The organism is Streptomyces sp. NPDC052236, from assembly GCF_044548015.1.
In the GTDB taxonomy this organism is placed as follows: Bacteria; Actinomycetota; Actinomycetes; order Streptomycetales; family Streptomycetaceae; genus Streptomyces.
Genome location: NZ_JBIUBL010000038.1, coordinates 1 through 55,062, shown reverse-complemented (window position 1 = coordinate 55,062; position 55,062 = coordinate 1). Strand labels below are relative to the sequence as shown.

Here is a 55,062-nt window from a genome sequence, read left to right as displayed (position 1 = left end):
ACGGTGCTGGGGCTGTTCTTGAATTTGGCGTCCTTGGTTGCCACGGTGAGCGGGATATGGCGCGAACGCCGCGCTCCCAGCAGGCAGTCGGTGCACGGCAGCGCTGTAGGCGGGGGAATTACGCAGGTCTCCGGGACGGGTGGGAACGTACGTATCACCCGCCGCGGCCCCGCTGTCGCGCCCTCGGGTCCTGTGTCTCCCACTTCGCCTTCCGGAACGGTGGCACCGGAGACCGACGGGCAGTCGGTGCGTGACACGAGCACGACGGGCCCGGTCGATCAGGTACAGAACACTGGCGGAGACGTCGATATCGAGGGCCCATGAGCGGTCTGGCCCGTATCCCCGGGTGGGGACCGATTCGGCGTAAACAGGTCCCGCCGTCCGCTCCGGCGGCGCTGGTACGGGGCCGCGGGCAGTGGGTAGCCGGCTCGGAGGTGCACGGGCCGGTGGTGCAGGTCGGTGACACGACCGGCGACGTGAACATCATGGTCAGCACCGAGCAGGAGCTGTACCGGGTGGATGCCTTCCCCTTCTACCGGCCCTCGCTGACGGTAGAGCGGGCCCGCACGCAACCGGCCCGGCTCCTGCAGGCCCGCTACGCCGTGGCGGACTTCGCCGGGCGCAGCACCGAGCTGGAGCAGCTGGCAGCCTGGCGCGACGATGCAAGTGCGGCCTCGATTCTCCTGCTGCACGGGCCGGGCGGGCAGGGCAAGACCCGGCTGGCCTCCCATTTCGCCCGCCTCAGTCGGGAGCACGGCTGGCAGGTGCTCCAGGTCCTCCATGCCAGTGACCCCCCATTCCCCGCAGGCCGGGCAGGCCCGGTGGCTGACGGGGCTAGCGGAGGCGGGGCAGGCGGAGGCGGGGCAGGGGTGCTGCTGGTGGCCGACTATGCCGAGCACTGGCCGACGGCGGAGTTGCTGACGATGCTGACCGACGCGACCTTGCAGGAGCAGCAGGCCCGGGTGCTGCTCCTGGCCCGTCCCGCCGGCGTCTGGCAGACGCTCGCCTACCGTCTGGACCGCCTTGATCTGCCCGTCGCCGCCCTGCCGCTGGGTCCGCTCGCCGACGACCCGGACACGGATCCCGAGACATTGTTCACCGCTGCCCGGGACCGCTTCGTCGCCGCCCTGGATCTCCCTGGCAGCCAGAACGTCGCCCCACCCGAGGCCCTGCGGGATGGTCCCGGGTTCCGGCAAGCCCTGTCGGTGCACATGGCCGCCCTCGCCGCTGTCGACGCCCACCACAGCGGGGCGCCCGCCCTGCTGGACACCCCAGAGCGGGTCTCCGCCTACCTGCTGACGCGGGAGCGTGCCCACTGGCAGACCCTGCACGCCAACGGCCGTGTCCGTACCACCGCCGATGTCCTCGCTCATGCCGCTTACACCGCCGCCCTGACCGGCGCGGTGTCCTACGACCACGGCCGGGACGCTCTCACAGCGATCGGAACATGCACCTCAGACCAGGCCGACCAGGTCCTCACCAACCACGCCGTGTCCTACCCGACCGCCTTGCCGCGCACTGTTCTGGAACCGCTGCACCCCGACCGGCTTGCCGAGGACTTCCTCGCCCTGACCACCCCCGGCCACACCGTGGACAGCTACACCCCCGACCCCTGGGCCACCACGGCACCCCAGCGCCTCCTCTCCGCGGTCTCACCTGGCAGCCCAGGTGAGATTGCGGAGACACCCGTATGGACCCGCGCCGCTCTCACCTCCCTGATCGCCGCAGCCGCCCGCTGGCCCCATCTCGCCACAGGCCAACTCGCCTCGCTGCTCACCGCACACCCGCAGCTGATACTCCATGCTGGCGGCGCCGCACTGACTGCCCTGGCCGACATCGAGCACCTGCCCACGGACGTCCTGGAAGCAGTCGACGCCCACCTGTCGGAATACCGGCAGACCGACCTCGACCCCGGTGCGGCCGCTCTGGCCGCCCGCCTCGCCCCCCAGCGGCTCGCCGCCGCCAGCGACCCCGCCAAACGCGCCCGCGTTCTCCGCAGACTCGAAGCCCGCCAGTGGCGTGCCGGCCTCCACCATCAAGCTCTCGCTACCGGCCAGCAGGCCGTCGGCATCTGGCGGGACCTCGCCCAGCGCCATCCCGTCGCGTACGCCGATCTCGCCACGGCTCTGTCCAACTTCGGACTCCACCTGAGGGCGGTAGGACGACACGAGGAAGCCCTGGCCACTGAGGAGGAAGCGGTGGTAATCCGTCACCGCTTCGCCCAAGCCGACCCCGCTGTCCACGGCCCCAACCTCGCGGAGTCATTGATCAACTTCGCACTGCACCTAGAAACATCAAGACGACACGCTGAGGCTCTAGCCACCACCGAATGGGCGCTACGCGTCTACCGGCAGCTTGTCGAGACCGACCCCGCCACCTACGAACCCGGCCTCGCCACCGCCCTGAACAACCTCGGCGTCCACCTCGCGGGAGCCGGGCGGCACGAGGACGCCTTGGAGCCCACCGAGCAGGCCGTCGCCATCCGGCGCCGCCTTGCTCAGGCCAACCGCGCAGCCTACGAGCCCGACCTCGCCACCTCCCTGTCCAACCTCAGTGCGCTCCGGGCCGTGACCGGGCAACGGGAAGGAGTCTTGGAAGCCGTGCAGGAAGCGGTGAGGATCCGTAGCCGCCTCGCCCAGGCCAACCCCGCCGCCCACGGCTTTGATCTCGCCTCCGATTTGAACAATCTGGGCGTTCACCTGGCAGCGGTCGATCGGCGAGCCGAGGCCCTGGCCGCCTCCGAAGATGCGGTGAAGGTCTTCCGGCAGCTTGCCGAGTCCAACCCCGTCGCCCGCGAGCCTGACCTGGCGAAGGCGCTGCACAACCTCAGCATCGACCTGGCCGCGGCCGGGCGGTACGAGGACGCCTTGGACGCCACCGAGGAGGCCGTCGCCATCCGCCGCCGCTTCGCACACCGCCTTCCCGCAGCATACGAACCCGACCTCGCCCGGTCGCTGGGAATGTCCGCCCGGGTACGGGTGGAACTGGGGCGAGACCTGCGCGCCGCGCTGGAAGCAGCACAGGAGGCCGTGGAGATCTACCGACGCCTGGCCCAGGCAGAGCCTCTCCCGTACGACACTGACGTGCGTACCTTCCTGAACGTCCAAGCCGACATCCTCGATCGGCTCGGCCGCACCGAAGAAGCCACCCGCATCCGCCCACCACAACCATGACCCTCAACGGCGAACCGACGAAATACGGGCGCCGCAGTGACGAAATACGGAGGCCAGTCTGCGGCCGGTCCTGCCGCTGCTGAAACCAGTGACGTCTCGCAGTGAAAGTTGAGCGTTGTCAGCGAAGATTGGTGACCGCTAGGTTTTCTCACCGAAGGTTGAGTGATCGTTTAGGGCTGGCTGTCTGGGAGACGGTGGGGGAACCGGTACGCGCGTACGGCGATCCCGTGCTCAGCGCCCGTGATGGGAGACTCTGATGGGCTCGTTCGATGTGCCGTTGGATGACGAACGCACCCAGCTCGATGCGTTCGTCAAGGAGTATCGGAGCGCCCTCGAGGTAACCCTCGACGGCCTCACCGAGGAGCAGGCCCGCCGCCGACTCGTCTCGTCGGCGACAACGTTGCTCGGGCTGCTCAAGCACGTCACGTGGATGCAGCGGGTGTGGTTCGAGGAGTGCGTCGGCGGCACATCCCGTCGGGAGCTCGGCTTGGTTCAGAGCCCGGACGAGTCCTTCCGGCTCGCCGACGACGACACCGTCGCCTCCGTCACGGCGGCCCACCGGGAGGCCTGCGCGACGGCCCGGGCGGTGGTCGCCGACCTGCCGCTGGACACCGTCGTGACCGGCCACCGTGCCGGGCCGCGCACGCTGCGCTGGGTGTACTTGCAAGTCCTACGCGAGCTGGCCCACCACTGCGGGCACGCCGACATCCTGCGCGAGCAGCTACTTGCCGCCGACTGAGTTCTGAGACCGGACCTAAACACTACCTGCGCGAGAAGGCGCGGTTCCGTCAGCAGTCCGCGAACGATGTTGCCCAGGAGCAGTCACTCAACCTTCGATGAGAATCGCTTGACCTTCGCTGCGACAGGTCAACCAGGCACCGGGTTCCCAAGCTGCAGGGGCGGCTGCTCTTCAGCTCCCCGGCATGGTGCGTTCCGAACGCCGGGCAGTCGAGCGCAGACTCAATGGCCAGGGGATGAAAGGCTGACTACCGGATTTGCGCGTACGCCATGTGGTGTGCGAGCCGTGTGGTGGGATGCATGGGGTCATGAAGAGAAAAGACCGTCTCGGCCTGCACAGCACGTGCGCCGCCTTGGCCAGGCTCATCGCGCCCGCGGAAGAACTCTGTCGGGGGAGTGCGTGATCGTGGAGCGTCCTGCCCCGCCGGTAATGTTGGTGATGCATCCAGAGGCTGCTCTACGGCAGCGGATTACCGAGCTAATCAGAGACTGGTGTGACGCGAGCATCCTGGTCCTTGGCGTGCCCAACTACGGCGAGCTCCGAAAGACGCTGAAGGGTGGGATCAGAAAAAGAGAGACAAAGCAACGTCTCCGTGTGGTGGCCGTCCTAGCCAACCGCACCTCCTGGACCACTGATCAGCAGAAAAGCACTAGGAGGCTTATTAAGGAATCGCTTGGCTACAAGAGTGTGCTTGCGGAATTGCCCACTGACGATAAATTCAAGACGCCCCTTCCTGTAGGCGGAAGGGTAAGCATCTTCCTTGAGGATAGCGAGGAGTGGAAGTTTCAGCGGGACATCGAGGAGTTGTTCCGCGACTGGACTCCAGACGATTATGAGGTTTCCTTCGAAAGGAAGGGAGGGAGCCCGTCGGCACATCTACACAAATTTCTCTTTCAGGCAGGAATTTCCTACGAGTGGAGGGACATTCCTGGTTCCGACGGCGATTCCGGCATCACCGCGAAACTCAACGACGAAAAAGCGGAGCCGTTTCCTGCGACGCTCGGCGAGCTCTATCAACGCCTGATCCTAGGGGGAAAGGTTCCCCCTCGCCTGAACCGTCCGTTCGATCTCGTCATTGTGGGCGCGGGGCCGGCGGGTCTCTCCGCTGCGGTGAGCGCGGGGATGGCGGGGCTCAGCACGCTCGTGATCGAGTGCGAGCGGCCGGGTGGGAGCGCGGCGCTGTCCATTAACCGCATCGAGAACTACCTTGGATTCCCGGGTGGGGTGACCGGAACGAAGCTGGCCAAGCTGGGGGTCGAGCAGGTTCAGGATCTCAAAGGGGTCGATCTCTGTCCCACGGTTAAGGCGATCGGCATTGTGGAGGACGACCCTCGGTACCGCATCAACGTGACGGGCGCCGACGGGACGTCTGACGTGTCCGCGGGGATGATTCTCATTGCCTGTGGGCAAACGCCTCGCCGACTGGAGAAGGATGTCGACGGAAAGCGTACGGAACTGAATCCCCTCGGTCTGGACGTCCGATACCTCATTGAGGCCCATCATGCGATTGACGTCGGAAACACCACGGACATCGTCATCGTGGGCGGCGGCGATACGGCGGGCCAGGCCGCCCTCCTCTACAAGAAGGCCGCATGCAACTCAGTGCACATTGTGACCACCGAGTTCGACATGGCTGGCAAGCTACTCGACGAACTCCGCGACGAGCAAATCCCCGCTGAGGATCAGATGAGCGTCGTCGATATTGTCGACCAAGGGGGGAAGGTCGAAGTGCAGGTCCTCCCTTATGGAGAACCAGCGAGCTCTATGAGAAGACTTCAGGCTAACCGCGTGCACGTGTTGATCGGCGGCACGCCGAATACGGGGTGGCTCAAAAAGGACGAACTGTCGTTCGTCGAGATGGACGAAGAGAATTACATCAGGACCGACAACTACCTGGGGAAGCCACAGTTTCCATTCATGACCAGCCGCCCAGGTGTTTTCGCCGTGGGGGACGTACGCGTTCATGCACGGCGGCGGGTAGGGCAAGCCGTGGGACAGGGGGTGGCGGCCGTGTCGGCGATGGAGGAGTGGCTGGACCGGAAGGAGGGCGGGGTCCACACCTGGGAGCGGGTCCTGTCAGTGCAGCAGCCGAGCTTGTGGCGCAAATGGCGTGAAGCGAAGAAGCAGGTGGAGGACAGGCCGGACGCCGATCCGGCTTAGGGCGCCGGACCGGCCCGGCAGTGAAGCGTCAACCAGGGTGCGCGGTCGGGCGCGCCTCATGCGGGCTGACCGGTGCAATGACGACGACCTCGTCCGCGTCCCTCCAGGGAAAGGGAATCTGCCTAACTCAACACGGGACCCTCACCAGCCCAGGGCCACAAAACCGCAGGTAGACGATCGTCGGTAGCCCTCAACGGCTCACCCATCAAAGCTCGAAAGGCCACATGACGGTTCCCAAGGGGGAGCGCCGGGCCCGCTGGCTACGGGTGGATACGAGGGTGGATATGCGTTGCTGCCCGGGTGGCAACCGGTGGCTACGGCGGTGGCTACGATGCGAAACCCCCCGCCCAGCTGCGATGCCGGGGACGGGGCGCTGCGCGCTTTGAGGTGGACCTTCAGAGAGTCTGTCGGAACTGTTCGCGGCGCTGTTTGCGTGCTTCACGATGTGCGGCACGTTCTTCGGGCTGTACGTAGATGAGGAACACGGCCTCCTCGATGAGGGATGCCACGTCGCTGACCTCTTCGTCGGAGAAGATCAAGCCGTCGTGAAGGCTCCAGTTGCCCAAGAGGCGGGCCTCATCGAGATCACGTACAACCTCTGCCGTCGCGCCGTTGTTGGCCAGGTCGGCGATCTTCTCTTTGAGGTTCTTTCCCGTTGCGCCTCGGTCTTTGCAGATCACCTCAACCGCGGCTCGGTACATTGCGGCCGCGGCCCGGAGAGCCCCTGCCTCCTGGCATCGGGTGGCCTCGCTGAACAGACCACGTACCTCCTCCGGGGCTGCGTTGTTCAACAGGTTCGCGTCGCGCCTCGGGTGAACGAGGACCACGAAACGAGCCTTGGAGTCTCCGTTCTTGATAGCGGCGGCAAAGGCCTCGGCGTCGGCTCTCGGGGGCAGATCGGGGCCCCAATGCTGGTGAAGCACAGATGTCTTGCGGCATCGCTGGCATGACAGAACATGTTCGATCACGCGGAAGACATCAGGTTTCACAGGTGGGACGTGCATGGCGGGCCCGCTGAAGTCGGCGCCGCTCCTGCCAGGGCCGAGGGGGCTTTCCACCAGGGTGGGCGCAGGACGAACTGGAGGAAGCTCTCCAGGACGCTGCCGAGCGCAGCGCCAACGGCGAGCTACCCGAGATCACCGCCCCGCTGTACGACACCGCGCCGCCCAAGCGCCAGCCTCAGCCCCTCCGGGCGGTCCGGGCAGCCGGATAGGCCGGCTCTCCAACGTCCGCGCATCACCACGGCGCCGCCCCCACGGGAGCGGCGCCACCGGCTGCAGTTTGCAACGCCGTGGAGGAGCGGACCCGGCCTGATGGCCGGGCCCTTCGTCATCCCTACGCCGATCGCTTCCGCAAGGTGGGCGGCCGGTCAACGGTGCTGTTGGCGAGCATCCGCCGGACGGTCTCCGGGTACTTGCCGAACTTTCTGCCGACGTGCAGCATGATCGACGAAGGCCCCGGCACCGTGGTGGTGTCGAGGCCTTCGGGAGTGTCTGGTGCTACCGCGCCATCAGCCAGGCGATGATGACGCCCGCTCCCCAACTTCCGAAAGCGCTGACGGCTCCGTAGAGAAGCCTGAGGCGGATCTCTCGCCGATGGCGTTCGATACGTTCTCGCAGGTCAATCCGGGTCATGACCCAGTCGCGGGCCGCTCGCGCCCTATCTGCGCAGAACTTGCTAACCTGTTTCACGTGCAACGCATACTCCTTAAGTGCTGGGTGATGTGTTGACGCGTAGAGGAGCCCTCCCGACCCACTGGCCTAGGAAACCGAGTCGGGGCTGCAGGGCTCTTTCTGCGTGTTCGGGAGAGTCTACTGGCGACGTGCGGGCAACTTGTAACGCTGATTCCCTCCAACGCGGGCAGCGCGGCGGGCCGTTGGTAGGCAAGGTGTAGTAAGGCCGGGGCGCGGCCCAGCCGGAGTGGTTTCGGGAGTAGTCAGAGCGTCGGCCCGCGCTAATCCATGTGACCCTCGCCACGTATGGACGGTTACAGAGTGCTACACGCCACCTGGCCGTGGGGGCCCGGTTACGCGGACCGCTTCCGCAAGGTGGGTGGGCGGTCGGTGGTGTTGGCGAGCATCCGCCGGACGGTCTCTGGGTGCCAGTGCTCCCCGCGCTTGGGCCGCTGTCCCTCGGTGCCGAGTGCGGCCGCGATCTCGCGGCACGACAGCTCGTCCTCGTCCCGGAGTTGGCGGGCGCGGCCAGGCCGGGTGCGTACCTGGCCCAGGCGGTCGCCCAGCCGCATCCGTACGTCAGCCAGCCGAGAGGAGTCGTCTGGGCGGGCGGCTCTGCCCCGGTCCGTGCCCCGTGACGCGTGTGGCGGTCGATGGGATCCGAGTGGAGCTCGCGCCGAATTCGGCCACGGCGGCGCGTCTGCGGATCGACCGGTTATCGTCATCATGACGAGATGATGCGGTAGGATCAACACCCGTACCGGGCAGTGCCTTTCGCCGTACGGGGGCACGACTGCCGGGCGGAAGAAAGTGTGCCGTGGGAACGGATGACGCCGCAGGCCGCAGCGGAGCGATGGCACCAGGAGCCGGGAGTGTGCTGGATGCCCGGATGTCGCTCGCGCTGAATGTGCACACGTGCCCTGGGGTGTACGCGGTGCTGCTGGGCGCCGGGATCTCCATGGCCTCCGGCGTGAAGACCGGTTGGGGCATCGTGCAGGACCTGATGTCCAAGGTCGCAACGGTCCACGACCCTGACTCGCCCGACGCCGGTGCTGCCGCTGCCGCCGACCCAGAAGGCTGGTGGGAGAAGAAATTCGGAGAGCCGCTGGGCTACTCGCGGCTCCCGGCCGAGACCGCACCGACGCCAGCGGCCCGCCAGGCCGTCCTCGCCGGATATTTCGAGCCTGCGGACGGCGAGGACAGTGGCAAGGAGCCCACCGCCGCGCACCGGGCGATCGCCCGGCTCGTCAAGCGCGGCAGTATCAGGGTCATCCTGACGACGAACTTCGACCGCCTCATGGAGCGGGCCCTGGAAGGGGTGGGCATCTCACCGCAGGTGGTACGCGACCACCAGATCGATGCCATGAAGCCCCTCGCGCACAGTCAGGTCACCATCATCAAACTGCACGGCGACTACGCCGACCTCGAGCAGCGCAACACCGTCGACGAACTGGGTGCCTACCCCGAGGCGCAGCAGCAGCTGCTGCAGCGGGTGCTGGACGACTACGGGCTGATCGTGTGCGGCTGGTCGGCCGACTGGGACAAGGCTCTGGTGAGAGCGGTGGAAGGGACCAGGTCCCGGCTATACCCGATGTTCTGGGGCCAGTTCGGACGGATGAGCGAGTCAGCCAAGCGGCTGACCACGCAGCACTCCGCCGCCGTCATCGACGGCGTGACCGCCGACGAAATGTTCACCGACCTGGAGCGGAGGGTCGAGGCGCTGGACCGCATAACGGTCACCCCGATCACCCGGGACACGGCCGTCGCCCAGCTCAAGCGCTTCCTTCCCGACCCGGTGCGCCGCATCGAGATCCACGACCTGATCGACCAGACCGTCTCTCAGGTCATCGACAACTCCAGCGGGAAGAGGCGCCCACCGACCGGGCCCGTCTTCGCGGAGAGCATCCGCGGTTACCGCGCCGACTGTGACAGTCTCCTGCACCTGCTGGCGAATGGCGTCTTCCACGACGACGGCACGTACAACGCCCTCTGGCAGCGCGTCGCCGAACGGCTGAACCGGCTGCGCGGCAGCGACGCTGGGTACCAGGATCTGGAGAGGCTGCGGCAGTACCCGGCACTCCTTGCCACATTCACCATGGGCATCGCCGCGATCCTCAGCCGCCGCGAGGAGTTCCTGGCCCCTCTCCTCACCCAGCCGACCTGGGTGCCGCCCATCTCCAACGGGCAGCGCCAGACACCAGCCATGTACCTCAACCCGCTGGACATCATCAACAGCGACTCCATCAACGAGGTCTACCGCTTCCACGGAAACATGCCCCACCACTACCCGCAGAGTCACTGGATCTGTGAGGAGCTACGCGAGCCGTTCCAGCTCGTGGAACCGGATGACGACGCATACCGTGCCGCCTTCCACCGCTTCGAGTTCCTGGCCTCCATGATCGCCATGGACACCGAGCGCCGGTTTTTCGCCCGCCCGTGGACCGGCGAGTTCTTCCTGGAGTCGGTCTGGGGACACGACGGGGTAGGCCTGGCGCCAGACATCACCCGGGAGATCAACGCTTCCTGGCCACTGCTCCAGGCTGGGGCTTTTGGTGGCGAGGTTGAGCGTGCTGAGAAGGCCCTCGAGGCGCTCACGTCGGCCCGGTCCCAGCGGCCTCGGGGGTGATCCGCGCGGCGTACGGGTGCGCCGACACTGGTTCGTCAGTCGATGCCGAGGGAATCGTTGACGGCCTGGCGGGTGCGGTCGACGTCGGCGTCCGTGATCGCTTCGTCATCCTCCACGGTGCTCAGCCACTCCGTGATCTCATTGGGGTGCCATCGGTTGAGGTCCGCAGGGATCTCCAGGGAGCAGGTGTCGGGCACGGTCTTCCTCCATGGTGTGGTCTTGGTGCGGTCGCCCGGTTCAACGGCCGTAGCCGACAACGATGCCGACGTTGGCCCGTACGGCAATCTCTCGGCAGACAACCCCACATGCCTACCGCATAACGCGCCTACTTGAGAAAACGGGATGTAAGGCACACAACTTCTCAGCCCTCGACGGGCTCCAGGCGCTCTTTGCGCGGGTGCGACACGGTCACCGTGGGACGCGTGGGCAGGTGGCCTTCTTACGCAGGGTTTGGGCGCGGCTGGTGCACCAGCGTGAGCAGAACTCGCGCGGGGGCGGGTGGAGTCGGGCAGGGCGCACACCAGGCAGTGCCCGGGGGCGATGACCGGGGCCAGGCGCTCAAGGAGACGCCGGGCGCGGTCTTCTTCCTCCCGGTCATACGGGACGACGTCGGCCGGGCAGCCGACGAGTAGTTGGGCGAGGACAGCGCGGAGGGCGGCAGGCCCCGAGCAGGTCTACGTACTCTTCGACCGGCCAGGTGGCCAAGACACCGGAGCGCGTGAAGTAGAGACCCAGGGTGTCGATCCGGAACCGGTCGCGGGTGTAGAGCAGCAGGTAGCCGAGCAGCTGCCACGCGACGTCCTTGCGGAAGACGTGCGGGTGCCTGGTGCTCTTGAAGTCGAGCAGCAGGCCGTCGACCACAATGTCGGTGTCCGCGGTGATGCGGGTGCCGGGGAACGTCGGCCGGGATAGAACCTAGGCAGCATGAACAGCGCTGCGGATGGCCATGTCGACGCGGCGGTCGTCCGCAAGCTCGCGCAAGTGGCGGGCGCCGTGCGGTTGCGCGCGCAGCGCAGAGGCGACGACTGCCGCGGCGTGCCCAGTCAGCGTCGACATCCAGTTCTTGATGTCGCTCTGTGGTTTCCACCGGTCCCAGCGGCCGTCCCAGTCGCACATGCCCTGGACGGCCGTATCGAGCAGGTCCCACTGGTCCTCGCCTGCGGCGAGGCGGGCCACGTCGAGCAGCCACCACACCGCCCGGTCGGCCTCCTGCCAGCTGGGCCAGTCGCCGCGGTCGCCTACGGCGTGCCCGGTAAGGGCCCGTACCACGGCAGCCGTCTGCTGGCGGTTGGCGAACAGCACGGTTTCGGCGGTGCTGACGCTCAGCTGGGTGACGACGTCCAGGTACAGCTCGTAGCTGCCGGGCTGGTCGGCCGCGAGGGTGAGCAGCTGGGCGGCGGCGGTGTCGTCTTCGCCGTTGGCCTCTTCCAGCAGTCGGTGGGCGCGGGCGATGGGCAGTTCGCTGTGGGGGCTGGTCTCGCGTGTGACGAGGTCGAGGAAGGCTGCGATGTCCTGGGGCCGGTGGTCGGGGTCGAGCTGAGTGGCCTGGCGTACGACGCCGTACCACGGTCCGGGCGGTGGCAGCAGCGGCACGACTGCTGACCGGCGGCGCGGTCTCCTCCCCGGTCATGCAGGTCCCAGAGATCAAGGCCGCAGAACCCGGACGCTTCACCGAACAGCGACGGGCGAGGTTCGCCGCCCAGATGGCCAACCTCGCCCCCACCGGCTGAACGCCCCGCCGAGGACCCTCCCAGGCTCTCCAGCGGGTTCCTGACCTCGCGAAGACCCCAAGGCGCCGCACTCCCCGTGCGGCGCCTTCTTCATTCCCGCCCCCACCCGAGCCGGTAGCACTAGGTAAACCGGCTTGTTCTGGGGGAGCAGAACAAACGCGAGGCGCTCCGCCGCCGTGCCCGACCGCGATCGGCGGGCGGGCGGTAGCACCAGGTGAACCGGTTTGTTCTGCTCCTCCAGAACAAACCGCGACTACTCGGGCCGCAGCCGATCCATGCAGCAGCTGTGCATGGATCTCGCCCGGAACATCGGCCTCAGGGACCAGCGGAACAGTGGTTGGCGGTAGCGGCTCTTCCGGTTCGCGCGTCTCACGAACGACCGGCTGTGAAGAGATCGTGGTGCGGGTCCAGACGAGCGTTGACCCGAAATCCGTGGCCCTCTCGGGTGCCTCCCGGCATGCTCTGGAAATGAATGCTCCCCTCACCCTGTCGTCTACGCGGACGAGTCCTCGAACTCAGGGCAGAACCTGCTTGACCCGGATCAGCCCGTGTTCACGGTGGCCGGGGTTCACCTTTCCGACCGAGCTGGCTGCGTCCATCGTGGACGAGGTCCGTGCCCAGCTCCCACCGACCCAGGGAGAGCCCAAGTACGGCTCCCTCGCTCGGTCGTCGCGGGGCCGGAAGGCTCTGATGCGGGCCTTCGAGCAACTGCCCGAGGGGAGCACCCGAAGCTCCCTGGTACACAAGCCATTCATGGTGATGACCAAGCTGGTCGACGTCCTCGTCGAGCCGCTGGCGCACGCGGATGGATTCAACCTGTACGAGAACAAGCAGGCACTGGCTCTGGCGCAGCTGTTGCACATGTGCGGGCCGGTCTTCGGGGATGCCGCTGCCTACCGCCAGATGCAACAGGCCTTCGTGGACTGGGTGCGTCAGCGTGTCTCGACCGACGACCTGTTCGCTGCCGTGGCTGCGTACAAGAAGTCGATCCCGGTGCAGCACAGCGACTTCGCCCAACAGATAGAGCTACTGGAGTACTGCCGGGGCGTGGCCGATGAGACCGCGGCCGACCTCGCTGCTGGCGAGCAGCGCGATCTACTCGACCCGGCCGTGACCTCGATCTACTGCCTGTGCGTCAGCTTCAGGGAATCTCTGGGGCAGTTCCGCCTCGTCCACGACGCGTCAAAGGTGATCGACCGCCACGCGACAACGCTGAGTAGGGCGCATCTGCTCCCGGACCCGGCCCGTACTGGGCACCTCAGCCGGCCCGCTGCCACTCAGATCGACTTCGCGGACAGCAAGGCCCACCCGCAACTTCAGCTGGCGGACTGGGCGGCCGGCGCGGTACGGCAGTGGGCGGCCCACTTGGCTGTGGGCGGCGGCGACCGGTTCGCGCAGGACTTGGAAAGGGTTGTGCGGCCCTGGGTGGTCGAAGCGATCTGGCCGTCCGGTCCGGAGAGCTGAGCTGTCCGCACGGCGCGCAGTGTGCTCGGCCCCCCGGATACGCGGAACGGTCTCTCAGGACCCCGTTGCAGAACCTGGCGGTTCTGAGAGGAGTTCCGAGATCGGCGACCAGCGCGAACGCGACCATGCGGCGGTCGAGCGACCCGGTCTCTCAACCGGTCATTTGCGAGAAGTCGGCGACGGGCCTGAGAGGGAGGCAGTCTGCGCGGGCACACTCTCCAGCCGCACCGTGCCACTCACATCGTCGCGATCACACTGTTCTCACCGGATTCTTGGCGGGGTGCGGTGTCGATGTCGTGTCCGGAGCAGGACGATCCGCGGCTCCGCTCGAGTGCTGCGGGTCAGGGCTGGTCGCCCACGAGAGCAGTTGCGCGCGTCTCGGGAACTCCCAGCATCAGCAGGCTCGTGATCGTCGCTGCTCGGGCGCCGAGGGTCCCGTTCGACAGGTCGCTGTCCGCGATGCTGAACACGACGCCGTAGGCAACCTGGCTCAGAATGCCCGCCGGCAGGTGCTGTGCGAACACGTCGCTGTCCTGGCCCCGTTTCACGAGGTCGGCGAGGAGCTCGTCGACTGGCCCGAGCAGGCCGTGGATCGCCTCGCCGTACTCGCCACGGCGCAGCGCCAGCAGCACTCGGTACCGGTGCGCCACCGGCCAGAGGCGGGCGATGAATTCGGCCCACGCCGCGTCCGCTCCTGCGTCGGAGGCGTTGACTTCGGTGAGCACGGCTGTCATCTCGGTGACGGCCCGTTCCGTGAGTGTCCGAACCAGGTCGAGGCGCGAGGGGAAATGGCCATAGACGGTGCGACGGACGACGCCGGCAGCGGAGGCGATGTCGCCCATGCCGGCGTCGGGGTTCTCTCCCAGCAGGTTGAGGGCGACGTCGAGGATGCGTTCGCGTGTCTCGTTCATCGAGCGCACACGGGAGGACTCGGTGGGCACGACATCATTGTTGCACACCACTGCGCAATGAAGTACGTTGCACACCAGTGTGCAACGGAGAGTTGCGCTGTGCTTCGAAACCCAGGAGAAGAAGGCAATCGCCCCGGAGGGGGACTGGGCGGACTGCGGGCCAACATTGGCCGCGAGCCCTCGGTCACCACCATTACCGACGACAACACACCTCGCTATGTGAATGAAAAATCACATCTGTGGGACCAGGCTCACCACGCATTGGTTACACAACTGGCCAGTCTGCGAAGGAATCCAGAACAGTCTGGCCCTCAGGGAAGCAGGTAAGTCAATGGAAAATCTCAGCAGGCGAAAAGCCCTGTCCTTCGGCGTCGCACTCGGCCTCGTGGGCGTGGCGAACCCCGCCCAGGCGTGGGCGTCGACGGGCTCGGTGACTGGAGCCGACGCGGGGACGGCCCTCGTCCGCCCGTTCACCGTCTCGATCCCGAATTCGGAGATCAACGACCTGAAGCAGCGACTGGCCAGGACTCGATGGCCGGATCCGGAAACGGTGGGCGACTGGTCGCAAGGGGTTCGCGTAGAGAACGCCAGATCTCTGGTCGACTACTGGAAGCGCGGCTACAAGTGGCGGCGCTTCGAGTCCGAGCTCAATTGCTTCCCTCAATTCCTGACCGAGATTGATGGGCTGGACATCCACTTCATCCATGTCAGGTCCAAGAACCCCAACGCGATGCCGCTGGTACTCACGCACGGATGGCCGGGCTCGATCGTCGAGTTCCTGAAGCTGATCGGCCCGCTGACGGATCCGGTTTCGTTCGGAGGAGACGCCGCCGATTCATTCGACGTCGTCGTCCCGTCGCTCCCCGGGTTCGGGTTCTCCCAGAAGCCCACGGAGACCGGGTGGACCGTATCGCGCATCGCAAGCGCGTGGGTGGAGCTGATGAAGCGTCTCGGCTACACGAGATGGGCCGCGCAAGGCGGCGATTGGGGTGCCGTCGTCACCACCGCCCTCGGGGCCATGCAACCTGAGGGACTTCTCGGAATTCATCTGAACACCCAGTACGCCTTTCCCGCACAGATACCCGACACCTTGTCGCCCGAAGAGCGCTACGCCGTGGAGACCCTCGCCCTCTACAACGGCGATCTCGGTGGGTCGAACCACCTTCAGCGCACGAAGCCGGAGACTGTCGGATTCGCCCTGGCGGACTCTCCCGCTGGTCAGGCAGCCTGGATCTACGAGAAGTTCCAGTCCAAGACCGACAACCACGGGCTCGCCGAGGACGCCCTCAGCATGGACGACATGCTCGACGCGATATCCCTCTACTGGTTCACCAACAGCGCGGCATCGTCCGGCCGCATCTACTGGGAGAACAAATCGGGCACTCTCGCCGGCCCGAAGCTGACGCTTCCGGTCGCGGTGACCGTCTTCCCGAGGGACATCCCACGCCTGCCACGAAGCTGGATCGAAGACACCTACAGCAATCTGATCCACTACGGCGAGGCCGACAAGGGCGGGCACTTCGCGGCCTTGGAACAACCCGAGATCCTGGTCAGCGAAATCCGCACCGGCCTGCGCACCCTTCGTTCCTGACGCCAACGCGCGATCTCAGGAGCGCACGCGTATCACTCGGGCTTCACTGAATCGACAACCCGCGTCCGCGGCCGCCGCCATCTGTTCGGCGCGGGCGCGGGTGGCGGCCAGCCGGTAGGAGTCGGTGCCGGTCTCGATGATGTTGCCGCCGAACGTCAGTCGGTCCACGATCGCCGCGCAGAGCCTTGGATCCGTAAAGGTTTTGGTCCAGCCGCCAAAGGATTCGTCTACATCTGGCCCTTGCTCGTCGGTCTCGGCAGCGGCATCGCGCAGGCCGCCATTCCGGTCCTGGTCACCGGCTCCGTCCCACGCGAACGGGTGGGCGAGGCGAACGGGGTCAACACGATCATGCGCAACGTTGGTTCGGGCGTGGCCGGGCAGGTGTCGGCGGCGATCCTCACGGCGAGCGCGGTCGGCGCGGCTCCCCAGGACTCCGGCTTCGCGATCGCGTTCGCCGTGGGCGGGGCAGGCTGCCTGATCGCCCTGGTCACCGGCTTCGCGATCCCCGGCTCGCACAAGCGGCGGCACTCGCTGCGGGCGGTGCCGGCGGACGTCGGCGCCCAGGAGGTCAAGGCGCCGGCCGCGCTGCGGTCCGGCGTCGGTGGCCGGGGTCAGGCGGCGGTGCTGCCGCTCTTCTCCTCGTCGGACTCGTCGACCGCGGCCAGCACCGCGTCCAGGAGGCCCGGGAAACGGGAGTCGAGATCCTCCCGGCGCAGGATGTGCAGGATGATGCGCCCGTCGCGGCGGGCCCACAGGACGCCGCTCTCCCTCAGTACCTGCCAATGGCGGCTGGCTGTGGACGCCGAGACGTCCGGCAGCACGGTCGAGCAGGTCAGCTCCTCACCGCCGGCGAGCCGCTTGACGATTCTCAGGCGCAGCGGATTGGCGAGCGCGTCGAGAACGGACTGGATGAGCAGGTCCTCGCGAGCGGGGTGAGCCAGAGCCTTCATACCTCAATTGTACGTGACCTTGTGAACAGGCGGACGAACGGGACGGTCGGCCCCCGGGTCGCGGTTGTTGCCCGTACACCCCCATGGTTCAATAGTTCACGAGTTCGCGAACAATGGAGGTATTACATGAGCGCTTACATGGTCATCAGTGTGTCCCCCGAGGACCAGGAGAAGATGACGGAGTACGAGACCAGGACCCTCGCGGTCGTGGAGAAGTTCGGCGGCAGGCCCGTGGCCCGGGACACCAGTCCCGAAGTGTTCGAGAGCGACCACCGCCCGGCCATCGGTGTGATCCTCGAATTCCCGGACAAGCAGGCCGTGCTCGACTTCTACCACTCGGAGGAGTACCGGCCCCTGAAGGAGTTCCGGCACACCTTCGCCCGGGCGAGCGCCCTGGTCGTGGAGGCCTGAGGCGCGGCCGGCCGAAAGTCCCGAGGGCTCGGGTCCGCGGCACCGTTCGGTGCCGCGGACCCGAGCCCTCGTCCGTGTGGGCCGGAGTACTCCGGCGCCGCGCTCAGGCGGACCGGGGCGCGCCCGCCCAGACGGCCGGCGTGCGCTGTGCCCAGGGGACGGCCTTCTCCAGCTGCGCGGCGAGCCGGAAGAAAACGTCCTCACGTCCGTAGCCGGTCGTGTCCCGCGTCATGGTGTAGGCGATCAAGCGTTGCGGGTTCCGGTACGAGGCCGCCGACGATCTGGGCAGAAACGGCGCTCCACGAGGCGCCCCGCTGAGGCGAGTTGACCACCCAGCCGCAGCGGACAACCGTCCTCGACCTGCGGATTCCGCTTCTTTGATCGGCTACACCACTCGGCGGGACGCCATCGCAGACCATGGTGGTCGGCCCTGGCTCGTTGGGCCGCTTGGTCTCCCGTGGTCGGGAATCTCTTGTCAGCAGGGCAGATGCCCTGTGCCACCGGTGGAGCAGTCAAGTATGCCGATCAAGTCTCGATCACGGCGTCGCAGTCTGGGCAGACCACGGACGCGTATTGCGCGGGGTACCAGGGCGTCCCGCCATCCTCGGCGGTCGAGGGGCCTGTTTCCATGGCGAAGGTGTCCTTTCCGCACAGGGTCCGCGGCCCCGTGGCGGCGGGCTCCCCGGGGGCGGTGGGCGCTGCGTGCACCTTGCGGACATGCCGTTCCTCGCCGCCCTGTATCTCTGGGGAGGGGCGTGCGGGCACCGGCTTGTCGAGCTCGTACACGACGACGATGGTGCTCATGTACCCACCGTAGGAGCAGGAAGGGCGGATTCCCTGCAGCCTTGAGGTCGGATGGCGTGATCGGCTGGCACCGCTCTCACGTCTGCCCCGTGCGCGGCGGCGATCCGGGTCCGTCCGCCGGCTCAAGCCTGGCCACCTCAAACTCCACCCGATCTTCTCCAGCCCTGGTCACAGCCGGTCGGTGAACACGCAGCGGGCGTGCACGGCGAGCAGACGGGAAGGGTCCAGGGGCGCTGCGGGGGTCAGGCCGAGCGGCCCATACAGCAGGGCCGATCCCCTTTCGCGGGCGGTCTCCAGCCACGCGGCGGACACCGGCTTCGGCTCCGGGGCGCTCCAGAGGATGACGTCGTACGCATCGGGGCGCCATTCCCAGTGCGGCTTGTCGGGCAGGAGGGTGGCGTCCAGCAGCCGGACGATGCCGAGCAGGGTGCCGTTCGTCTCGTGGACCTTCAGCACCCACGCCGGATCTTCTTCGGGCAGCCCTTCGGGAATGTAGGGCTCCCAGGCCAGGCGCTCGTGCAGGTCGTCGTAGCCGGCCTCGGGACTCTCGGGGTCCGGGACCAGCGCGACCGAGGCGAGGCGACCGAACCCGGTCAGCGTGATGTCGGCCCGGACGCCGTACCGGGCAGGGTGAGCGAGACCCGAGAGGTCGAGCACCGTGCCCGGGTCGGCGTTCTTGGGATCGCTGCCCGGGACGGTGAAGGTGAAGGGCGACGCGTTCCTGTGGCCGGTGTTCTGGCCGCGCATGAGTCCGGGGTGCTTGTGCCCGTAGAACGTCCACAGGTCCAGCGCGTCCTCGAGGAGCGCCGAACGTTCCTCGGCGTTCAGCAGCTCGACGCAGCGGACCATGCTGTGGCCGTCGCCCGGAGGCGACGACTTCAGGGCGCGGAAGAACACCTGGGCTGCATTCGAGGCGAGGGAACCCGCATCCGGCTCGTCGGCGGCGTGAAGGCTGTAGACGGATCCGGCCGTCACGGCGAGCACGATCGGGTCCTCGGCGAGGAGCTTCGCCGCCAGGGACTGCTGGCACGGTGCACACCGCTCGAGGCACGCGCCGATCAGCGCGGACGCGGTCCGCATGTCCGGCGCGCCTTCGACTCCCCAGCCGCCGGGGTTGCCAGGCTGGAGGTCCTTGTCCGACGGTCCGCTGTTGTGCTGGTGGAGGGTGCTGGCGTTGGCGGCGGCGTACGCGGCGCCCCGGGACCGGCTCGTATTCCGCGCCCGGCTCTTGCGACCGTGGCTCTTGGACATGGCTCTCTCATTTCCCGCGCCCGGCCCCATGATCCGATGCGCGCGACGAAGAGCAGCATGCGGAAGGCTCAACGGCCGTACAGCCGTCGGAAGTTGACGTACACCTCGCACTGATGCTGCACAGACCGGACCCTCGTATGAGAGGCCGCGGGCACCTTTGCCGTGGTGCGCCCCGGTCATGGGCCGGGGTGCGGGCTTGGGCCGATGCGTCGGCCGCTGCCCGCACCCTACCGTTCCTGGACCGGGCCGGGAACCAATGGCCCAAGCAGCACACAACGTCTCGTTCTCGCCCAGGGGTCAGTGGATGCGGGAGTCCAGGTAGGCATTGATCCGCACGGCGTCACGGTGCATCAGTTCCGCCAGTTGCGGGCCCGCCCACAGTGCGAACGTCAGGGCGATCTCGCGGGCGTCCTCGACGGCGTGGTCCTGCCGGACGTAGTGCAGGTACGGCACGCCGATCCGGACCAGGCGCTGCCCGGCGGGCCTGTCCGATCGAGTAGCCAGCTCATCCGCGACGACCGACATGATCTCCACGGCCGTGGGGCCGGCCGGGTGCGCGTGCGTCTGGCTCCGGCACACCTGGTCGCCGAATTCGCGCAGCCACTGGTCGAGCTGGCCTCTGTTCTGGTTGAGCTGGCCGTAGAGGTAGCCGCACAGTTCGGCCGCGAGCCATTCGGCCAGCAGCAGTGAGTCCTCCCGCAGGGTGTCGGCCGCGTGCCAGTTCTCCAGGACGGAGGTCAGGTCGCTGTACATCTCCCGGTTGGGCGGTGGCGGTTCGTTTTGGCGGTGGTCGCGGGCGGCGTGGTCAAGCGCGGTCGCCCTGATCAACGAGAAGGCTGTGGTGCGCGGTTCGGGTCGGATGGTGGTCTCAGTCATCGCGGGACTCCGGTGGATGGGTGTCACGGTGTCGGTCGTCATTGCGCGGGCCGGCGCGGCGGCTGGTCGTCCTGCTCGGCTGTCACAGTGCGCGGTTCGTCCGTCGTCACCGTCCGGCTGTCTGCTTCTGGGTGGGGAGCGCCGCGAGCGGGGACCGGCGGCCCTTGGGGGTCGCGCGGACGGCGCGCCAGTCGATGCGGCGGCTTCGAGTGACGCGGTCCAGGTCGGCCTGGCGGTAGAGCAGGACGACGTCGTGCTTGTTCCACGAGGAGCGGGCGGTGGCTGCGTGGGTGAGGAGCCCGGCGCGGACAAGGTGGTCGAGGTCCGACTCCCGGATGCCGAGGATCGTGGCGGCGGCGTCGCGCATGTGGAGCTGCCCGGCGGCAGAGGCGCGTTCGACTTTCCGGCGGTCCGTGAGGTTCTCCAAGGTGAGCCCGCAGTACAGGGTGTTGCCCTTGTGGTCGCCGACCACGGGCAGGTGGCCGCGGCGGGCGAGTTCGGCGGCGGTGCCGGAGTGCACGGTCATGTTGAAGCGTTCGGCGAGGTGTTCTTCGGCGCGGGTGGCGCCGACGTCGGGCATCGTGCCGACGGCCTGCTTGATGGCGTCGATGCGGGTGATCGCGTCGTCGAATACGGCGGCGGACCAGCGGTCCCCGGCGACGTCGGGGCCGGGTAGGAGCCCGAGGCGCTGGGCGCGGGCGAACTGCCACAGCGTCAGGCCGGCGCGGTCGGGGAACTGCAGGGGGCCGTATGTCTTGAGCGAGCTGACAGTGGTGGTGGTCATGGTGTCGGTTCTCCGTTCGAGGTACTACGGCTGAGGGTGGTCGGGGGCGCCGGTGATCGAGCTGGGGTTCACCGGTAGGCCCCGTCCCACATCTCCTCGTCGGCGTACTCGCCGTCGTCGTACGCATCGGAGCCGTCCGTCTCGGCGTCCCGGTACTCCTCGTCCAGCGCGTCCAGGACCAGCTCCTGGTGCTTCTCCTCGTACGGGTCGTACGGTTCGCGGGCCTCATCCGCCATGTCCGCCCAGTACGCCGCCTCCTGCTCGGCTTCCCAGTTGGCGCGCTCGGCTGGGGTCAGGGATGCCAGCCACGCATCGTGCTGCGCCCGGCGGGCCTCGTCAGCGGCGTGGTGGTAGCCCTGCCAGATGTGCGCGGGCAGGTCGTGTTTGGGGGAGCACCAGGACCAGGTGCCGTCGAGCTGGTGATGGCCGGCGGCGCGGGCGCACCGGCCGCCGTCGATGGGATGCGCCAGGCCGGGGCAGAGCAGGACGAGTTCCGTCGAGTGCCGCGGTGTCGTACGGGGTGTGCGGCGCAGCTCGGCAAGGACGTCGGGGAAGCGCCGGCCGCTGGTTCGGGCGATCTGGCGGGCCTGGCGTTTGAGGTGGTCGCTGCCGGATTTGGTCACGGTCGTCTCCACAGCGGGACCCCACGCTTCCCGCCGGACGTCGCGTGAATTGGGCGCAGCCGGACAGACGGGTTCTTCGGGTGGTGCTGCGCGGGACCCTGGTGCGGTCCTTGTCCGGCGGCGCTGCCCCGGTGCGGCGTGGGCGCGGGGCAGCAGCGGAAACGGCGGTTCGCGGCATGCCGTTTACTACGGGATCTACCGTAGTGGGTGCCACTGACAATGCGGGGCGCGACCGTGGTGAGCAGGCTCTTTGGCGCGGGTTTCACGCTGGGAGGACCGTGAGCCGTTCTGCGATCCAGCCCGGGAGTTCGAGGATCGGGACGTCCCGGGTGATGGCGTAGGGCATGCCGTTCACGGCGGATCCGGGTCCGATGAGGTACCCGCCGCTGCGCCGGCCGGGACCGCGGACGTCGATGCCCAGCCCGAGCGCCGTCCGGCCGCCGGAGACGCTGGCGACGCTGGCGACGGTGCAGTCGCCCGGGGCACGGAAGTACAGGTGCAGGCCCCCGCTCGGGGTCCGCACCGTCAAGGTATCGGGCCAGTCCTCTCCGACCCGGGCGGCGAGGGCAGCGAGCACGGGCCTGGCCGTCCCCGTCGACGTCCAGGTCCAGCCCGACCACGTGGGAGGCGCGGCAGCCGACGCCGATGTTGTCGCCGCCGCGCCACACGGCGCGGATACGGGAGGGCTCGGTCAGGCAGCGGGCATGCCATCCGCCCCGGGCCGGCCGTCGACCGCCGGCCGGGAGCGGGAACACCGCCAGCCCGCGCCGGACCAGGTCGACGGCCGCGGCCGCGGCCGTGGTCGAGGTCGGCTCAGCACACACAGTGGTACTCGTGGGTGGCGCCGCACTCGCAGCAGTGGAATCCGGTGCCGAAGAACCCGCACTCCGCACAGCTGTACTCCCGGGGCTCGTCCGGTTCGTCGATGCCCAACTCATACATGTAGACCGGCCGTTTGGCTTTGTAGGTGACAACCGACTCCATCGGTAGGTCAGTTCTGACTCCACCTGTCGCCGGCGCAGTGTGCGACATCCCGTGGGTTCCCGTGGTTCTTGCCGGAACCCTGAGCCCCTGGCCTGGGGCTTCTCTCTCGTTCGCGTGATCGGCCGGTCAGTGACGTGACTTCGGGATTCCTGAAGCTTTCTCGTCCGGTCTGATCAGTCTGCAGTCTGGTCGAAGGCGGGGAGGCGCATGCTGTCGACGCTGGCGGTGGTGAGAAAACTCGGCAGAGTTCTGGAGAACTCACGGGATGTCGCACTGAGGCGCTTGAGTCTCCAGCCGCCGGAGGGTTCAGGATCTTACTCATGGACGACGAACGCCCCGAAGTGCTCACCATTGGCCGGCTCGCGCACCGCACCGGACTTCCGGTACGTACCCTGCGCTTCTGGTCGGACGAGGGGGCGGTGCCGCCTGTGGGCCGTTCCGCGGGCGGCTACCGGTTGTACGACGCCGAGTCCGTGGCCCGCGTCGAGTTGGTCCGCACCCTGCGGGAGCTGGGCCTCGGGCTCGACGACGTGTGCCGTGTCCTGAGTGGCCGCACCACGGTCGCCGGGGTCGCCGACGCGCATGTGGCCGCGCTCGACGCGCAGATCCGCTCCCTCAAGGTGAGCCGGGCCGTCCTGTCCACCGTGGCGAAACGGGGTTCGACCGTTGAGGAGACAGCACTGATGAACCGGTTGGCGCGGCTTTCCGCCGCCGAGCGCAAGCAGATCATCGACGAGTTCAAGGAGGAGGTGTTCGGCGGCCTCGACGACCCGCGCCTGCGCGACCGCATGCGCGCCTTCAGCATCGAATTGCCCGACGATCCCACACCTGAGCAGGTCGACGCCTGGATCGACTTGGCCGAATTGGTTCGGGACCCCGGGTTCCGCGCCCGGTTGCGCACATGGATGGAGCTCAACACGCCCGTACCGGGGCAGGGCCGTCCCCCCGGGGCGTCCATCTGGTGGGCCAGGCAGATCGTGCAGACCGTCGCGGAGGTCAGAAAAGGCGGGGTCGCTCCCGAGGGGCCGGCAGCGGCCGAGGTGCTGTCCGAGCTGTTCGGTGACGCCGATCGGGCCGCCGTGCTGCGCAGCCTGGAGGCCGGGATCGAGGCAGGAGCAGAGCACTACCGCAGGCTCGTCGGCCGTGTGCGCGGGCAGAATTCGTCGCCCGACGCGACCGAGGAGCTGGAATGGCTGGCGCGGGCCCTGCGCGCCGCGGATCAGACCTGACCTGGTGCTCGACCTCGGCACGGGGCAGGCCGCGACCTCGCGGTGCCGCTCGACCGGGACGAGCTGATCGCCTACGGGCCGCGGCTGTCCGACAACGGCGCCACCCGGCTGGGGACGACGGCGTTGGTCCGGAGGCCGGACCCGGACACGGCACGCGCCATCCCGACCCCGGACCGGTACGCCGACCCTGGGTGCACAACTGGCAGTTCGGCAGGCGGTCGTGATGACCAAGGACATCCAGGCCGACGTCACCGCGGAGACCCTTCGGATCGCTCAGCATCCTCGCGTTTCACCCGAACCCACGGATGCATCGGCCTGACGCACACCGATGGACCCGTGGGTTCGCGCTGAAGGACCTCCGGTTTCCCTGAACCCACGGGGATCAAGGCCCTGCGCTCGGGTAGCTACGGCGAAGTGACAAGTAGCTCTCTGTAGCCGATGTGACGGCGTGTTGTTCCGGGTTCGGGTGACCGCAGGCCGTTGGGACTGCGGACCAACGAGGCACGGATGCTCGATCTGGACGACGTCCGGTGGGAGTTTGGCCGGTTCGGCAAGCTCAACGGACGAAATTACAGACCTTGTCGGGCGGGCACGGCTCGCCAGTGCCGTGGTAGGTGTGCGCAACAATCACGCCGAGCACCACCAGCAGCAGCAAAAAGCCCCATATGACGATCGTTATCGGATGGAGGCTAAACCAAGCCGTTATCTTCTGGCGCCGGGTGCGGCGAGCTGGGCTGGCCGCACCGTGACGGTCACCCGTCATGATTCCCCCCTGGATTGCTCACTCTGCGGACATGAGTACCTGGGCTATTCTCACCTCTGCCCGACCGCATGCGTACTCGCCCGGGGCGAGTAGTAGCCGTACGGCGGTTAACGGTGAGATTGATCATGGTGGCCGGAGCGGCTCGCGCTGCCGGTCGGGCTTCAAGAAACCAAAGCCACGTTGACTACAGGCCGTTACTTGTCACTTCGTCGTAGCTACCCGAGCGCAGGGCCCAGAACGATGTCGACGAGAGCTGGAACCACCCCGCGCGCAGCGCGGATGCTCGTCTGTGGTGCCCGAACCGACCGACGATCCGTCCATTCGGAGATCGCGAATGGCGTCAGAACTCAGCGACATCTGGCTCCCGAACCCACCTACGAAGCCAGCCGTTCGAGCACCTCGACGGCCGCCGCGTACGTCGTGACGTCGGTGTACTCGGTGAGGACCTGGCAGAGCGCGTCCCGGCGGGGATCGTCCAGGATGGCAACCGCGTTGTGGTGTCGGAGGCCGAACGTCTCTTTGAGGTCGGCGAGTTCCTTCTTGCGGGCGTGGTTCTTCGGCATGGCGTAACCCCTCCAGCACCGCGGCGATCCCGTGACTCGCCGCGCAGGAAGCGTCGGCCGAAGAAACTGTCGAAGAAAGGCTCGGCGCGGTGCACCTTCGGAGGAACGTCCGGTCACGGGCCGAACGGGTTCCGGGCCTTCGAGCCGGGCCCACGGTCTACCGACCGCCACCTCATACGGTAATGGACGCCCCTGACACTGAACGGGGCGTCGCGGCGCGGTGCGCGAATACGCGCCTCCGTACGGCGCCGTGCAGCGCCCCGCGTGTCAGCCGGTCGTTGTCCCTGACCCCGACGGCCGCATTCGGACACCGCCACCCGTACGAGCCGACGTCCCGTGCCCCGCACGCCCGGCCTACGCGCCAAGCGAGTCGATCAACTGGCCCTGCACCAAGCGGAGGCGCACCTCACCCTGGGCCGCCCCGAGCAGGCCCGCATCGCGTGCCCAGGCATCCGCGGCCGCCTGCACCTCCGGATGGGCCGCCGCCACCCTCGTCCTCGCGCAGGCCGGAGCCTCCGACCAGCCGTCCGATGCTGGACAGCGCGCCCTGGACGTCCTCGACCGGGTGCCGCCGAGCCGCCTGCGCGCCACCGCCCGCACCCGGCTGGATCGCCTGGAGGGCCTGCTCGCCGCCCGCCCCGCCGAGTACGTGGCCGATCTACGCGAACGCCTGCGCACCCTGTCGCCTCCCGTTGAGCGTCCGGTGCCGCATCGGCGTGACGCGCCGTGCATCCGACGGCGGACTGCCCTCAGGGGTGGCGGAATCCGCGGTCGGGGTCGCGGGCCTGATCGGGGTCGAAGGCGGCGAACCAGTCGTGCGGGGCAAGATTGACCATGCCCAGTGCCTGATGGATCTCGTTGTCAGGCTGCTCGATGCCGTCGAGGGAGTGGTCGAACAGCATCAGCACGTCGTGGTCCTGGAAGAGGACGTCGGAACAGGCGTCCCAGTCGAAGTCCGCCCGGTCTTCGGGCAGGCCGGCCACCGTGTCCCGCACGAGACGCGGCCGGTTGCGCGTCAGGTCCTGGGCGCGGGCGATGCCGAGGTGCAGGGCCATCTCCTCGCCGGTGCTACGCGGTTCAACCTCGGCGTTGGCCGAGCAGTCGGCGGCCAGGTCGTCGAAGGCCCGGGCCATCTGCCGCCGCCAGGGACCGTCTTGGTGCCAGGTCACCCGCGGCAGCGAGCCGAAGAGCACGCCGGCGCTCCGCTGGGCCGGTTGATCCAAGGCCGGGTAGTTAGCGCTGGTGACCGGGGCGCAAGGCAGCGGCTGTTGGCGGTGCGGCTGCCGCGTAGCGGCCTGTACGGATCCTCTTGATCAGCCCTTTCTCGGTCCAGCGGGCGAGTTGCCGGTAAGTGGCGACGAGGGTGACGTCGCCGAGGAGCTCGGCGATCTCTCGGGCCCGCCACTGCCGCTCGGGCTCTTCCTGCAGCACAGCGAGGACGCGCGCCATGCGGTTGCTGGTCTTGCCGGCACCGACGTACTGGGGGACCGTGGCCGCCGGCAGTTCGGGGCGAGAAGGCGGGGGCTGTAGGAGCGTGATCGTCACGGCAGTCACCGTCTGGCTCGCGTCCGGGCGGCCGTCCAACTTCCGTTCCGGATAACGGGAGATGGGCGATTTCACCTTTCGGGTGCTGACGCGGGGTCGGCGTGCCGGCAGCAGCGCTGCCAAGACCCTGCTTCCCATTGTCCCGAGGCCCTGCTCGAGGATTCCTTCCGCGCGTACCAGCAGGTCGCGGGCTGTGTGGAGGGCGATGGTGAAGCCGCAGCGGTCGGGATCGGTGCCCGGCCGGGACTCCGCCGCCTCGACCATGGCCCGGCGCAGCAGCTGGTAGAGGACCAGCAGGGCCCACATCTCCTGCTCGACGCCGACCGGGTCGCACGAGCGCAGCACGCGCCCGTTGAGGATGGTGTGACGCAGCGCGTAATAGGCGCTCTCGTGTTCCCAGCGCTCGTGATAGAGGCGCACGTGGCGGTCGGCGGGGAAGCGGTGGGCGTCCAGCAGCGTGGTCACCAGGCGGTAGGTGCCTGCGAAGCCGCTGCCGTCCGAGCAGGTGACGCTGACCTGGGCCTCGATGATGCGTACCGGGACGCCGCCGATAGCCGACAGGTAGGAGGCATCTGCGAGGGTCTTCAGCACTGGTGGGCGGCGGCGCCCACTAATGCGGCCCACGATGCGGGCGCCGGTGGTGTGTACGGCGGCGAGGAAGTCGTTGCCGTCGAAGCCCCGGTCCCACAGCACCAGCATGTCGGGGCGAAGGTGCGAAAGCAGCCGGGTGGCGTAGGAGGTCTCGCCCTCCCGGGTGGGCCCGAAGATCGCGGCGATCACCGCCCGGGTTCCGGTCTCGACCAGCGTCATCAACTCGAGTTGGGGATAGCCGCCGTGCGGGCATCGGCCCAGCCGGCCCCGGTTGCGTTCGCTGTCGGCGGTCTTGATGGAGCTGCAGCCGTCGAAGGAGACGGTGCGGTAGGGGCCGAAACGGGCCCCGGGGGTGTGTGGTTGCGCCAGTGCTCCGGCCACCACATCGAACAGGGTCTTCAGCGGGGCGCAGCCTACCCGGCGTCGAAGGTCGCGCAGGCCCTTTGTGCTCGGTGCCGGGAGGAGGCCGCCGAGTCCAGCCGTCATTTTGTCCCACACCAGCCGGTATCCGACCTCCGGGAACAGGCACATCGCCAGGAGGAAGTACACCCCGACTCGCGAAGGCAGATCCCGCAGCCGCTGCTGGACCGCACGGGTCTCCTCCAGTACGGCGTCCACCAGTTCGAAAGGCAGGAAGGGTGTCAGTCCGCCCAGGTGCCCGGCGGCGAAACGCCCTGCGGCCAGGGTGATTTCCCGCGAGAGGGTCGCCAGGGCGGGCGGGGAGGCAGAATGGACAGGCAACGCGGCTCCATGGGCAGGACGTCTTAGTCGACACCTGCTTCAACGGGGCCGCGTTGATCACGTTCTGCACACCGCGACGGGCCCCGCCCCGCCCCGCCCGCCTTGCACCCCGGCCGGAAACCTTAACTACCCGGCCTTGCCGGTTGATCCCCCAGCGTGGACACCTCCTGCCACGCCTGGTCCGACAGTTCCTGAAGGGCCAGGTGCAGCACCGCTCGCGTGCGCGCGGTGAGGACCTCCTCCCCTTCGTCGTCTTCTTCGTCCCAGTCCTCGCTCAAGGGGTCGGCTCCGCCGTGGCGGGCGCGGGAGCGCAGCTGCTCGCGGACACGGTGCGCGGCCTCTTCGGGGGCGGCGAGCGACGTGTCGATGATCAGCAGTTCGTCGGAGAACGGTTCGGCGCTCAGCAGGACGGCGGCCTCCGTGAGGAGGGCCGTCTCCGTGTCGCCGGAGACACGGGGGAGGACCACGGCGTACTGGTTGTCGGTCAGCCGGTCGATGATGCTGGAGGTCAGCCCGGCGACGATCCAGGGGTCGTCCCAGGGTGTGGCAATGTGGAGGTCGTCGACCACGAGGACGTTGCCCGGCAGGTCGACGAAGTTCTCGTACTCCGGGGTGAACTGGCCGTCAGTGTCGAAGAGTTGTTCCGCCACCACCGCGGGGAAGGAATGCTCGTCGGCGATGCGCTCGTGAAGGTTGTGGGCCTTCCAGTACAGGCCGCGCGTCGCACGCACACGGGCCACCGTCTCGTCGTCGGCGAGGAGGGAGATCAGCCAGGTCTGCACGCCCTCCGCGGCAGGATCGATAAGCCGGTGGGCATGCCGGAACTCCAACTTCAGGGTGCTGGGATCCGCCTTGGCATCAGACCTGGTTGCCTGCTCGGTCATCGACTTCCTCTCGCAGTTCAGCCGCCCGCGACGGCGCGAATCTAGGCTAGCCAGCACGGAGGCCGCCCCGTGCGCCATCAACACAAAGCCCCCGAACCCAGCGGCTCCTCGGGGATGTTCGGGAGATGTGTTCGGGAGTCACCGCCGCCTTCACGGCCACGTCACGAGAAACCATGCTGGCCTGAAGGTGGCGGTGATGCCGGTGGACGACAAGCCGAGGCAGCGCCGATGCGCGTACAAGCGCTGGCGCCGTCTGCTGCCGAAGAGCGCGTCGCCTCGCCGCCGATACTGTCGCTGGCATTCAGTCCCGCGCTCAACGGCGCGATTGATCTTCACTTATCTGCAAGGTGTCGGGAGAGTTTGACTCCCTGTCACCTTTTTCGTTTGGGTGGCTCTCGTTCCCGCGCGTTCCCTCGGCTTCGGGAGGCGGGATTCAAGGGGCGTAGGAGCCCAGAAGCACGCCGGCGAGCGTCCCGGCGGGCAGGAACGGACCGAACGGGATCCTGGTCGTCCGGCCTGCCCGGCCCGAGAGGATGAGGCTGATGCCGTACAGCGCGCCGAGCAGGTACCCGGCGAGGGTCCTGACCAGGACGATCGCCCAGCCGTACCAGCCCAGGACAGCACCCAGAACGAGGGCGAGTTTCACATCGCCGAAGCCGAAGCCCTTGCTGAGGAGGAAGAGCGCGAAGTAGCAGGCGCCGAGGATGAGGGAGCCGAGCAGCGCTGATGTCCAGCTGCCGCCGGCGTCGGGCAGCACCGCGGCGACGCCGAGCAGGACGAGTGCGGCCGCCGCGAGCGGCAGGGTGAGCGCGTCGGGTAGCCGGTGCGCCCGGTAGTCGACGGTGGCGAGCAGCACGGCGGCCGGGGTGATCAGCAGCCAGACCACCAGCTCGGGGCGGGCCCCGGTGGCGGCCGCCAGCAGGGCGCAGACCACGGCCGTGGAGGAGGCGACGGGCAGGGTGCTCGGCCCGTAGGCGTCCCCGGCGGCGCAGCGGGCACGCCCCCAGCCGCTGCCGGTCCGGGTGCTGGTGAGGTGTTGGCCTGCCGGGCACGCCGACCGCCAGGGCTCCTGGGGCGGCACGGAGAACCGGTACGCGGGACGGGGTATGAACACGCCCGTGCCGCAGCCCCACAAGGCGGCAGCCGTGATGATCAGCAACGTCTCCACCGGACGGAGCCTATGCTCAGCTGCGCTCGGTCCACTCCTTCAGGGCCGTGGCCAAGGCGCGCACGTCCAGGTGCCCGGCGGACACCTGGTCGGCGAGGTCGGCGGCCTCCTTGGCTGTGAACCGTACGGGCAGGCCGGAGGCGTGCAGGTAGCCGGCCGCGACCGTCGCGCCGAAGAGTTCGTTGCTGTTCCAGGGCCGGCACCCGCGCCAGGGAGTGGAAGAGGGCCGCGGCTCGGTGATGCGGCCGCGGATATACGGGTTCGTCCAGGACGCGGAAGGCGTGCCGTGCGCGGGCCGCCTCCAGCGCTCCCCAGTCCGTCACATCAGGGTCGCCCAGTTGCGTGCGGGCGATCTCCATGAGCCACGGAAGATCTACCGAGAGGTCCACTGAGTCGCTGCCCGCCCTACGCCGCGGAAGCAGCGGTACCGGGCTGCGGGCCGAACCGGCTGGCGAACTCCTCGCGCACGCCGGGCGTGGCAAGGAAGAGGGCACTGCCCTCGAGGAACCGCGCCTTGTTGAGCTCCTGGGCCAGGACGCGTCCGGCGTACACCGTCGGATCCTCGTGCCTCTCGTGCGCCTCGCGCTCAAGCTGCGCCCACTGTTCGTCATCGAGCTCAATGCGAAGTTCCCTGGCCATGCCCTCCACGGTAGCGGGGCCCGGTCCCCGCCGGGAAGGAATTGGCTGGTGAGCTCCGTCGAGGGGCGCCGTCACGATGTCTCCTTCGTCTTCCTGCGGCGTACGCGGTGGCCCCGACTCCCGTGGGGACGAGCGGGGATCAACGGAACAGTCCTTCAGGTGCCAGGGTGGTGATCAGGAGTGTCGCAGCGCGACGGAGCAATCGGCGGCAGAACGTCGAATCACACGTTCAGCTCAGGCACCGGCCCCGTCAGCCCCGGCGCACCCGGCGGCCGGGGCAGCGTGGACGGCGGAGCCCGCCCGGGAGCCCTTCGCACGTCGACCGGGCGGGCCGCCCCTTCTGTGCTCTTCGTGACCGGCCTGCTGATGACCGCTTTCCCAAGCTGGCTGCTCCGCATGCCCTCACCCCCGCGCAGCAGCGTCCGGCCACCGCGGTTCGGGGGACGATCGGCAAGCCCCGAACATGAGGCCCCGCATCGTGCTCTCAGACGATGCGCAGCACGGCGACAACTTTGCCGAGGATGGCCGCCTCGTCGCCTGGGATCGGCTCGTACGCCGCGTTGTGGGGCATCAGCCACACCCGGCCGTCCTTGCGCCGCAGGCGCTTCACTGTGGCCTCGCCGTCCAACAGGGCGGCGACGATGTCACCGTGATCGGCCGAGTCCTGGCGACGGACGATGACGTTGTCGCCCTCACAGATGGCCGCCTCCACCATGCTGTCCCCCACCACCTTCAGCGCGAACAGTTCACCTTCGCCGACCAGCTGGCGTTCTGTGTACGGTCCGCGTGTTGTCAGAGGTCGTGTTGCCGTTACAGGGGGCGTGGGTTGTGGCCGAGTGGCGGCTGTTCTGGGTGGGTGACGGCGGCACGCCGACGGCAGGCTCCCCGGGACTGCTTGGGCGCTGGAGCGATCTGGAGGCGCGTGAAGGGTCCTTAGGGTTGCGTGAGGGGATGCCGATCCTGGTCTCGCCGGACGGACGAGTCGATCCGCGGCTCAGCGCAGTGCTTCGGCATCGCGACTTTATGGGCAAGGCGGAGGGCACTCGGGAGACTTACGCGCCATGCTTTCGAGTGTTCTTCACCTTCCTGTGGCGCCGGGGCCGGAACTGGGATCAGGCCACCCGGGCTGATCTGGAGGATTGGGAGGACTGGCGGCAGAGAGGCGATGGAAACCCGAGCCTGATCGTCGGCTCGACGTGGAAGAAGGAGCTCGCAGCTCTCCAGTTGCTGTACGGCATTGCGAAGAAGCTGCGGTTCATCGCCGAGACGCCCGTGGTGACGCGCCCGGTGGCGCTGCCGAACGGGATGGTGGTGGAGTCGCCGGAGCTGGCCCCGGGGGACGTGCGGAACTCGTGCGTGAAGTGGCTGACGCCGCGGGCCTTCCGGTTGTGGCGTGACGTTGGGCTGGCCGGGATGCTGCCGGACGGACTGGAACGGCCGGGGTGGCCGGGGCGCAATGACGGCCGGGACGCCGCGTTTGCGGACTTCGTGTACTCGTCAGGCCTGCGGCGTCGGGAGGCTGGCACGGTGCTCACGTGGAGCTTCCCGAGCTGGGGGCTCGGTCGTATTACTCGGGTTGGGTGGGCAGGGCGGTCGCCAAGCGGGCCGGGCGGTTCTACTACGTCAGCCATCCAGCCCTGCAATCGGTTGAGGTGTACCGGGCCTCAACCCGGCAGGCCTCGATCCGGCGCGCTCAGCGCGCGGGATCGTACGAACGCATTCCCGGGCTGCAGGTCGTTGAGGAGGTCGGGCGGGGCCGGCGGGTGCGGTGGACCGAGTCGGACGGCCGGCTGCGTGAGGGGCACGCGAACGAGCTGACGGCCGCGCAGCGGATGCGGATGTTCGTTCGCGGTGAGGACGGACTGGAGCCGGCGATGGTGTGGCTGACCGAGACGGGGATGCCGATGGCGTATCGCAGCTGGACGAAGACGTTCGAGCGGGCAAGTGACCGCTGCGCGGCCGCGGGCGTGAGGCTGTATGCGACCCCGAAGATGCTTCGGCATTCCGTGGCCTGGTTCATCTACCGGCAGCCCGGCGGCCGGATCGCGCTCGGTCTGCAGTACGGGCACGTCGGCCGTACCCTCGCCGCCGCCTACGGCGGACGGACCAAACAGGACATGCTCAAAGTCCTAGACTTCGAACGGCAGCTCGCCCTCGCCGACACCCTCGCCGAGGCCAGCGACCGCCTCGCTGACGGCGAAGGCGTCAGCGGCCCGGCCGCCGAGCGGTACATCGACGCCGCCCACGAGTTCGACGCCCGCTACGCCGGCGGCTTCGCCACCCGCGCCCAGCTCCGCGCCTTGATGAACAACCCGCGCCTGCAGGTCTACGAAGATCCCGACGCGCTGCTGACCTGCAACCACGACCCGTACAAGGCTCTGTGCGACCCGCAGCGGGGCCGGAGCACCGCGCTGCGTACCCCGAGCTTCGACCGCTGCCACGCCGCCTGCGCCAACATCTCCCGTACCGACACGCACATCGAGCGTGCCCACCAGGAAGTCGAACGGCTACGCGGCGAGATCGCCGACGGACTCAACCCGGCGCCGCTGGCCAAGCGGCTCAACCAGCGCGTCGAAACGCTCGAGACGATCATCCACCAGCACCAGAACACCCGACGCATCCCCCGGCAGGCCCAGCCATGACCCACCCCACCGACACGGACCCGGGCTCGGATCAGGCAGCGCAGATCGGCGCAGTCATCGGCGCAGTCATCGGCGCAGTCATCGGCGCCGCCATGGCCGCCTCCGGCTCAGGCGGGCGCAGCCCGTCCGACACCACGGAGATCCTCGCCATCACCGACGCCATAGTGCGGCTGCTGATCGGTCTCCCCTTGCGCTCGGACGGACAGCTCACCATCAAGTCCCTCGCCGAGGAAGCGGGGCTGAAGCGCAACAAGCTCACCCACAAGCACACCGGGCTGAAAGACCTCTTCTATGCGCTCGTCCGTGCCCAGCATGGCCGCCCGCACAACGTTGACGCCCTTCACAAAAAGCACGAAGAGCTCAAGGCTAAGGCTCAGGCCCTAAGGGAAGAACGCGATGACCTCGTGCTCCAGGTCCAGCAACTGGTCCGCGTCGTGCAGGTCCTGGAGCTGGAGAACGAGCATCTGCGGCAGTTCAGCCAGCACCCCGTTGTCCTCCCCTTGCCCCGGCACTGACAGGTCGACCCGTCCCGCTGCCGCCACGTCCGTAGTGGCCGGCGGAAAAGAAAACCGATCGGTTTCCAGGGTGGGGCCGGGCTGTCGCACACGGCAAAGGCGGGCAGGAGGCGTCCGTTCGGTAGAGGCCGGCCACCACCCTGGAGATGCCCTGCTGTCCTGCGCTGATTCGTGTCCTGAGAACAACAGTCATCGCGGGTAGCAGGGCATCTCTAGGGTAGATCCAGGCTCAGTGGGCCATCACGGGCTCGCCCTCGGACGGCTCCAGGGCCCGATTCGGAATCAGGAGCGCCGCGATCACCGCACCGACCAGGAAGAACCCGGAGCCCCACGCGAAGGTGGCTGTGTAGCCCTCGACCCCGGCCTGCGCCGCGGCCAGCGCGCTGGGCTTGTGCGAAGACAGGTAGTCGGTCGCGGCCGACGAGGCAATGGTGGTCAGCAGCGCCGTACTGATCGAGCCGCCCACCTGCTGACCGGTGTTGATCAGCGCCGAGGCGACACCCGTGTCATCGCGGTGCAGGCCTGAGGTCGCCCCCTGGAACGCGGTGGTCATCACCGCGCCGAGGCCGAGACCCATCAGGATCATGCCGGGCATGATGTGGGTGGCGTAGGTGCTGTCCAGCTCGAGCCGGGTCAGCAGGGCCATACCGGCTGCGGCGACCAGGAAGCCGGCGCTGACGACGATCTTCGGGCCGACCTTGGGCAGCACCAGCGTAGGCATCGTGGTCGACGAAACGACGACGCCCGCGACCATCGGCAGGTACACCAGACCGGTCTTGATCGGCGAGTAGCCGAGGCTGGCCGCAAAGTAGTAGGTCAGGAACAGGAAGATCGAGAACATCCCCATGCCGATGACGAACACCGCCACGAACGAACCACCGCGGGTCCCGTCCAGCACGACTCGCAGCGGCAGCAGCGGATGCGCGACCCTGGACTCCAGCCAGACGAACACCACGAGCAGCACCGCGCCGACGATCATGGAGCCGAGGGCGACCGGGTCGGTCCAGCTGGTGGACTCTACGTGCGCGAACCCGTAGACGATGGCGAACAGCGCGGCGCTCACCACGACGATGCCCGGAATGTCGAGTTTGGGCTTCTTGGTGATCACGGGCTTGGCCAGCAGCAGCAATGCACCGATCAGGGCGGGGGCCGCGAAGGCGACGTTCACGTACATCACCCAGCGCCACGACGCCCATTCGGTGAGCATGCCGCCGACCAGCAGCCCGATCGCGCCGCCCGCACCACCCAACGCGCTGAAGACACCGAAGGCCTTCGCCCTTTCTGACGGTTCGGTGAAGGTCACGCTGAGCAGTGAGAGTGCCGCGGGCGCGAGCAGCGCGGCGAAGAGACCTTGGGCCACACGTGCCGCGACGAAGATCTCCAAGCTGGAGGCCGCGCCGCCGAGAACGGATGCGGCCCCGAAACCCGCCAAGCCGATCACGAAGAGGGTACGTCGGCCCAACAGGTCACCGAGTCGGCCGCCGAGCAGCAGCAGGCTGCCGAACGCCAGGGCGTAACCCGTGATGACCCACTGCCGGCTGCCGTCACTGAAGCCGAGATCTTGCTGCGCCTCGGGCAGCGCGATGTTCACGACGGTCGCATCGAGCATGACCATGAGCTGTGCCAGGCCTAGCACGACCAGCACCCACCAGCGCACGGCATGTGAGCCGCGAAGGCCCGACTCTTTCTTTCCGGAGGCGGGCGCCCCGCGGTCGATGCTGGTACTCATTTTTCCCCTTGCTTGCTGGGCATGACTGAAAGCCGTCTGGAAACTGATTGGTTTCCTCACCGATGAAGGTGAGGCGAGCGGGTGACGGGCTGAGATCTCAGGGCTTCGAGATCATCGTGTGGCCGCTTTGGGGCTTCCCTCGGCGATCCCCTGGAGGGCCGCGTCGGTGTCCGCGGTGGCCAGCATGCTGTTGATGTCGGCGCCGGCCAGTGCGCCGGCCGCTGCGGAGGCCCCGACCTGGGCGACCAGATCGGTGACGTTGCCGGCCACCCACACACCCGGCACCTCGGTGGTGCCGGCCATGCCGGAGGCGAAACCGCGGCCTTTCGGCAGGTCCCGCACCGGCAGGCCCAGACCTTCCAGGCCCTGGGTGCGGGCCTGCATCGGCGCGGCGACCGCGAGGACGCGGCGGGCCACGACCTGGCCGTCGGCCAGTCGCACCCCGGCGAGGGCACCGTCCGTGTCGTTGACGACCTCGGTGACCGGGGTGTCGATGATGCGGATGCCGCGGGCGGCGAAGCGGGCGCGGCTGTCCTCGTCCAGGTCAGTGCCGTGGGTGAAGTAGGTCAGGTCCTCGGTCAGCTGACGGAACAGAAACGCGTGGCCGATGGAGGCCGGGCCGGTGGCGAGGATACCGATGGGCTCGTCGCGCACCTCCCAGCCGTGGCAGTACGGGCAGTGCACCACACTGTGCCCCCAGTGCTCGGCGAGCCCGGGCACCTCCGGCAGCACATCCGTGAGGCCGGTGGCCACCAGAATGCGGCGAGCGGTGATGCTGCGGCCGTCGGCCAGGGTGACGGTGAACCGCAGGTCCCCGTCCGCCGACGGGGCGGCAGACTCGGCCGAGACCACCTCGCCGAACACGACGCGTCCGCCGTACTGGCGCACCTGCTCCCGGCCCCGTCGAAGGATCTCGGACGGCGGGGTGCCGTCCAAGACGATGAAGCCGTGCACGGCCTCCGCGGGCGCGTTGCGCGGGGAGCCGCTGTCGATCACGACGACCGAGCGGCGGGAGCGGGCGAGGATCAGTGCACCGTTCAGCCCCGCGGCGCCCCCGCCGATCACCACCGCGTCGACGGTCCCCTCGGCCAGTGCGTCGCTCGCGTACGGAGGAGTCGCCACAGCCATGGCCTCCTGCCTTTCCTTGTCAGTCATGGTTCGGTCAACCCTTCGAGTTCTGGGTGGTTGGAGGGGGGTCAGCTGTTCAGAAAGCCGAGGATGTGGTCGGCGACCGTCACGACGGTGGCTGTTCACCGCGTGGAGAGTCCGGCTCCGGTTTGCTTGGGACGTTCGTGATGTACAGATCCAGTACGGCGACGAAACTCGCCGTCGCCAGGATCGCGAGGATCAGACCGGCCTTGCCGGCCTGGAAGGCATCGCAACGCCGGGCGGCGCGGAGGAGTTCAAAGGCATGGGTTGCCCTCAATCGCGCCAGGCGTGCACGCAGCCTGTCCGGTGAGCTCAGGACCGTTGTGTACTGAACAGTCAGAAACCTAGGCAGTTCTGTACTGAGTTGTCAAGTGCGACAGGTCGGCCCTCGCTCACCACGACGATGCCCGGAATGTTGAGTTTGGGCTTCTAGGTGATCACGGGCTTGGCCAGCAGCAAGGCACCGATCAGGGCGGGGCCACGAAGGCGGCGTTCACGTACATCACCCACCGCCACGACGCCCATTCGGTGGGCATGCCGCCGGGCAGCAGCCCGAACCGCTCGATGGTTTCGGGCCCGTAGATGCCGGCGAAGTCCTCGCCGAGGCGAACAGCGGAAGACCGCAGTGCCACGCTCCGATCGAGACTCAGCGTGGACCAGGTAGGGGCCGGTTTGATGCAGGCGCCGGGTGTACTGCGGGGTCAGCCGGCCAGTCGGTTGAGCTTGCGGATTTGTCTGTCGAAGGCGCGCGAGGGCACGATCCGGCGCAGGACGCTGACGCGTCCGGCCATCGAGCCGGCGGTGTACCGGAGCTTAGGCTTGGAATCGGTGGAGGCCGCGACGATCACCTTCGCGACAACGTCCGGGTCGTCGGCGGTGCGCAAGGCCGTGGCCAGCACGTCTCGGGAGACCTCCCGCTGTGCGGCGTAGATCGGCAGGGGCGAGTCGGGTGCCAGGCTGCTCGCCTCGAAACCCGTGCTTGTGTAGGCCGGCTCGACCAGCAGCATCCGGACGCCGTGCTCGCGAAGCTCGTGGTCGACGGACTCGGAGTAGCCCTCGACCGCATGCTTGGTGGCGGCATAGATGGCCATGAAGGGGGCTGGGATCAGACCCAGTACCGAGGAGACGTTGACCACGCGGCCACTGCCCTGGGCGCGCATGTGGGGCATCACTGCGTTTGTCATCCGAATCAGACCGAAGACGTTGACGTCGAAGACCTCCTTGGCCTGGTTGATCGAGCTCTCCTCACCGGCGCCGACCGCGCCCACGCCTGCGTTGTTGACCAGGACGTCGATCCGGCCGAACCGCTTGACCACCTCCTCGACCAGGGAGCGGACCGACTCGTCGCTGGCCACGTCGAGATCGAGGAACGTCACCCCGGCGAGCGGCTCGACGTTCGCCGCGTTGCGGCTCGTGCCGACCACCGCGAAGCCGGCGCCCACGAGGGCGAGCGCCGCCGCCCGCCCGATCCCGGAGGAGGCGCCCGTCACGAGGGCCACCGGGGAAGCTGTCTGCATGTTGGTTCCTTCGGTTGTGGGCATGACTTCGTCGTGCGCTGTGCGAGGTCGCCCGCGCTGAGGCCGACACGGTCCGCACCGGTCCTGCAAGCCCGGACCAAGCCTGTCCGGGGAGCTCAGGACCGTTGTGTACTGAACAGTCGGAAACCTAGGCAGTTCTGTACTGGCTTGTCAAGAAGGGCGGGTCGGCTTTACCTTCTGTGTATGGCGAGACCACGAAGCTTCGACCCCGACCACGTCCTCCATGCCGCCGAGCGGCAGTTCCGCACCTCGGGCTACAACGGCACGAGCGTCGACGACATCAGCGCCGCCACCGGCCTGGGCCGCGGCAGCCTCTACGCCGCGTTCGACGGCAAGCACGGCGTGCTGCTGCAGGCGATGGCCGGCTACTTCGCCCGGCTGGGGCAGTTTGCGCCGAAGGCGCTCGCCGGACCGGACGAGGGCGCCCTGGAACGACTGCACGCGTACTTGCTCCGCGCCGTCCACGGGGTGCCACTCGCCGCCGACGTACCCCCCGCCCCTGACCGGGCGGCGGCGGCCTGCTTCGCCGCCAAAATGGCCCTGGAGATCGGCGCCTCCGACTCCGAGGTGAAACGCCTGGCCAACGACTGCTTCTCCGTGCTCGCGACGGCGGTGGCCGAGTGTGTGCGAGCGGCGCAGCGCAACGGCGACATCGACCCCGACGCGGATCCCGACGACCTTGCATACCTTCTGCTGACCATCATCCGCGGGACCGATGTCGTAGGCGCGTACGGCCACAGCCCCGCCCGCCTGACCTCGATTGCGGAGAGCGCGTTCGCCTTGCTGCCTCGCCCACGCCACCACTGACAAGGGCACGGCCGGCCTCATTGCACAGGCATCTGATGCGGTCTGCCCACTTCGACGCCGCGGAGGCACGGCCCGTAGGTTTACGCGCCGCCGGGCGGTCGTCTGGGCGGTGCGAAGAACTGCGCCCGCATCCAGTCGAGTTGCTCCACCGCATGCGCGGTGTCGCCGGGCTTGAACTGCGCGGTCAGTCGCCGAACGCCTCGCCGCCAGCAGACGGTGGTACTTCGGCCGCCGCTCCGCCAACTGGGACCATGTTTGCAGGAATTCGTGCCAGCGCTCCGCCTCGGTGCCCTCGTAGAGCTGGGTGCCGTCCCCGCGGACGCGGGGAGCGGTACGGACTCCCGCTGGGCGTCGACGAGTGGGCGACCGGTCCGATCGTCGCCATCCTGCGCGAGCGTCAGCCTGACGTCCTGCTCACCCACGTGGCGAACGCCCCCGTACAACCGGGACCACAACCAGGCACAGGCGACCACCCTGCTGACGCGCAGGATCGCCCAGGCCCACGGCCACCACCGCGCACCCGGCCGCTCGTCGCTGCCCAGGGGTTCCAGTTCGAGCCGCACCAGCCACAGGTCTGCGAGGTTCACCCCCGACCTGCTGCTTGACATCACACCCGTGTTCGACGTCGAGACCAAGGCGATGGGTTGCATGACCGCGCAGGACCACATGGTCCGAGCTGACGGCAATGGGCTTCCCTGCCTGTGCGCGAGGGGTCTCGGCGCAGGGCACGGTGAAGGCCGGCCCCGGCCCGGTGAACGCGCCCGCCGTGGTCGCCGGCACCACCGTCCGACGCGGTGACGTGATCGTGGCCGACGACGACGGAGTGCTGTGCGTTCCCCTGCAACTCTTCCTCCAGCGCGGTGGCTGGAGTGATCTTCGCTCATGTGACCGTCTCGTTCGGTGCGACCGCCCTTGCCGTCCGAAAACGGCTTCAAGATGGTCATGGCCATCGCCTCCGGCTCGGCTCTCCTCTCGCTCACCATCGCGGCCTTCCTCCCACGCCGACGAGTGCCCGCCGCCACAGGCACGACAGCGGCCCTCACCTCCGAAAAGACAGTCTCCGAATCGAAGTCATGACCCCCGAGCCGACCGACGGTGACCGCCTGACCGTCACCCAGCTCGCGGCCCAGGCCCCGAACGATGCACGTGCACACCGGCCACGGCCTCAGGGCGACCGCCACAACGACTGGGCTATGCGGCCGCCTTCTTGCGTGCGCACAGCCCGGATGCTCCATTCTCTGAGCTACGAAGGCGGGGAACTGTCGGACAGTGGAGCGGCTGAAGGGTTGTGCGATCGACGCCTCGCCAACCTGCGGCGCTGACCACCAACGCCCTGGTCATGGCCATCGGCAGCCGCTCCCCGAGCCCGGTCAGCACCCTTTCCCACTCCGAACACGGCGTGCAGTTCGGGTCATGGGCATTCACCGAACGCGCCCGCGCCTCCAGCCTGTTGCCCTCAATAGGCTCCATCGGGGACTGCGTGGACGACGCGATGACGCCGTCTTCTGGGCCCGGGTCCAGGTCGGATTACGCAACGCCGACGGTGGCGGACACGGAGTTGTCCACCGCCCCTTCGAATACCTCGAGATCTTCCACAACCGACAGCGCAGGCACTCGGCGCTGGGCATGCTCAGTCCGGTGGAGTACGAACTCCGCACGCCACCGGCAGCGTGAAGCCAAGCGACCCGACTCCACCCAACTCGGGGCACTCCCGAGACGAGACGAATCTCAGCACAGCGCAACACGCTGGGAGTTGACACAGAACTGGCGCGGAAGCGGATAGATGTCCTCGACCGCTTCCTCGGCGAGGATCGGAGCCCCGGCGGCGATCCGGCCCACGAGCGGAACGTATGCCACGGCCGGGCCGGCATCTGCCAGCGGTTCGGGGAATTCCGCAGCCCATGGAGTGCGGACGCAGTAGGCGCGCGGCCGGTGCGGATCACGGTAGAGGACGCCCTTGCGTTCCAGGGCCATGAGCTGGTGCGCGACCGACGAGGTACTGGCCAGCTTGTCCGCCTGACCGATCTCCCGCATCGACGGTGGGTAGCCCTGACGGGTGACTTCCCGTTCGATGAAGGTGACGATGGCCGCCTGGCGGTCGGTGAGCCCCTCGGGGTTGGTACGGACGCCATGCGGCCGCCCAGGCCGACCTGCGGCTTCTGCTGCGTACATATGGTGCTCCCCCTGACGGGATCTTGCGTGGGCTGGACAGTAACCCGCCAACCACCACATAGGGAACACCATTTCGATAGCGGAGCTGGACGCACCTGGCCTGTAGGTGAGCGCCGGTCCGGCTCTTTCAGGTGATGGTGACGCGCAGGACGTACGGCTCGCCGGTGCTGATCGCTTCGGCCTGCTCGCGCAGGTCGGCGTGTGTGAACTCCAGCAGGGCCTGGTCTGCGGACCGGCGCAGCAGCGGCAGGATCTCGGCCGTGGGCCGGCCGCGGTGTGTCTCGGCGAGCTCGGCGAAGGCCCGCTGGTACGGGGCGCCGTACGTGTCCGCGCTGTCGGCCAGCAGATGCTGCCTGCTCACATTGATCTCGCCCATGGCCCGCTCCCGTGCCTGCAGGGGCCCGGCCGGTCCAGGCCCTCACCCACGACGCTACGAGCCGGGTCTGACATCGAGGCCGCGCACGGCTGGCTACGCGCCCGGTCAGGGGCGGACGACCGTCAGGCCGACCGCATCCGCGGCCCAGCCCGCCGCCACCGCGCAGAGCACCGGAAGCACCAGCAAGGCCATACCCATCGCCGACGGAAACCTCCCTCACTCGCGCACCACTTCACGCGGCGCGAACGCCTTGCCCGTCGCGGCCTTCGTGTGCGTCGTCGACACCGGAGTGGCGACGCTCAGAGCCACCAAGGCCACCTCACGCCAGCGCAGCCGTTGGTCCCCGTGCACCGGGAGGGTCCACGACGACACCCAGCCCCGGAACGGCAGCAGCGCCAGGGCGAGACCGCACAGGAAGCCGACACACGCTGCGAGCGTGCCGGGCCAGGGCTCTTGCGCCACGTACCGAATGAGAAGCGCCACCACGACGATCGCCGGAACCGGGATCAGCAGCGGTATCGGCCACTCACGTCGGTCCGGGAGCCAGCGCAACAGCAGGCAGGAGAGCACGATCTCGGGGATCAGGACAGCAACGACCCACAAAGTCAAGGGCATGGGACGCTCCGTCAGATATCGAGGAGTGTGCCGAGCGCGGCGGCCGTCAAGAGGGTGACGGCGAAGCAGGTGCCCAGGAAGACCATGACGTGCTTGGGCGTCGCGCGCTCCATCGTTCCGCCGGCGCGGACCAGGGCCACCTGGCGTCGGATGTACTTGGTGAAGATGGCCATGGCCATCAGCAGGCCCAGCATTGTGACGGTGTAGAGCTGCAGCGCCGTCTGCACACCCTCGCCCCGCATCGCGGTGTCCCCGACCGCCGAAAGGCCGCCGGCCAAGCCGGGGGCTGTCGCGAGGTACACCTTCCACTTCCTCGTCGTCGCCCAGAACTGCATGACCGCGCCGAGCACGATGGCCACCGCGGCAGCCGCGATCCACCAACCAGTGGTGGAGGACCAGAAACTGAACACGGAAGACTCCCTAGGTGCTGCGGAACCGCGTGGATGGGGCAAGCCTGCGACTCGCCCCGTCCACGCGTCTGCGCGTCTGCGCGTCTGCGCGGGCTGCTTACCAGGTGAAGATGCCGATCACGGTAGTCGTGACGTCGTAGCCCAAGTCCACGATCTTCTCACCGATGACCCTCTCGTCGATGCCTGCTCTGCGGAGCATGCTCCGCGTCAGCTTCGACTTGCCGATGAAGCTTCCGCCGAGCACGAAGAGGCCGAGAGCGGAATGGAACTCCTTGCTGTCCCAGCCGTATCCCCAGCACGCCAGGCCAGCACTCACTCCTTGCAGGCCTCAGGAGGTGAGTCCCGCCCCCCAAACGATCGGACCCGCGATCGGCGCGGCCGGCGGGAACAGCGCCACGAGGCCGGCGAACGAGGCGAAAACGCCGGCACCGGTGCTCCAGTGGCCGACCGCCGACGACCAGTCCTTGAGGTCCGTGATGTCCTCGGGCCAGGCGCCGAACCACTTGGTGTCAAATGACGCGGGCCCCTGTCAGACCTGTTGGGCCTAACAGGTCTGGCAGGGGCCCATCATTCGAAGAGGTCGAAAACCGTGACGGGTGGGACAGGAGTGGCGACGCCGAGGGGAGGGTGCTGTGGCGCCGGGCAGCACGCCAAGCCATTGTGGTCAATGTCTGGAAGGGTGGGCGGGTGAGCTGGCAGTTGCCTATCGTGATGAACAGTGAGGCGGTGTGGCTGCCAGGTTCGGAGGGACTGTGATGGCTGGGGACGATCGGCAGTCGGGAGACGGACAGGTGGGCGGGCCGTACTCCAGCCCAGGGGATCCGGGTAACCCCATGCCGGAGCCTGACGATTCTCCTGAGGAAGACTGAGGAAGACCGCCCGATGGTGGTGACCGCGAGGAGCTTGAGAGAGCGCTGTGCTCAGGAGATGAGCCGGAACCCGCGTGGGTTCGCTGATTGTTCGTGGCTGCGTGAGGCATTTCTGGACGTGCCACGAGAGCACTTCGTGCCGGACAAGGTGTGGTGGCCGGCTCCGGGCGAGGACGGTCGCTACCCGTTGATCGACCGGGCGGAAAAGCCGTGGGCCTGGCTGAAGGCGGCTTATCGGCCCGGGGCCGCGCTGATCACGCAAATCGATGACGGCGCCGTGTCTGCCACCGGCCCGGCGAAGGGGGCGTTCACCTCCAGCATCTCCTCGCCCGGTGTCATCGTCGAACTGATCCGGCACCTGGACCCTGAGCCCGGTGACAGCATCCTTGAGATAGGCACGGGGACCGGCTACACGACGGCGTTACTCGTCTGCCGCAGCGGATCCGCCAAAGTGATCACGGTGGAGATCGACGCCGGGCTCGCTGCTCGTGCGCGAGCCTGCTTGCGTGCTCTGGGGATGGATCCTCACGTCGTCACGGGGGACGGTGAGCGCGGACACGCCGACGGCGCCCCCTACGACCGGATCTTGAGTACTGCATCGGTTCGGCAGGTCCCGGCCGCGTGGCTGCGCCAGCTCAGGCCGGGCGGGGTGCTCGTCGCTCCGCTGGACAGTCCCTTCGGGTGTGACCTGATGGTGCGCTTCGTCGGGGACGGACGTGGCCGGGCCGTGGGGATCCCCGTGGCACAGGTGGAATTCATGCGGGTGCGCAGTCAGCGCGTGCCTCGCTCCTACGAGGAACTGGGGTGGCCTGCTCAGGTGAACAGCATGCCGTGGACGGGTCTTCGGATTGCAGCCGATGCAACAGGCCAGCGCGTCACGGCCGGGGCCGCGCTCGGCGGAGCGTGCGGTTGGCAGGGCCGGGTGTAGGAGTCTGCCCGACATGCGCAGCCGTTGGACGGCGGGTGCGAGGGTGTGCCGAGTGCGGACGCGTGGTGCGCGGATCCTCTGCCGTTCTCTCATCAACGCACTTTCAGACCCCGCCTCACCGCAGCGTCGCTGACCTGGGTCACCGCCGTTGGCGAAGCTGGGGACTGTCGACAGATACCGCGAAGACGAAATACCCCGCGACACCGTCGGCTGCACCAATTTCGAGGTACGGGTCTCAACAGCCGTGCTGGCTCGGGAGCCGCCGCAAGGCCAATGGCCGCCGCTCGTCGCGGTGTGGGCGGCGGGCTCCACTGGCCTCGTGGCGGATGGCCACCGGCAGGCCGTAGCGGCGCAGGTGGGCGGCGAATTGGGGTGCTCCGGTGAACAGTTGGGCTTGCATGCCGACGGATTGTGCGGCCTGGACGAAGGTGGGTTCGTCGTCGAAGTAGGCCAGGGCGTGGGTGGGGATGCCCATGTGGTCGGCGGCGGCCCGGAAGGCGTGGGGGGATGGTTTGTCGACGCCGAGGTGTGCCGAGGGGAAGACGTGATCGAATTCGATGCGGTGGTGTTGCAGGTCGGTGTGGAGGGCGTCGGTGCAGTTGGACAGGACGCCGACGGGCAGGTGTCGGCGTAGCTGGGTGAGCAGGTCGGTCATTTCGGGATCGGCTTCGCCGCGGTCGGCCCGCCAGGGGCCGAGGGCGTCGCGGATGGCGGGGCCGTAGTCGTTGGCCAGGCGTTCGGTGACGTCGTCGGCCCATTGCTGGTCGGTGAGGATGCCGACGCGGGCCAGGCGGTAGGCGGGGTGGTGGTAGGCGTAGCGGGCGATGGTGCCGTGGGGCAGGCCGGCGAGTTGTTCGCTGGTGTGGGCGCCGGTGTTGTGCCAGTGCCGGAAGAGGCCGTTCATGTCGAGGAGTACGCCGTCGATGCTGGCGGGCATGGGCGTGGCCTTTCGGTGGGAGGGCGTGGCCTGGCGCGGTGGTTAACGCTGGTGGAGGTTGTCGTAGATGGCGAGGTAGCGGTCGGCGGTGCGGGTCCAGCTGTAGGTGTTCTGGATGTGGGCGCGGCCGTTGGCGCTGCGGCGTTTTCGCTCATGGGCGTTGAGGACGGCGGCCACGAGGGTGTCGGCGAGGTCGTCGGCGTTGTCGGGGGCGACGAGCCAGCCGGTGGCGTTGGGGCCGGTGGGGATGATGGTGCGGGCGGGTCCGCCGGTGGCGGTGGCGATGGGTGGGGTGCCGCAGGCCATGGCTTCCAGGTAGACCATGCCGAAGGGCTCATCGACGGCTGGGGCAATCATGAGGTCGGCGCAGTTCAGTCCGGTGGGCAGTTCGTCGTGGCCGCGCCAGCCGGCGAAGAACACGTCGTCGCCGATGCCGAGTTCGGCGGCGAGTGCGGCGGGGTGGGCGCCTTCGCATTCGCCGGGGTAGCCGCCCCACATGAGCAGGACGGGGGCGGGGTCGAGGCGGGTGCGGGCGGCGGCGAAGGCGTGCAGCAGCACGGGGATGCGCTTGAAGTGGAGGAAGCGGCCGACCCACAGCAACAGGGGCCGCAGGCGGCCCTGGCGGTCGTGGAGGCGGCGCAGGTCGGCGTCGGTGTAGTGGATGCTGCCCGGCACGCCGTCTGGGCCCCAGCCGTGGGGGTCGGTGAGGAGCCAGTGGCGCAGGTGCCGCAGGCGGTCGGCGGGGGCGAGTGGCTGGGGCTGGAAGGTGTGGGTGTCGACGCCGTTGGCGATGACGGGGGGCTCGTTGTCGAGGTGGAGCAGGCGCTGGGCGAGGTGCTGGTCGTGCTTCGAGACGACGACGATCTGTCCGGCGTGGGCGGCGGCTTGGCGCAGGCGGGTGAGCCAGTAGCGGGAGTGGGCCCATTTCTGCCAGGCGGTGGCCGTGAGCAGTTGGGTGTCGTCGTGGTCGAGGTCGGCGGTCTTTGCCAGGCGGATCGCTTCGGTGGTGCGGTGCGGGTTGTCGGAATGCAGGAGGCGGGCGAGGTCGCGCAGGGAGGTGCCGGTGCGTTGGGCGAGGCGCAGGCGGCGGTCCATCGCGTCGATGAGTTTGAGTTCGGTGCCGTGCAGGGTGGTGACCCGCGGGGTAGCGGGGTAGGCCGTGTGGGCGCTGGTCTGCAGGTGGCTGAGGTGGTGCAGGTGCAGAAGGCCGGGATCGGCGCTGCGGTGGGCGGCCAGGTGCCGGGTCCAGGCGCGGGTGAGCTGGTCGGCGTCCTGGGGCGGGACGGCGCTGAACAGCGGGTCTGGGCAGTCTCCCCGGTCTTCGTAGGAGGGGTGGAAGGGCAGCGCGGCGCGTTGGGGGTTTTGGCCGCGGGTGAAGGCGGTGAAGGCGTCGTTGTAGTCGTAGGGACGCAGGTCCAGGCCCTGGTAGAAGCTGGGGGCGTGCGAGGGCTCCCCGGCGCTGCCGAGGGAACCTGCGTGCAGGCGGGTGCTCCAGCCGCGGGCGCCCAGTTCGCGCAGGAGGTAGCGGATGACTTGGGCGCTGCCGCCGCGCGGCCAGAACAGCACGGCGGTGTCCATGGTGAGTGACATGACAATCCCCCTGGGGTCAGTGGTCGGTGGCAGGCAGGGTTCTACGGGCGCGGCGGGTCGATGATCAGGGGCTGTGCGCCGGAGAGGCGGCCGGGCCAGTAGCGCTCGGCCGGGTCCTGGGGCGAGCGGACGGTGACGGCGAGGACCTGGGCGAGGTTGTGGCGGTCGCGCAGCGGCACCGGCCGGCCAAGGACCACGGTGCGGGTGTCGCGGTTGAGCGTGTACGGCAGGTTCGGGTGGCCGATCTTGGTGAGGTACTGGTCGATGTCGATCTCAGTCACCGCACGTCGCTCGGGCACGGCGCGCCGGCAGCGGTCGCGCTGCACCGTGGGGCAGCGGTTGGCGTCCAGGCAGGTGGGGGTGTTCCAGACGCCGGCCCGGTCGGCGCGGCCGAGCAGGTAGGCCAGGGCGCAGCTGTTGGTCTGGAAGACCGGGTGGCCGGCGTAGCGGTCGGGCAGGTGGTGCAGCCAGTCCCAGGTGGCCCGTGGCCACAGGGAGTCGGCGGCCTGCGGGTCCAGGTGCGGGTCGGCCAGTTGCGGCCACAGGGCGGCGATCTGGTCCCGCGCGGTGGGTTTGACCTTGGTTCCCACCGCGACGGTGCAGGCCGCGTACCGGGACGCCCAGTCCATGACGTGCTCGATGACGTCGGGGCTGCTGTTCTGGGGGAGGGCGGGCCTCCAGTAGTGGACTACGGGGATGCGGGCGTGGTGGAGGCGGGGGAAGTTGGCGCGCAGCGCCTGGTGGTCGATGCCCCGCTCGATGTCCGGGCCAAGACCGGAGTAGCTGAGGTAGACGATGACCGGCAGGCCCGCGTCCCGGTTGCGGCTGATGCAGGCGACCACGGTGTCGGGAATGGGGCATTTGGTGATCAGGCACACCGGGTTACGGATGTCCGAGGCGCTGAGGGCGTCGAGCAGGGCCATCAGGTGGGCGCGGGTGGTGGGCGTGGCCAGGGCGTCGGTGCAGGTGTAGAGGGCCAGCACCAGGTCGGGATGGTAGTAGGGGCTGGCCAGGAGCTGGTTCAGCGTGTCCGTGGGGGTGGCCAGGACGGTCGGCTTGGTACGGGTGAGGCCCAGGTCCTGCAGGTAGCAGTAGGTGCAGCCTTTGGGGCAGCCCTGGACAGGGTTGACCGCGAGCCAGGTGTCGTGCTGGTCGATGACGGGTTCGAAGACGCGCGTGGGCATGGAGTCTCTCCCCTTGGGGCCGGCCGCTCGCCGGACCGGGCGGCCCAAAAGGAGGGAGCGGCGGATCAGGTCATATGGGTGTCGCTACCGGGGCCAAGGTGGTCGGCGTCGAGGTCGCGGGTGAGCTTGCGCAGGATCGGCCCGTACTCGGGGTGGGCCAGGGCGGAGGCGAACTGGGCGATCAGGTAGTCGGCCGGGTTGCCGGTGTCGTACCAGCGGCCCTGGATGACCTGCCCGTACACGGCGCGGCCGGTCGCGTATTCGTTGATAGCGTCGGTGAGGTAGATCTCGCCGGTGCGGTCCTTGTACCAGCGCTGGGTCTGCTCGCGCAGCACGTCGATGATGCCTGGGGTGATGACGTAGCCGCCGATCGCCGCGTACGCGGAGGGGGCGTCCTGCGGTTTGGGTTTCTCGACCAGGCCGGTGATCCGCAGCAGACCGTCGTCCAGGTCCTCCTTGACCACGGGCACGCCGTAGCGCGAAGAGTCGGCCGGGTTCAGCGGCATCAGGGCAAGGACCGGAGAATTGGTGGCCTCGTAGGCGCGGATCAGCTGCTGGGCACGGGGCACTGGGGCCACGAACACATCGTCGGGCCACAGCACCAGCATCGGCTCGTCGCCGAAGTTTCGGGCGGCGTTGAGGACCGGGGTGCCGTTGCCGTAGGGGCCGTGCTGGTCGAGATAGGTGATGTGCCCGTGCCGGGAGAGCTCTCCGACCTCTTCCACAGCGTCGGCGAAGGCGCTCTTGCCATCGGCGCGCAGCTGCTCGACCAGGGCGGGGTTGGGCCGGAAGTGGTCCTGGATCAGGGACTTGCCGCCGGAGACGACGATGGTGATGTCCGTGATGCCCGATGCCACCAGCTCGCGCACGGTGTGCTCGATGACCGGCTGGTCGCCGACGGGCAGCATCTCCTTGGGGATCGCCTTCGTCAGCGGCAACAGGCGGGAGCCCAGGCCGGCTGCGGGGATCACTGCCCTGCGGATCGTCGGGGGCATCAGGTCTCTCTCGGTCGAGCGGCACGCCGCGCCGGCCGGCACAGCACGGTCCGACGCTACCAACGCGCCGGGCCGCACCTGTGCCATGACCGGCCTGCCGCTCTGCCCTGTCGCTCACCTTCACCGGCACAGGAAGGAGCCGGTGTACTTCGTCACCGCGAAGTACCCGTTCCTGTCGATCTCCTGCTGGACCTGGGTGCGGACGCGCTCGCGCAGCTCGCGGAAGAAGTCCTCGTCCAGGCGAGGGTCCGGCTCGGAGGAAGCGCAGCAGTGGTTGTGGCCGACCTCGTAGAACCGCATGAACGGCCCGGGGTCAGAGAAGCGCAGCTGGTCCTGCCAGGCGACGGTCTCCACGCGCTCGAATTGGCCCTGGAGCTGGGGAGTGCCGTTCGCGAGCGACAGGCGTCCCTTGGGGGTCGCCTTGAACAGGTCCTGGGGCGCGCCCATCGCCTCCATGGCCGTGAAGTGGACCTGGTACATCTCCAGCATGCTGTCGGTGCGGTCGGTAGTGAGCTGGAAGATCCCTCCGGGGCGCAGAACCCGGCGGACCTCGGCGAAGCACCGGTCCAAATCGGGCACGTAATGGATCATGTAGTTGGCCATGACGCGGTCGAAGGTGTCCTCGCCGAGCATGGACAGGTCATCCGCGCTGCCCTCGATCCACCGGCACGGGGTGGCGATGCCGTGCAGACGCTGCTGAGCGGCGGCCAGGACGGCCGGGGCGATGTCGAGTCCGGTGATGCTGCCGCCGGCGAGGTGGGGCCGCAGGTCCTCCAGAATGAAGCCGTTACCGCAGCCCAGGTCCAGCAAGTCCTCGGTGCCGGTGAGGGCGAGGTTGTCGAGCATGTGCGCAAGCATCGACTTCGGGTTGGTGCGAAAGGCGTTGTGGACCCACTGCTTGACGTCGAGCATCCGCGTGTCGTTGAAGAACAGGTCGCGGGCCGTTTCGGCCGAGAACTCGAAGTGCTCCTCGGGGATGATCTCCTTGGCCAGGGCATCCAGGCCGGGGGTGCGGAAGTCCGTCTGAGTCATGTTCATCTCTCCATAGCGATAGGCGGTGCGCAGCGGCCGGGCAGGCACTTGCCCGGGCCCGGGGTGGTCAGGAGCGGGTGGGAGCGGTGGGCCACTTGGTGCCCACGTACTTGTGCGGGAGCAGGTCGGCCATCGGCGCCAGCCTGGCCTCAGGGCCGTCGTGGACGACGGCGCGCAGGGCGGGGGCGTGATCGAGCAGCAGCTCCCGGCACAGGCCACACGGTGGGACGATGCGGGCTTGGGCGGTTTCGGTGGGCTTGGGGTAGCGGACGGCGGCCACCGCAATGAGCGGGGCGCTGGTGGCCAGGCGGGCCGCGGACAGGGCGCCGGCCTCGGCGCAGACCGCCGCCCGGCCGACCATGGCGTCGACATGCAGGCCCAGATGGATACCGCCGTTGCCATCCAGGATCGCGGCGGCGATCTGGTGGCGCGCCAAGACGTAGCGGCTGCTGATTGCGGCGAACGCGGCGGCGACCACGGTGCGGGCGGCCTGGTCGGGGCAGTGCGATGCCGGGTCGGCCACCAGGCGGCCGGTCACCGCTCCGCCCCCGCGGCGTCGCGGTGGATCTGGGAGGGCTGGGGGCCGGTCGAGCCCTGGTACTTGCCGTCGTACAGCGTGACCTTTCCTTGTGTGCGCCAGAACGTCACCTGCGCCAGCCGGTCACCGCGGTGCACGCGCAGTGGCTGGACCGCGTGCAGCTGGAAGGTGGTCTGGCCGATCGAGCCGATGTCGATCAGGTCGGCGGTGACGTGGACGAACAGGCCCAGGCGTGCGGCGCCGGACCGTGAGCGGATGACCGGCACCAGGTGGTTGCTGCCCAGGACCTCGACGCTGGAGCCGAGATAGATGCGGTCCGGCTCAAGTACGAAGCCGTCGTCGGGAATCGGCACCTGGACATACGGATTCTCCCGGCGGGTGTCCAGGACGGGGTCGGTGTAGTGGACCAGTGTGGGGCCGAGCGCGAGGTCGTAGGAGTTCGGTTGGATGTGTCCGGGGTCGAACGGGTCCAGGACCAGCCGCTTACTCTCGCGTTCACGTGCGATCTGCGATCCGGTCAGGATCACGGCAGCCTCCCTCTCTGAAGCGGTGGATGCGGTGGGCGCGGTGGGATGGTCAGGAAGTGGAGGCCAGCAGACCGGGCGGGGGGAGGGTGGCTTCGTTGATCCGCCCGAAGTGCCCCTCGTAGGCGCGGGCAGCTCCGGCCGTGGTCCAGAAGGTCACCTGGCCGACGACCATGTCCGCGTAGACGCGGGTGGGCTGGACGACCTTGATCTCCAGCGTCCAGCGGTGGCAGGCCCCGACATTGCCCAGGTCGGCGCTGTACTGCAGGAACATCCCCAGACGCCCCAGCGAGGACCGGCCGATCAGCGACGGCACGAACCGGGTGCTGCCGATCTCCTCCACCGTGGTGCCCAGATACACCCGGCCGGGCTGAAGGACCGCGCCGCCGGCCGGGATGGCGAACTCGTCCAGCTCGTGCACGCCATGCGTGTCGATCACTGCGGCACGGTGGGTTTTCAGCACGGGCCCGAGCCGGTAGTTGTAGGAGACCGGGTTGAGCTGAGCGGCAGTGAACGGCTCGATCGTCAGCGCGCCCCGCTCGCGCTGCAGCGTGATCGCGGTGCCGGTCAGCATCATGTGAGGATCTCCGCGGCGATCTGCGCCGCCCGCTCCCGCAGGTCGTTCAGGCTGCCGATGTTGTCCACGCTCCAGCGCGATGCCGCCGCAACCGGCACCTCGGGGAGGTGGTCCTCGTCTCCCGGAGACAAGTCGCCCCGGGCCCGCTTGCGCGCCATACGAAGGGGCTTGGGCGCGGTGATCTCCACCAGGTCGAAGCCCAGGCCGGTGACCGCTTCCACGTCCGCTGCCCGCAGGTCGTCGCACACCAGCACGGCCTGCGGTTTGATCTGCTCGGCCTGCCGCACCCGCCGAGTGAACACTTCGGTGAGCGCGTCCGGGTTGATCCGCCGCAGATGGGAGCCCAGCGTGTTCAACAACTGGCCGTCCTGATCACCACCATCCAGCAAAGGACGCCCGGCCATCGCGTACACGATGGCCTGCAACTCATACAGGGGAGCCCCCAGCTTGAGCCTCAGCGCGTGGGCGCCGGCCGCCGTCACCTCCTGTGCGAGCAGGGTGGCGAACGTGCTCTTGCCGGCCCCTGGACTGCCATGCAGCGCGACCTTGGGCATAACCAGTCCTCCTTCGAACGGCTCCGGACAGGCCCGTGGGATCCCGGCGCCTCATGGCCCGTGACCACCATGCTGGCCACGCACACGGCTCATGGGCAGGTATCGGCTGTCCGCACTTGTCCGCAAAACGACGAACGCCGCCTGCGCCGACGTCTGGGGGTGTGTGCTGGTTACAGCAGCGCGGGCCTGTCCGCAGCAGCCGCGGACAAGGGGACAAGCGCACGGGCCGTGGAGGTAGTGATGCCAGAAGCCGGCGAGGAGACCTTCGCCGCGGAACTGCGGCGATTAAGAGGGAGCCTGACGCTGCGTGAACTCGCACGCCGGGCTTCCTGCGGCAAGAGCACGATCCATGACCTCGAACGAGAGCGACGATTCCCGACACCTCTGATCGCCAGGGGGCTGGACAACGTACTCGGTGCGGGCGGCAGACTGGTGTCCTTGGCCGATGCCCAACGACAGCGCTTGAGCGGGGAGGCAGCCGCAACGGCTCCGGACGGCGCCGCGGACACCCTCTTCCAGGAATGGGACGACGTGTGGCGCAGGGACTTTCTCAAAACCACCGGCGCTGTTGGCGCCGCCATGGTCGCGAACCTCGGCGCGGGCAGTACCGCCGCCGACGGCCGGGAGTTGATGGATGCCCATATCGCGCTGAGAGCCGCCCACGGCCGTCTGGACAACCTGCGCGGAGCAAGTGCCGTCTACGCACAGGCCGTCGACCACCACCAGCAGATCCTCGCCTGGCACGCGAGCGCGAAAAGCCCGGCCGAGCGGCAGCAGATCGCGGCACTGGCAGCCGACACCGGCGGCTTCGTCGGATTCCTGACCTACGACCTGGGCATGTCCGAGAACGCCGCCGCACACTACCGCGACGCCGCCGCCCACGCCCGGCAAGCCAGCGACCTGTCCTCCTGCACCTACCTGATCGGGCAGATGAGCCGCATCCTCGCCGACCAGGGCCACTAACGCCGCGCCCACACCCTCTCCGAAGCTGCCCTTGGCCTGTGCGGCACCAAGGTCCACCCCGCCGTACGGTCCTGGCTGCACGCCGTACGCGCCCACCACCACGCCTGCCTGGGCCACGCCCGCCCCTCGCAGAGCGACCTCAGCACCGCCTGGAGCCTGCTGGAGCGCGCCGATGACGGCGAGAAACCCCCCTACATCGGCTACCTGGGCCCTGCCGAACTGGGGAAATGGGTCGGCCACGCCATGGTCGGCCTCGTCCAGCGGAACACGTCCTTCCTCAGCACGGGCAGGAGCGCACTCGATGAAGCCCGCGCCGCCTGGCCGGCCGCGATGGTCCGTGGCTCAGCCGAGATGCTGACCGCCAGCGCTCGCATCTACGCGGCCTGCGGCGACCGGGATACGGCAGCCGACCTGGCCACGCGCTCCATCACCATCGCCACAGCAACAGGATCAGCCAGGAACCTGCGTGCAGCCCTCTCTGCCCAAGCCCTGTGGACCTGAAGGCCGACGTCGGTGTCGATCCACGCGGTGTCGTCCCAGGCGAGGGGATTGATGTTTTCCAGCCACGACCCTGTTGTGTAGAGCATCGACCCGCTCAGCATCGGCAAGGCGTACTACTTGGCCGCCCATGGAGCTGTTGCCGCCAGGCCCTATTCGTTGATCGTCAAGGCGCTGCAGCGCAATGCGAAAGCCGCGATCGCCCGGTACTCGCTCCGCGACCGTGAGCGGCTGGGGCTCCTGCGGGTGAAAGACGGCGTTCTTGTTCTCCACCAGCTCTTGGCGGCCGACGAGATCCGCTCGCCCTCCGTCGTCGCTCCGCCGCAAGGGAGTGTTCCCGACGACGAGCTCCAGAGCGCGCTGGAACTGACCGACGCCCTGACCGCCGACGACCTGAGCGGCCTCACCGACCACTACACCGAGGCGCTTGAGGAGGTCATCCACGCCAAGCTCGAAGGCAAGCGACCTGCCCCGGCAACACAGGGACAGGCACCACAAGCGCCGGTGTTCGACTTGATGGCCGCGCTGAACGAGTCCGTGAAAGCAGCGCGAGCAGCACGCGGGGAGACCGGTGAGCACGCCACCGTCCACGAGATGCCCAGGAAACGGGTCGCGAAGAAGACCACCGCCGCCACGCAAAAGCCCGCCCCGGCAACGAAGCAGCCCACCGGCAAGAAATCGACGGGCAGGCGGAAGCCGCACAAGGGCGCTTGACCAGAGTTGATCGCGCAGACGTGGGGGTCTCGCGCGTTGCTTAGTGCGTTGTGGCAAAGGGAGTCCCTGTTCGATGAGCAGGGGCTTCTTCGTGTGCGGGGCATGATCGCGACGGGGTAGGGGCAGGCAGCGGACGGCTTGTTGTGGGTCGAGGAGGGTGCGATGCCGTCGGTGCTGGGGTTGATGGAACGGCGTGAGGCGCGGGCGAGGCAGGAGCTGGAGTCCTGGACGGAGGTTCTGGAGCAGGCTCAGGCGGAGGTGGATGCCGCGCGGGAGCGGGTCGAGCGGGCCCGGGTGGGGCGTGAAGAGCTCGTGTCGGTGCTGGCCGAGGAG

At 68.4% G+C, this 55,062-nt stretch carries 56 protein-coding genes and 6 pseudogenes; 17 read left to right on the top strand and 45 right to left on the bottom strand.

Annotation, left to right across the window (positions count from 1 at the left end; genetic code table 11):
* The first annotated feature begins 320 nt into the window (after positions 1–320).
* The 3 genes from ACIHCQ_RS39935 to ACIHCQ_RS39925 all read left to right on the top strand — a co-directional run bounded on the left by ACIHCQ_RS39935 (position 321) and on the right by ACIHCQ_RS39925 (position 6,072).
* Complete coding sequence (locus ACIHCQ_RS39935; protein ID WP_399673741.1) at positions 321–3,173, top strand: tetratricopeptide repeat protein; 2,853 nt, start codon at positions 321–323, stop codon at positions 3,171–3,173.
* 256 nt (positions 3,174–3,429) lie between these two features.
* Complete coding sequence (locus ACIHCQ_RS39930) at positions 3,430–3,912, top strand: DinB family protein (protein WP_399673739.1); 483 nt, start codon at positions 3,430–3,432, stop codon at positions 3,910–3,912.
* Positions 3,913–4,311: 399 nt separating this feature from the next.
* Positions 4,312–6,072, top strand: coding sequence for an NAD(P)/FAD-dependent oxidoreductase (locus ACIHCQ_RS39925; RefSeq protein ID WP_399673737.1), 1,761 nt, complete (start codon positions 4,312–4,314; stop codon positions 6,070–6,072).
* A gap of 395 nt (positions 6,073–6,467) precedes the next feature.
* On the opposite strand, the gene ACIHCQ_RS39920 is transcribed toward ACIHCQ_RS39925, so the two are convergent.
* Both ACIHCQ_RS39920 and ACIHCQ_RS39915 read right to left on the bottom strand, forming a co-directional pair.
* Complete coding sequence (locus ACIHCQ_RS39920) at positions 6,468–6,899, bottom strand: DUF4145 domain-containing protein (RefSeq protein WP_399673735.1); 432 nt, start codon at positions 6,897–6,899, stop codon at positions 6,468–6,470.
* A 1,199-nt stretch (positions 6,900–8,098) separates the two neighbouring features.
* Entirely contained in the window at positions 8,099–8,317 is a 219-nt protein-coding gene (locus tag ACIHCQ_RS39915) for a hypothetical protein (protein ID WP_399673733.1), read from the bottom strand.
* 302 nt (positions 8,318–8,619) lie between these two features.
* Here ACIHCQ_RS39915 and ACIHCQ_RS39910 point away from each other — a divergent pair, with 302 nt between their 5' ends.
* Entirely contained in the window at positions 8,620–10,371 is a 1,752-nt protein-coding gene (locus tag ACIHCQ_RS39910) for an SIR2 family protein (RefSeq protein ID WP_399673731.1), read from the top strand.
* Between the two features lie 35 nt (positions 10,372–10,406).
* On the opposite strand, the gene ACIHCQ_RS39905 is transcribed toward ACIHCQ_RS39910, so the two are convergent.
* The 3 genes from ACIHCQ_RS39905 to ACIHCQ_RS39895 all read right to left on the bottom strand — a co-directional run bounded on the left by ACIHCQ_RS39905 (position 10,407) and on the right by ACIHCQ_RS39895 (position 11,964).
* Positions 10,407–10,568: a hypothetical protein gene (locus ACIHCQ_RS39905; protein WP_399673729.1), complete on the bottom strand. Its 162-nt coding sequence runs from the start codon at positions 10,566–10,568 to the stop codon at positions 10,407–10,409.
* Positions 10,569–10,965: 397 nt separating this feature from the next.
* Entirely contained in the window at positions 10,966–11,232 is a 267-nt protein-coding gene (locus ACIHCQ_RS39900; RefSeq protein ID WP_399673727.1) for a hypothetical protein, read from the bottom strand.
* A 54-nt stretch (positions 11,233–11,286) separates the two neighbouring features.
* Positions 11,287–11,964, bottom strand: coding sequence for a hypothetical protein (locus ACIHCQ_RS39895; protein WP_399673725.1), 678 nt, complete (start codon positions 11,962–11,964; stop codon positions 11,287–11,289).
* Between ACIHCQ_RS39895 and ACIHCQ_RS39890 the strand changes: the two genes are divergently transcribed.
* Positions 11,949–12,101, top strand: a complete 153-nt coding sequence (locus tag ACIHCQ_RS39890; protein WP_399673723.1) for a hypothetical protein — start codon at positions 11,949–11,951, stop codon at positions 12,099–12,101. The genes ACIHCQ_RS39895 and ACIHCQ_RS39890 overlap by 16 nt on opposite strands.
* Before the next feature lie 753 nt (positions 12,102–12,854).
* Positions 12,855–13,565 (top strand): DUF3800 domain-containing protein, encoded by a 711-nt coding sequence (locus tag ACIHCQ_RS39885; protein ID WP_399673721.1) that lies wholly within the window; start codon positions 12,855–12,857, stop codon positions 13,563–13,565.
* Positions 13,566–13,906: 341 nt separating this feature from the next.
* On the opposite strand, the gene ACIHCQ_RS39880 is transcribed toward ACIHCQ_RS39885, so the two are convergent.
* The gene (locus ACIHCQ_RS39880) at positions 13,907–14,506 is read right to left on the bottom strand and encodes a TetR/AcrR family transcriptional regulator (RefSeq protein ID WP_399673720.1); all 600 of its coding nucleotides are present in this window, start codon (positions 14,504–14,506) and stop codon (positions 13,907–13,909) included.
* Between the two features lie 193 nt (positions 14,507–14,699).
* Between ACIHCQ_RS39880 and ACIHCQ_RS39875 the strand changes: the two genes are divergently transcribed.
* Positions 14,700–16,067, top strand: a complete 1,368-nt coding sequence (locus ACIHCQ_RS39875; protein WP_399673718.1) for an epoxide hydrolase family protein — start codon at positions 14,700–14,702, stop codon at positions 16,065–16,067.
* A gap of 15 nt (positions 16,068–16,082) precedes the next feature.
* Here the strand turns inward: ACIHCQ_RS39875 and ACIHCQ_RS39870 are convergent.
* The 3 genes and pseudogenes from ACIHCQ_RS39870 to ACIHCQ_RS39860 form a co-directional block, all read right to left on the bottom strand.
* A pseudogene (locus ACIHCQ_RS39870) lies at positions 16,083–16,295 on the bottom strand (ATP-binding protein); the annotation flags it as partial.
* On the bottom strand, positions 16,295–16,558 hold the full coding sequence (locus tag ACIHCQ_RS39865; protein ID WP_399673768.1) for a hypothetical protein: 264 nt from the start codon (positions 16,556–16,558) through the stop codon (positions 16,295–16,297). The pseudogene ACIHCQ_RS39870 and the gene ACIHCQ_RS39865, both read right to left, overlap by 1 nt.
* Positions 16,559–16,678: 120 nt before the next feature.
* Positions 16,679–17,017, bottom strand: coding sequence for an ArsR/SmtB family transcription factor (locus ACIHCQ_RS39860; RefSeq protein ID WP_399673716.1), 339 nt, complete (start codon positions 17,015–17,017; stop codon positions 16,679–16,681).
* Positions 17,018–17,143: 126 nt separating this feature from the next.
* On the opposite strand from ACIHCQ_RS39860, the gene ACIHCQ_RS39855 reads away from it, so the two are divergent.
* Complete coding sequence (locus ACIHCQ_RS39855; protein WP_399673714.1) at positions 17,144–17,428, top strand: DUF1330 domain-containing protein; 285 nt, start codon at positions 17,144–17,146, stop codon at positions 17,426–17,428.
* A gap of 103 nt (positions 17,429–17,531) precedes the next feature.
* Here ACIHCQ_RS39855 and ACIHCQ_RS39850 read toward each other — a convergent pair whose 3' ends face one another.
* The 9 genes and pseudogenes from ACIHCQ_RS39850 to ACIHCQ_RS39810 form a co-directional block, all read right to left on the bottom strand.
* Positions 17,532–17,660 (bottom strand): hypothetical protein, encoded by a 129-nt coding sequence (locus ACIHCQ_RS39850; RefSeq protein ID WP_399673712.1) that lies wholly within the window; start codon positions 17,658–17,660, stop codon positions 17,532–17,534.
* 293 nt (positions 17,661–17,953) lie between these two features.
* Positions 17,954–18,232: a hypothetical protein gene (locus tag ACIHCQ_RS39845; protein ID WP_399673710.1), complete on the bottom strand. Its 279-nt coding sequence runs from the start codon at positions 18,230–18,232 to the stop codon at positions 17,954–17,956.
* Between the two features lie 168 nt (positions 18,233–18,400).
* Complete coding sequence (locus ACIHCQ_RS39840) at positions 18,401–19,483, bottom strand: hypothetical protein (protein WP_399673708.1); 1,083 nt, start codon at positions 19,481–19,483, stop codon at positions 18,401–18,403.
* A 297-nt stretch (positions 19,484–19,780) separates the two neighbouring features.
* On the bottom strand, positions 19,781–20,359 hold the full coding sequence (locus ACIHCQ_RS39835; RefSeq protein WP_399673707.1) for a hypothetical protein: 579 nt from the start codon (positions 20,357–20,359) through the stop codon (positions 19,781–19,783).
* Between the two features lie 106 nt (positions 20,360–20,465).
* On the bottom strand, positions 20,466–21,143 hold the full coding sequence (locus ACIHCQ_RS39830; RefSeq protein WP_399673706.1) for a hypothetical protein: 678 nt from the start codon (positions 21,141–21,143) through the stop codon (positions 20,466–20,468).
* 68 nt (positions 21,144–21,211) lie between these two features.
* The gene (locus ACIHCQ_RS39825) at positions 21,212–21,766 is read right to left on the bottom strand and encodes a hypothetical protein (protein ID WP_399673704.1); all 555 of its coding nucleotides are present in this window, start codon (positions 21,764–21,766) and stop codon (positions 21,212–21,214) included.
* Positions 21,767–22,028: 262 nt separating this feature from the next.
* Positions 22,029–22,343 (bottom strand): bifunctional DNA primase/polymerase, encoded by a 315-nt coding sequence (locus ACIHCQ_RS39820; protein WP_399673702.1) that lies wholly within the window; start codon positions 22,341–22,343, stop codon positions 22,029–22,031.
* Positions 22,344–22,365: 22 nt separating this feature from the next.
* Positions 22,366–22,590, bottom strand: a pseudogene (locus tag ACIHCQ_RS39815) (bifunctional DNA primase/polymerase); the annotation flags it as partial.
* A complete protein-coding gene (locus ACIHCQ_RS39810) occupies positions 22,580–22,750 on the bottom strand; it encodes a hypothetical protein (RefSeq protein WP_399673700.1) in 171 nt (56 codons plus the stop codon). The gene ACIHCQ_RS39810 and the pseudogene ACIHCQ_RS39815, both read right to left, overlap by 11 nt.
* A gap of 320 nt (positions 22,751–23,070) precedes the next feature.
* Between ACIHCQ_RS39810 and ACIHCQ_RS39805 the strand changes: the two genes are divergently transcribed.
* Positions 23,071–23,979: a MerR family transcriptional regulator gene (locus ACIHCQ_RS39805; protein ID WP_399673698.1), complete on the top strand. Its 909-nt coding sequence runs from the start codon at positions 23,071–23,073 to the stop codon at positions 23,977–23,979.
* A 1-nt stretch (position 23,980) separates the two neighbouring features.
* Positions 23,981–24,203 (top strand): annotated as a pseudogene (locus tag ACIHCQ_RS39800) (hypothetical protein); the annotation flags it as partial.
* A 332-nt stretch (positions 24,204–24,535) separates the two neighbouring features.
* Here the strand turns inward: ACIHCQ_RS39800 and ACIHCQ_RS39795 are convergent.
* The 8 genes and pseudogenes from ACIHCQ_RS39795 to ACIHCQ_RS39760 form a co-directional block, all read right to left on the bottom strand.
* Positions 24,536–24,742 carry a hypothetical protein gene (locus ACIHCQ_RS39795; RefSeq protein ID WP_399673696.1) on the bottom strand — a complete coding sequence of 69 codons (207 nt, stop codon included), beginning with the start codon at positions 24,740–24,742 and terminating at the stop codon, positions 24,536–24,538.
* Positions 24,743–25,116: 374 nt separating this feature from the next.
* Positions 25,117–25,305 (bottom strand): hypothetical protein, encoded by a 189-nt coding sequence (locus ACIHCQ_RS39790; protein ID WP_399673694.1) that lies wholly within the window; start codon positions 25,303–25,305, stop codon positions 25,117–25,119.
* Positions 25,306–26,054: 749 nt separating this feature from the next.
* Positions 26,055–26,528: a hypothetical protein gene (locus tag ACIHCQ_RS39785; RefSeq protein ID WP_399673692.1), complete on the bottom strand. Its 474-nt coding sequence runs from the start codon at positions 26,526–26,528 to the stop codon at positions 26,055–26,057.
* A gap of 10 nt (positions 26,529–26,538) precedes the next feature.
* Positions 26,539–28,182 carry an IS4 family transposase gene (locus ACIHCQ_RS39780; RefSeq protein WP_399673690.1) on the bottom strand — a complete coding sequence of 548 codons (1,644 nt, stop codon included), beginning with the start codon at positions 28,180–28,182 and terminating at the stop codon, positions 26,539–26,541.
* Between the two features lie 122 nt (positions 28,183–28,304).
* Complete coding sequence (locus tag ACIHCQ_RS39775) at positions 28,305–29,066, bottom strand: hypothetical protein (RefSeq protein WP_399673688.1); 762 nt, start codon at positions 29,064–29,066, stop codon at positions 28,305–28,307.
* 433 nt (positions 29,067–29,499) lie between these two features.
* Entirely contained in the window at positions 29,500–30,234 is a 735-nt protein-coding gene (locus ACIHCQ_RS39770) for a prepilin peptidase (RefSeq protein WP_399673686.1), read from the bottom strand.
* A gap of 405 nt (positions 30,235–30,639) precedes the next feature.
* Positions 30,640–30,873: a hypothetical protein gene (locus ACIHCQ_RS39765; protein WP_399673683.1), complete on the bottom strand. Its 234-nt coding sequence runs from the start codon at positions 30,871–30,873 to the stop codon at positions 30,640–30,642.
* 484 nt (positions 30,874–31,357) lie between these two features.
* Positions 31,358–31,702: pseudogene (locus ACIHCQ_RS39760) on the bottom strand (LexA family protein); the annotation flags it as partial.
* Positions 31,703–32,408: 706 nt separating this feature from the next.
* On the opposite strand from ACIHCQ_RS39760, the gene ACIHCQ_RS39755 reads away from it, so the two are divergent.
* The gene (locus ACIHCQ_RS39755; protein ID WP_399673681.1) at positions 32,409–33,515 is read left to right on the top strand and encodes a hypothetical protein; all 1,107 of its coding nucleotides are present in this window, start codon (positions 32,409–32,411) and stop codon (positions 33,513–33,515) included.
* Complete coding sequence (locus ACIHCQ_RS39750; RefSeq protein ID WP_399673679.1) at positions 33,512–34,030, top strand: hypothetical protein; 519 nt, start codon at positions 33,512–33,514, stop codon at positions 34,028–34,030. Before ACIHCQ_RS39755 ends, ACIHCQ_RS39750 begins: the two co-directional genes overlap by 4 nt.
* Before the next feature lie 229 nt (positions 34,031–34,259).
* Here the strand turns inward: ACIHCQ_RS39750 and ACIHCQ_RS39745 are convergent, their stop codons facing one another.
* The 4 genes from ACIHCQ_RS39745 to ACIHCQ_RS39730 form a co-directional block, all read right to left on the bottom strand.
* Positions 34,260–35,759, bottom strand: coding sequence for an MFS transporter (locus ACIHCQ_RS39745; RefSeq protein WP_399673677.1), 1,500 nt, complete (start codon positions 35,757–35,759; stop codon positions 34,260–34,262).
* 111 nt (positions 35,760–35,870) lie between these two features.
* Entirely contained in the window at positions 35,871–36,887 is a 1,017-nt protein-coding gene (locus ACIHCQ_RS39740) for an NAD(P)/FAD-dependent oxidoreductase (RefSeq protein WP_399673764.1), read from the bottom strand.
* 488 nt (positions 36,888–37,375) lie between these two features.
* Entirely contained in the window at positions 37,376–37,540 is a 165-nt protein-coding gene (locus ACIHCQ_RS39735; RefSeq protein ID WP_399673675.1) for a hypothetical protein, read from the bottom strand.
* Between the two features lie 69 nt (positions 37,541–37,609).
* Positions 37,610–38,425, bottom strand: a complete 816-nt coding sequence (locus ACIHCQ_RS39730; protein WP_399673673.1) for an oxidoreductase — start codon at positions 38,423–38,425, stop codon at positions 37,610–37,612.
* Between the two features lie 204 nt (positions 38,426–38,629).
* Here ACIHCQ_RS39730 and ACIHCQ_RS39725 point away from each other — a divergent pair, with 204 nt between their 5' ends.
* Both ACIHCQ_RS39725 and ACIHCQ_RS39720 read left to right on the top strand, forming a co-directional pair.
* A complete protein-coding gene (locus ACIHCQ_RS39725) occupies positions 38,630–39,253 on the top strand; it encodes a TetR/AcrR family transcriptional regulator (protein ID WP_383251545.1) in 624 nt (207 codons plus the stop codon).
* Positions 39,254–39,923: 670 nt separating this feature from the next.
* Positions 39,924–40,091 (top strand): annotated as a pseudogene (locus tag ACIHCQ_RS39720) (4-carboxy-4-hydroxy-2-oxoadipate aldolase/oxaloacetate decarboxylase); the annotation flags it as partial.
* 926 nt (positions 40,092–41,017) lie between these two features.
* Here the strand turns inward: ACIHCQ_RS39720 and ACIHCQ_RS39715 are convergent.
* The 5 genes and pseudogenes from ACIHCQ_RS39715 to ACIHCQ_RS39695 all read right to left on the bottom strand — a co-directional run.
* Positions 41,018–41,425, bottom strand: a pseudogene (locus tag ACIHCQ_RS39715) (repressor LexA); the annotation flags it as partial.
* 127 nt (positions 41,426–41,552) lie between these two features.
* Positions 41,553–41,801: a hypothetical protein gene (locus tag ACIHCQ_RS39710; protein ID WP_399673671.1), complete on the bottom strand. Its 249-nt coding sequence runs from the start codon at positions 41,799–41,801 to the stop codon at positions 41,553–41,555.
* Between the two features lie 216 nt (positions 41,802–42,017).
* Positions 42,018–42,416, bottom strand: a complete 399-nt coding sequence (locus ACIHCQ_RS39705; protein ID WP_399673669.1) for a hypothetical protein — start codon at positions 42,414–42,416, stop codon at positions 42,018–42,020.
* 11 nt (positions 42,417–42,427) lie between these two features.
* Complete coding sequence (locus ACIHCQ_RS39700; protein ID WP_399673667.1) at positions 42,428–42,826, bottom strand: hypothetical protein; 399 nt, start codon at positions 42,824–42,826, stop codon at positions 42,428–42,430.
* A 97-nt stretch (positions 42,827–42,923) separates the two neighbouring features.
* Positions 42,924–43,142: a hypothetical protein gene (locus tag ACIHCQ_RS39695; RefSeq protein WP_399673665.1), complete on the bottom strand. Its 219-nt coding sequence runs from the start codon at positions 43,140–43,142 to the stop codon at positions 42,924–42,926.
* A gap of 611 nt (positions 43,143–43,753) precedes the next feature.
* Between ACIHCQ_RS39695 and ACIHCQ_RS39690 the strand changes: the two genes are divergently transcribed.
* On the top strand, positions 43,754–44,623 hold the full coding sequence (locus tag ACIHCQ_RS39690) for a methyltransferase domain-containing protein (protein WP_399673663.1): 870 nt from the start codon (positions 43,754–43,756) through the stop codon (positions 44,621–44,623).
* Between the two features lie 235 nt (positions 44,624–44,858).
* Here ACIHCQ_RS39690 and ACIHCQ_RS39685 read toward each other — a convergent pair whose 3' ends face one another.
* The 9 genes from ACIHCQ_RS39685 to ACIHCQ_RS39645 all read right to left on the bottom strand — a co-directional run bounded on the left by ACIHCQ_RS39685 (position 44,859) and on the right by ACIHCQ_RS39645 (position 52,554).
* The gene (locus ACIHCQ_RS39685) at positions 44,859–45,560 is read right to left on the bottom strand and encodes an HAD-IA family hydrolase (protein WP_399673661.1); all 702 of its coding nucleotides are present in this window, start codon (positions 45,558–45,560) and stop codon (positions 44,859–44,861) included.
* A 42-nt stretch (positions 45,561–45,602) separates the two neighbouring features.
* Positions 45,603–47,150, bottom strand: coding sequence for a glycosyltransferase family 4 protein (locus ACIHCQ_RS39680; RefSeq protein WP_399673659.1), 1,548 nt, complete (start codon positions 47,148–47,150; stop codon positions 45,603–45,605).
* A 41-nt stretch (positions 47,151–47,191) separates the two neighbouring features.
* Positions 47,192–48,334: a hypothetical protein gene (locus ACIHCQ_RS39675; protein ID WP_399673657.1), complete on the bottom strand. Its 1,143-nt coding sequence runs from the start codon at positions 48,332–48,334 to the stop codon at positions 47,192–47,194.
* Positions 48,335–48,399: 65 nt separating this feature from the next.
* A complete protein-coding gene (locus ACIHCQ_RS39670; protein ID WP_399673655.1) occupies positions 48,400–49,329 on the bottom strand; it encodes a UTP--glucose-1-phosphate uridylyltransferase in 930 nt (309 codons plus the stop codon).
* A gap of 120 nt (positions 49,330–49,449) precedes the next feature.
* The gene (locus ACIHCQ_RS39665; RefSeq protein WP_399673653.1) at positions 49,450–50,361 is read right to left on the bottom strand and encodes a class I SAM-dependent methyltransferase; all 912 of its coding nucleotides are present in this window, start codon (positions 50,359–50,361) and stop codon (positions 49,450–49,452) included.
* 67 nt (positions 50,362–50,428) lie between these two features.
* Positions 50,429–50,899 carry a hypothetical protein gene (locus tag ACIHCQ_RS39660; protein ID WP_399673650.1) on the bottom strand — a complete coding sequence of 157 codons (471 nt, stop codon included), beginning with the start codon at positions 50,897–50,899 and terminating at the stop codon, positions 50,429–50,431.
* Positions 50,896–51,426: a dCTP deaminase gene (gene dcd / locus ACIHCQ_RS39655; RefSeq protein ID WP_399673648.1), complete on the bottom strand. Its 531-nt coding sequence runs from the start codon at positions 51,424–51,426 to the stop codon at positions 50,896–50,898. The genes ACIHCQ_RS39660 and dcd overlap by 4 nt, the downstream gene beginning before the upstream one ends.
* Before the next feature lie 49 nt (positions 51,427–51,475).
* Positions 51,476–52,000, bottom strand: a complete 525-nt coding sequence (locus ACIHCQ_RS39650; protein WP_399673646.1) for a dCTP deaminase domain-containing protein — start codon at positions 51,998–52,000, stop codon at positions 51,476–51,478.
* Positions 51,997–52,554, bottom strand: coding sequence for a hypothetical protein (locus ACIHCQ_RS39645; RefSeq protein WP_399673644.1), 558 nt, complete (start codon positions 52,552–52,554; stop codon positions 51,997–51,999). Before ACIHCQ_RS39645 ends, ACIHCQ_RS39650 begins: the two co-directional genes overlap by 4 nt.
* A 240-nt stretch (positions 52,555–52,794) precedes the next feature.
* Here ACIHCQ_RS39645 and ACIHCQ_RS39640 point away from each other — a divergent pair, with 240 nt between their 5' ends.
* Positions 52,795–53,517 (top strand): helix-turn-helix domain-containing protein, encoded by a 723-nt coding sequence (locus ACIHCQ_RS39640; protein WP_399673642.1) that lies wholly within the window; start codon positions 52,795–52,797, stop codon positions 53,515–53,517.
* 374 nt (positions 53,518–53,891) lie between these two features.
* On the opposite strand, the gene ACIHCQ_RS39635 is transcribed toward ACIHCQ_RS39640, so the two are convergent.
* Entirely contained in the window at positions 53,892–54,125 is a 234-nt protein-coding gene (locus ACIHCQ_RS39635; RefSeq protein ID WP_399673640.1) for a hypothetical protein, read from the bottom strand.
* A gap of 10 nt (positions 54,126–54,135) precedes the next feature.
* On the opposite strand from ACIHCQ_RS39635, the gene ACIHCQ_RS39630 reads away from it, so the two are divergent.
* On the top strand, positions 54,136–54,729 hold the full coding sequence (locus ACIHCQ_RS39630) for a Ku protein (protein WP_399673638.1): 594 nt from the start codon (positions 54,136–54,138) through the stop codon (positions 54,727–54,729).
* Positions 54,730–55,062 lie beyond the last annotated feature (333 nt).

What these genes read in the sequence shown, in the direction of transcription:
- ACIHCQ_RS39685 (WP_399673661.1), bottom strand. Translation starts at nt 45,560, where the DNA reads ATGCCCGCCAGCATCGACGGCGTACTCCTCGACATGAACGGCCTCTTC.
- ACIHCQ_RS39810 (WP_399673700.1), bottom strand. Translation starts at nt 22,750, where the DNA reads ATGGAGTCGGTTGTCACCTACAAAGCCAAACGGCCGGTCTACATGTAT.
- ACIHCQ_RS39930 (WP_399673739.1), top strand. Translation starts at nt 3,430, where the DNA reads ATGGGCTCGTTCGATGTGCCGTTGGATGACGAACGCACCCAGCTCGAT.
- ACIHCQ_RS39875 (WP_399673718.1), top strand. Translation starts at nt 14,700, where the DNA reads ATGAAAAATCACATCTGTGGGACCAGGCTCACCACGCATTGGTTACAC.
- ACIHCQ_RS39680 (WP_399673659.1), bottom strand. Translation starts at nt 47,150, where the DNA reads ATGTCACTCACCATGGACACCGCCGTGCTGTTCTGGCCGCGCGGCGGC.
- ACIHCQ_RS39675 (WP_399673657.1), bottom strand. Translation starts at nt 48,334, where the DNA reads ATGCCCACGCGCGTCTTCGAACCCGTCATCGACCAGCACGACACCTGG.
- ACIHCQ_RS39640 (WP_399673642.1), top strand. Translation starts at nt 52,795, where the DNA reads ATGCCAGAAGCCGGCGAGGAGACCTTCGCCGCGGAACTGCGGCGATTA.
- ACIHCQ_RS39915 (WP_399673733.1), bottom strand. Translation starts at nt 8,317, where the DNA reads ATGCGGCTGGGCGACCGCCTGGGCCAGGTACGCACCCGGCCTGGCCGC.
- ACIHCQ_RS39935 (WP_399673741.1), top strand. Translation starts at nt 321, where the DNA reads ATGAGCGGTCTGGCCCGTATCCCCGGGTGGGGACCGATTCGGCGTAAA.
- ACIHCQ_RS39725 (WP_383251545.1), top strand. Translation starts at nt 38,630, where the DNA reads ATGGCGAGACCACGAAGCTTCGACCCCGACCACGTCCTCCATGCCGCC.
- ACIHCQ_RS39670 (WP_399673655.1), bottom strand. Translation starts at nt 49,329, where the DNA reads ATGCCCCCGACGATCCGCAGGGCAGTGATCCCCGCAGCCGGCCTGGGC.
- ACIHCQ_RS39745 (WP_399673677.1), bottom strand. Translation starts at nt 35,759, where the DNA reads ATGAGTACCAGCATCGACCGCGGGGCGCCCGCCTCCGGAAAGAAAGAG.
- ACIHCQ_RS39730 (WP_399673673.1), bottom strand. Translation starts at nt 38,425, where the DNA reads ATGCAGACAGCTTCCCCGGTGGCCCTCGTGACGGGCGCCTCCTCCGGG.
- ACIHCQ_RS39740 (WP_399673764.1), bottom strand. Translation starts at nt 36,887, where the DNA reads ATGGCTGTGGCGACTCCTCCGTACGCGAGCGACGCACTGGCCGAGGGG.
- ACIHCQ_RS39885 (WP_399673721.1), top strand. Translation starts at nt 12,855, where the DNA reads ATGGTGATGACCAAGCTGGTCGACGTCCTCGTCGAGCCGCTGGCGCAC.
- ACIHCQ_RS39850 (WP_399673712.1), bottom strand. Translation starts at nt 17,660, where the DNA reads ATGACGCGGGACACGACCGGCTACGGACGTGAGGACGTTTTCTTCCGG.
- ACIHCQ_RS39705 (WP_399673669.1), bottom strand. Translation starts at nt 42,416, where the DNA reads ATGCCCTTGACTTTGTGGGTCGTTGCTGTCCTGATCCCCGAGATCGTG.
- ACIHCQ_RS39830 (WP_399673706.1), bottom strand. Translation starts at nt 21,143, where the DNA reads ATGACCACCACCACTGTCAGCTCGCTCAAGACATACGGCCCCCTGCAG.
- ACIHCQ_RS39750 (WP_399673679.1), top strand. Translation starts at nt 33,512, where the DNA reads ATGACCCACCCCACCGACACGGACCCGGGCTCGGATCAGGCAGCGCAG.
- ACIHCQ_RS39840 (WP_399673708.1), bottom strand. Translation starts at nt 19,483, where the DNA reads ATGTCCAAGAGCCACGGTCGCAAGAGCCGGGCGCGGAATACGAGCCGG.
- ACIHCQ_RS39645 (WP_399673644.1), bottom strand. Translation starts at nt 52,554, where the DNA reads ATGCCCAAGGTCGCGCTGCATGGCAGTCCAGGGGCCGGCAAGAGCACG.
- ACIHCQ_RS39665 (WP_399673653.1), bottom strand. Translation starts at nt 50,361, where the DNA reads ATGACTCAGACGGACTTCCGCACCCCCGGCCTGGATGCCCTGGCCAAG.
- ACIHCQ_RS39845 (WP_399673710.1), bottom strand. Translation starts at nt 18,232, where the DNA reads ATGAGCACCATCGTCGTCGTGTACGAGCTCGACAAGCCGGTGCCCGCA.
- ACIHCQ_RS39835 (WP_399673707.1), bottom strand. Translation starts at nt 20,359, where the DNA reads ATGACTGAGACCACCATCCGACCCGAACCGCGCACCACAGCCTTCTCG.
- ACIHCQ_RS39710 (WP_399673671.1), bottom strand. Translation starts at nt 41,801, where the DNA reads ATGGGCGAGATCAATGTGAGCAGGCAGCATCTGCTGGCCGACAGCGCG.
- ACIHCQ_RS39765 (WP_399673683.1), bottom strand. Translation starts at nt 30,873, where the DNA reads ATGGCCAGGGAACTTCGCATTGAGCTCGATGACGAACAGTGGGCGCAG.
- ACIHCQ_RS39795 (WP_399673696.1), bottom strand. Translation starts at nt 24,742, where the DNA reads ATGACGGGTGACCGTCACGGTGCGGCCAGCCCAGCTCGCCGCACCCGG.
- ACIHCQ_RS39650 (WP_399673646.1), bottom strand. Translation starts at nt 52,000, where the DNA reads ATGATGCTGACCGGCACCGCGATCACGCTGCAGCGCGAGCGGGGCGCG.
- ACIHCQ_RS39690 (WP_399673663.1), top strand. Translation starts at nt 43,754, where the DNA reads ATGAGCCGGAACCCGCGTGGGTTCGCTGATTGTTCGTGGCTGCGTGAG.
- ACIHCQ_RS39855 (WP_399673714.1), top strand. Translation starts at nt 17,144, where the DNA reads ATGAGCGCTTACATGGTCATCAGTGTGTCCCCCGAGGACCAGGAGAAG.
- ACIHCQ_RS39790 (WP_399673694.1), bottom strand. Translation starts at nt 25,305, where the DNA reads ATGCCGAAGAACCACGCCCGCAAGAAGGAACTCGCCGACCTCAAAGAG.
- ACIHCQ_RS39860 (WP_399673716.1), bottom strand. Translation starts at nt 17,017, where the DNA reads ATGAAGGCTCTGGCTCACCCCGCTCGCGAGGACCTGCTCATCCAGTCC.
- ACIHCQ_RS39775 (WP_399673688.1), bottom strand. Translation starts at nt 29,066, where the DNA reads ATGACCGAGCAGGCAACCAGGTCTGATGCCAAGGCGGATCCCAGCACC.
- ACIHCQ_RS39805 (WP_399673698.1), top strand. Translation starts at nt 23,071, where the DNA reads ATGGACGACGAACGCCCCGAAGTGCTCACCATTGGCCGGCTCGCGCAC.